Annotated in this window: 63 protein-coding genes, 1 tRNA gene and 4 pseudogenes (1 of these 68 running past the window's edge); 4 read left to right on the top strand and 64 right to left on the bottom strand. The window is 38.6% G+C overall.

Features of this window, described 5'->3' with window-relative positions; translation table 11 throughout:
* Positions 1-466: 466 nt before the first annotated feature.
* The 19 genes and pseudogenes from DWW68_RS06880 to DWW68_RS06965 form a co-directional block, all read right to left on the bottom strand.
* A tRNA-Tyr gene (locus DWW68_RS06880) sits at positions 467-550 on the bottom strand.
* Positions 551-593: 43 nt separating this feature from the next.
* On the bottom strand, positions 594-848 hold the full coding sequence (locus tag DWW68_RS06885; protein WP_021951985.1) for a helix-turn-helix transcriptional regulator: 255 nt from the start codon (positions 846-848) through the stop codon (positions 594-596).
* 129 nt (positions 849-977) lie between these two features.
* Positions 978-1,106: a hypothetical protein gene (locus DWW68_RS13810; protein WP_279220111.1), complete on the bottom strand. Its 129-nt coding sequence runs from the start codon at positions 1,104-1,106 to the stop codon at positions 978-980.
* A gap of 432 nt (positions 1,107-1,538) precedes the next feature.
* Positions 1,539-2,153, bottom strand: a complete 615-nt coding sequence (locus DWW68_RS06890) for a YesL family protein (protein ID WP_158576828.1) — start codon at positions 2,151-2,153, stop codon at positions 1,539-1,541.
* A 14-nt stretch (positions 2,154-2,167) separates the two neighbouring features.
* Positions 2,168-3,196, bottom strand: coding sequence for a LacI family DNA-binding transcriptional regulator (locus DWW68_RS06895; protein WP_118589301.1), 1,029 nt, complete (start codon positions 3,194-3,196; stop codon positions 2,168-2,170).
* 122 nt (positions 3,197-3,318) lie between these two features.
* Positions 3,319-4,809 carry a 4-alpha-glucanotransferase gene (malQ, locus tag DWW68_RS06900; protein ID WP_118589300.1) on the bottom strand — a complete coding sequence of 497 codons (1,491 nt, stop codon included), beginning with the start codon at positions 4,807-4,809 and terminating at the stop codon, positions 3,319-3,321.
* A gap of 24 nt (positions 4,810-4,833) precedes the next feature.
* Complete coding sequence (locus DWW68_RS06905; RefSeq protein WP_347497897.1) at positions 4,834-5,760, bottom strand: carbohydrate ABC transporter permease; 927 nt, start codon at positions 5,758-5,760, stop codon at positions 4,834-4,836.
* A complete protein-coding gene (locus DWW68_RS06910) occupies positions 5,760-6,686 on the bottom strand; it encodes a sugar ABC transporter permease (RefSeq protein WP_118589299.1) in 927 nt (308 codons plus the stop codon). The genes DWW68_RS06905 and DWW68_RS06910 overlap by 1 nt, the downstream gene beginning before the upstream one ends.
* Before the next feature lie 134 nt (positions 6,687-6,820).
* Positions 6,821-8,116, bottom strand: coding sequence for an ABC transporter substrate-binding protein (locus DWW68_RS06915; RefSeq protein ID WP_199641184.1), 1,296 nt, complete (start codon positions 8,114-8,116; stop codon positions 6,821-6,823).
* 461 nt (positions 8,117-8,577) lie between these two features.
* The gene (locus DWW68_RS06920) at positions 8,578-9,072 is read right to left on the bottom strand and encodes an O-acetyl-ADP-ribose deacetylase (protein WP_118589310.1); all 495 of its coding nucleotides are present in this window, start codon (positions 9,070-9,072) and stop codon (positions 8,578-8,580) included.
* A 90-nt stretch (positions 9,073-9,162) separates the two neighbouring features.
* Positions 9,163-9,438: an HNH endonuclease gene (locus DWW68_RS06925; RefSeq protein ID WP_118589297.1), complete on the bottom strand. Its 276-nt coding sequence runs from the start codon at positions 9,436-9,438 to the stop codon at positions 9,163-9,165.
* Positions 9,439-9,675: 237 nt separating this feature from the next.
* Positions 9,676-9,924 (bottom strand): annotated as a pseudogene (locus DWW68_RS06930) (DUF4368 domain-containing protein); the annotation flags it as partial.
* 432 nt (positions 9,925-10,356) lie between these two features.
* Positions 10,357-10,929, bottom strand: a complete 573-nt coding sequence (locus DWW68_RS06935) for a CDP-alcohol phosphatidyltransferase family protein (protein WP_118589295.1) — start codon at positions 10,927-10,929, stop codon at positions 10,357-10,359.
* On the bottom strand, positions 10,919-11,983 hold the full coding sequence (locus DWW68_RS06940) for an FUSC family protein (protein ID WP_118589294.1): 1,065 nt from the start codon (positions 11,981-11,983) through the stop codon (positions 10,919-10,921). The genes DWW68_RS06935 and DWW68_RS06940 overlap by 11 nt, the downstream gene beginning before the upstream one ends.
* A 31-nt stretch (positions 11,984-12,014) precedes the next feature.
* The gene (locus DWW68_RS06945) at positions 12,015-13,058 is read right to left on the bottom strand and encodes a HAMP domain-containing sensor histidine kinase (RefSeq protein ID WP_118589293.1); all 1,044 of its coding nucleotides are present in this window, start codon (positions 13,056-13,058) and stop codon (positions 12,015-12,017) included.
* A complete protein-coding gene (locus DWW68_RS06950; RefSeq protein ID WP_004851516.1) occupies positions 13,058-13,729 on the bottom strand; it encodes a response regulator transcription factor in 672 nt (223 codons plus the stop codon). The genes DWW68_RS06945 and DWW68_RS06950 overlap by 1 nt, the downstream gene beginning before the upstream one ends.
* Before the next feature lie 18 nt (positions 13,730-13,747).
* Complete coding sequence (locus DWW68_RS06955) at positions 13,748-15,181, bottom strand: phospholipase D family protein (RefSeq protein WP_118589292.1); 1,434 nt, start codon at positions 15,179-15,181, stop codon at positions 13,748-13,750.
* A gap of 175 nt (positions 15,182-15,356) precedes the next feature.
* Positions 15,357-15,695: a MarR family transcriptional regulator gene (locus tag DWW68_RS06960; protein WP_243053056.1), complete on the bottom strand. Its 339-nt coding sequence runs from the start codon at positions 15,693-15,695 to the stop codon at positions 15,357-15,359.
* 88 nt (positions 15,696-15,783) lie between these two features.
* A pseudogene (locus DWW68_RS06965) lies at positions 15,784-16,047 on the bottom strand (citrate/2-methylcitrate synthase); the annotation flags it as partial.
* A 320-nt stretch (positions 16,048-16,367) separates the two neighbouring features.
* Between DWW68_RS06965 and DWW68_RS06970 the strand changes: the two are divergent.
* Positions 16,368-17,009: a sugar O-acetyltransferase gene (locus tag DWW68_RS06970; RefSeq protein WP_118589291.1), complete on the top strand. Its 642-nt coding sequence runs from the start codon at positions 16,368-16,370 to the stop codon at positions 17,007-17,009.
* Between the two features lie 283 nt (positions 17,010-17,292).
* Here DWW68_RS06970 and DWW68_RS06980 read toward each other — a convergent pair whose 3' ends face one another.
* From DWW68_RS06980 to dinB, 22 genes and pseudogenes are all read right to left on the bottom strand, one after another.
* Positions 17,293-17,688 (bottom strand): arsenate reductase ArsC, encoded by a 396-nt coding sequence (locus tag DWW68_RS06980; RefSeq protein ID WP_117541308.1) that lies wholly within the window; start codon positions 17,686-17,688, stop codon positions 17,293-17,295.
* Positions 17,685-18,008, bottom strand: coding sequence for a thioredoxin family protein (locus tag DWW68_RS06985; RefSeq protein ID WP_243053054.1), 324 nt, complete (start codon positions 18,006-18,008; stop codon positions 17,685-17,687). The genes DWW68_RS06980 and DWW68_RS06985 overlap by 4 nt, the downstream gene beginning before the upstream one ends.
* 19 nt (positions 18,009-18,027) lie before the next feature.
* Positions 18,028-18,297: pseudogene (locus DWW68_RS06990) on the bottom strand (permease); the annotation flags it as partial.
* Complete coding sequence (locus tag DWW68_RS06995; RefSeq protein WP_117541312.1) at positions 18,297-18,593, bottom strand: metalloregulator ArsR/SmtB family transcription factor; 297 nt, start codon at positions 18,591-18,593, stop codon at positions 18,297-18,299. The gene DWW68_RS06995 and the pseudogene DWW68_RS06990, both read right to left, overlap by 1 nt.
* 262 nt (positions 18,594-18,855) lie before the next feature.
* Positions 18,856-19,380, bottom strand: coding sequence for a flavodoxin family protein (locus DWW68_RS07000; RefSeq protein WP_055176454.1), 525 nt, complete (start codon positions 19,378-19,380; stop codon positions 18,856-18,858).
* A 420-nt stretch (positions 19,381-19,800) separates the two neighbouring features.
* On the bottom strand, positions 19,801-20,259 hold the full coding sequence (locus DWW68_RS07005) for a methionine--tRNA ligase subunit beta (RefSeq protein ID WP_118589289.1): 459 nt from the start codon (positions 20,257-20,259) through the stop codon (positions 19,801-19,803).
* A gap of 206 nt (positions 20,260-20,465) precedes the next feature.
* Complete coding sequence (locus tag DWW68_RS07010; protein ID WP_118589288.1) at positions 20,466-21,701, bottom strand: site-specific integrase; 1,236 nt, start codon at positions 21,699-21,701, stop codon at positions 20,466-20,468.
* 34 nt (positions 21,702-21,735) lie between these two features.
* The gene (locus tag DWW68_RS07015; RefSeq protein ID WP_227081569.1) at positions 21,736-21,900 is read right to left on the bottom strand and encodes a DUF6290 family protein; all 165 of its coding nucleotides are present in this window, start codon (positions 21,898-21,900) and stop codon (positions 21,736-21,738) included.
* 96 nt (positions 21,901-21,996) lie between these two features.
* Positions 21,997-22,209 (bottom strand): DUF6462 family protein, encoded by a 213-nt coding sequence (locus DWW68_RS07020; RefSeq protein ID WP_015567913.1) that lies wholly within the window; start codon positions 22,207-22,209, stop codon positions 21,997-21,999.
* Entirely contained in the window at positions 22,202-22,633 is a 432-nt protein-coding gene (locus tag DWW68_RS07025) for a type II toxin-antitoxin system PemK/MazF family toxin (protein WP_118589287.1), read from the bottom strand. The genes DWW68_RS07020 and DWW68_RS07025 overlap by 8 nt, the downstream gene beginning before the upstream one ends.
* Positions 22,634-22,636: 3 nt before the next feature.
* On the bottom strand, positions 22,637-23,005 hold the full coding sequence (locus tag DWW68_RS07030; RefSeq protein ID WP_015567911.1) for a recombinase family protein: 369 nt from the start codon (positions 23,003-23,005) through the stop codon (positions 22,637-22,639).
* Positions 23,006-23,016: 11 nt separating this feature from the next.
* Positions 23,017-23,361, bottom strand: a complete 345-nt coding sequence (locus DWW68_RS07035; protein WP_118589286.1) for a helix-turn-helix transcriptional regulator — start codon at positions 23,359-23,361, stop codon at positions 23,017-23,019.
* Positions 23,336-23,557, bottom strand: a complete 222-nt coding sequence (locus DWW68_RS07040) for a terpene synthase (RefSeq protein WP_118589285.1) — start codon at positions 23,555-23,557, stop codon at positions 23,336-23,338. Before DWW68_RS07040 ends, DWW68_RS07035 begins: the two co-directional genes overlap by 26 nt.
* Entirely contained in the window at positions 23,551-23,958 is a 408-nt protein-coding gene (locus tag DWW68_RS07045) for a recombinase family protein (RefSeq protein ID WP_118589284.1), read from the bottom strand. The genes DWW68_RS07040 and DWW68_RS07045 overlap by 7 nt, the downstream gene beginning before the upstream one ends.
* A gap of 122 nt (positions 23,959-24,080) precedes the next feature.
* Positions 24,081-24,434: a helix-turn-helix transcriptional regulator gene (locus DWW68_RS07050; protein WP_118589283.1), complete on the bottom strand. Its 354-nt coding sequence runs from the start codon at positions 24,432-24,434 to the stop codon at positions 24,081-24,083.
* 106 nt (positions 24,435-24,540) lie between these two features.
* Entirely contained in the window at positions 24,541-24,681 is a 141-nt protein-coding gene (locus DWW68_RS13450; RefSeq protein WP_158576830.1) for a hypothetical protein, read from the bottom strand.
* A gap of 4 nt (positions 24,682-24,685) precedes the next feature.
* The gene (locus DWW68_RS07055) at positions 24,686-25,507 is read right to left on the bottom strand and encodes a helix-turn-helix transcriptional regulator (protein ID WP_118589282.1); all 822 of its coding nucleotides are present in this window, start codon (positions 25,505-25,507) and stop codon (positions 24,686-24,688) included.
* 82 nt (positions 25,508-25,589) lie between these two features.
* A complete protein-coding gene (locus DWW68_RS07060; RefSeq protein ID WP_118589281.1) occupies positions 25,590-25,886 on the bottom strand; it encodes a helix-turn-helix transcriptional regulator in 297 nt (98 codons plus the stop codon).
* A gap of 281 nt (positions 25,887-26,167) precedes the next feature.
* The gene (locus tag DWW68_RS07065) at positions 26,168-26,377 is read right to left on the bottom strand and encodes a hypothetical protein (RefSeq protein ID WP_118589280.1); all 210 of its coding nucleotides are present in this window, start codon (positions 26,375-26,377) and stop codon (positions 26,168-26,170) included.
* Positions 26,378-26,553: 176 nt separating this feature from the next.
* Positions 26,554-26,808, bottom strand: coding sequence for a hypothetical protein (locus tag DWW68_RS07070; RefSeq protein ID WP_077326113.1), 255 nt, complete (start codon positions 26,806-26,808; stop codon positions 26,554-26,556).
* Positions 26,809-26,813: 5 nt separating this feature from the next.
* The gene (locus DWW68_RS07075; RefSeq protein WP_004611567.1) at positions 26,814-27,056 is read right to left on the bottom strand and encodes a DNA-binding protein; all 243 of its coding nucleotides are present in this window, start codon (positions 27,054-27,056) and stop codon (positions 26,814-26,816) included.
* A gap of 15 nt (positions 27,057-27,071) precedes the next feature.
* Positions 27,072-28,319: a DNA polymerase IV gene (gene dinB, locus DWW68_RS07080; protein WP_118589279.1), complete on the bottom strand. Its 1,248-nt coding sequence runs from the start codon at positions 28,317-28,319 to the stop codon at positions 27,072-27,074.
* A 238-nt stretch (positions 28,320-28,557) separates the two neighbouring features.
* Here dinB and DWW68_RS07085 point away from each other — a divergent pair, with 238 nt between their 5' ends.
* The 3 genes from DWW68_RS07085 (at position 28,558) to DWW68_RS07095 (ending at position 30,573) form a co-directional block, all read left to right on the top strand.
* Positions 28,558-29,292 (top strand): XRE family transcriptional regulator, encoded by a 735-nt coding sequence (locus DWW68_RS07085; RefSeq protein ID WP_117482444.1) that lies wholly within the window; start codon positions 28,558-28,560, stop codon positions 29,290-29,292.
* A gap of 84 nt (positions 29,293-29,376) precedes the next feature.
* A complete protein-coding gene (locus DWW68_RS07090) occupies positions 29,377-29,577 on the top strand; it encodes a helix-turn-helix transcriptional regulator (protein WP_004611564.1) in 201 nt (66 codons plus the stop codon).
* A gap of 150 nt (positions 29,578-29,727) precedes the next feature.
* A complete protein-coding gene (locus DWW68_RS07095) occupies positions 29,728-30,573 on the top strand; it encodes a MerR family transcriptional regulator (RefSeq protein WP_117715639.1) in 846 nt (281 codons plus the stop codon).
* A gap of 212 nt (positions 30,574-30,785) precedes the next feature.
* On the opposite strand, the gene DWW68_RS07100 is transcribed toward DWW68_RS07095, so the two are convergent.
* The 23 genes and pseudogenes from DWW68_RS07100 to DWW68_RS07205 form a co-directional block, all read right to left on the bottom strand.
* Positions 30,786-31,664, bottom strand: coding sequence for an ABC transporter ATP-binding protein (locus DWW68_RS07100; protein ID WP_117715640.1), 879 nt, complete (start codon positions 31,662-31,664; stop codon positions 30,786-30,788).
* A gap of 4 nt (positions 31,665-31,668) precedes the next feature.
* Complete coding sequence (locus DWW68_RS07105; RefSeq protein WP_117715641.1) at positions 31,669-32,328, bottom strand: hypothetical protein; 660 nt, start codon at positions 32,326-32,328, stop codon at positions 31,669-31,671.
* Positions 32,329-33,390, bottom strand: coding sequence for an ABC transporter permease subunit (locus tag DWW68_RS07110; RefSeq protein WP_117715642.1), 1,062 nt, complete (start codon positions 33,388-33,390; stop codon positions 32,329-32,331).
* A gap of 84 nt (positions 33,391-33,474) precedes the next feature.
* Complete coding sequence (locus tag DWW68_RS07115) at positions 33,475-34,656, bottom strand: HAMP domain-containing sensor histidine kinase (protein ID WP_117998363.1); 1,182 nt, start codon at positions 34,654-34,656, stop codon at positions 33,475-33,477.
* Positions 34,644-35,318, bottom strand: a complete 675-nt coding sequence (locus DWW68_RS07120) for a response regulator transcription factor (RefSeq protein ID WP_118589278.1) — start codon at positions 35,316-35,318, stop codon at positions 34,644-34,646. Before DWW68_RS07120 ends, DWW68_RS07115 begins: the two co-directional genes overlap by 13 nt.
* Before the next feature lie 119 nt (positions 35,319-35,437).
* Complete coding sequence (locus DWW68_RS07125) at positions 35,438-35,806, bottom strand: hypothetical protein (RefSeq protein WP_117715645.1); 369 nt, start codon at positions 35,804-35,806, stop codon at positions 35,438-35,440.
* Positions 35,807-36,003: 197 nt separating this feature from the next.
* Positions 36,004-36,924 (bottom strand): DUF6674 family protein, encoded by a 921-nt coding sequence (locus DWW68_RS07130; protein ID WP_117998360.1) that lies wholly within the window; start codon positions 36,922-36,924, stop codon positions 36,004-36,006.
* 60 nt (positions 36,925-36,984) lie between these two features.
* Positions 36,985-37,674 carry a SpoVG family protein gene (locus tag DWW68_RS07135; RefSeq protein ID WP_015516986.1) on the bottom strand — a complete coding sequence of 230 codons (690 nt, stop codon included), beginning with the start codon at positions 37,672-37,674 and terminating at the stop codon, positions 36,985-36,987.
* Positions 37,675-37,677: 3 nt separating this feature from the next.
* Positions 37,678-38,076, bottom strand: coding sequence for a hypothetical protein (locus tag DWW68_RS07140; protein ID WP_117690985.1), 399 nt, complete (start codon positions 38,074-38,076; stop codon positions 37,678-37,680).
* A complete protein-coding gene (locus DWW68_RS07145; RefSeq protein WP_008395323.1) occupies positions 38,069-38,686 on the bottom strand; it encodes a class D sortase in 618 nt (205 codons plus the stop codon). The genes DWW68_RS07140 and DWW68_RS07145 overlap by 8 nt, the downstream gene beginning before the upstream one ends.
* A 13-nt stretch (positions 38,687-38,699) precedes the next feature.
* Complete coding sequence (locus tag DWW68_RS13885) at positions 38,700-46,352, bottom strand: helicase-related protein (protein WP_118589277.1); 7,653 nt, start codon at positions 46,350-46,352, stop codon at positions 38,700-38,702.
* Between the two features lie 14 nt (positions 46,353-46,366).
* Positions 46,367-46,735, bottom strand: a complete 369-nt coding sequence (locus DWW68_RS07155; RefSeq protein ID WP_106492169.1) for a hypothetical protein — start codon at positions 46,733-46,735, stop codon at positions 46,367-46,369.
* Positions 46,732-46,950, bottom strand: coding sequence for a DpnD/PcfM family protein (locus DWW68_RS07160; protein WP_015567852.1), 219 nt, complete (start codon positions 46,948-46,950; stop codon positions 46,732-46,734). Before DWW68_RS07160 ends, DWW68_RS07155 begins: the two co-directional genes overlap by 4 nt.
* Positions 46,951-46,977: 27 nt before the next feature.
* Entirely contained in the window at positions 46,978-47,874 is an 897-nt protein-coding gene (locus tag DWW68_RS07165) for a hypothetical protein (RefSeq protein ID WP_117568848.1), read from the bottom strand.
* Between the two features lie 50 nt (positions 47,875-47,924).
* Positions 47,925-49,886, bottom strand: a complete 1,962-nt coding sequence (locus DWW68_RS07170; protein WP_199641183.1) for an NlpC/P60 family protein — start codon at positions 49,884-49,886, stop codon at positions 47,925-47,927.
* A gap of 84 nt (positions 49,887-49,970) precedes the next feature.
* Positions 49,971-52,352, bottom strand: a complete 2,382-nt coding sequence (locus DWW68_RS07175; RefSeq protein ID WP_118589276.1) for a VirB4-like conjugal transfer ATPase, CD1110 family — start codon at positions 52,350-52,352, stop codon at positions 49,971-49,973.
* 92 nt (positions 52,353-52,444) lie between these two features.
* Positions 52,445-52,957, bottom strand: coding sequence for a PrgI family protein (locus DWW68_RS07180; protein WP_118589275.1), 513 nt, complete (start codon positions 52,955-52,957; stop codon positions 52,445-52,447).
* Between the two features lie 12 nt (positions 52,958-52,969).
* Positions 52,970-53,380, bottom strand: a complete 411-nt coding sequence (locus DWW68_RS07185; protein ID WP_077326138.1) for a DUF4313 domain-containing protein — start codon at positions 53,378-53,380, stop codon at positions 52,970-52,972.
* A 12-nt stretch (positions 53,381-53,392) separates the two neighbouring features.
* Positions 53,393-54,235 (bottom strand): hypothetical protein, encoded by an 843-nt coding sequence (locus tag DWW68_RS07190; RefSeq protein WP_008120647.1) that lies wholly within the window; start codon positions 54,233-54,235, stop codon positions 53,393-53,395.
* A 54-nt stretch (positions 54,236-54,289) separates the two neighbouring features.
* Positions 54,290-54,670 carry a hypothetical protein gene (locus DWW68_RS07195; RefSeq protein WP_040894197.1) on the bottom strand — a complete coding sequence of 127 codons (381 nt, stop codon included), beginning with the start codon at positions 54,668-54,670 and terminating at the stop codon, positions 54,290-54,292.
* 266 nt (positions 54,671-54,936) lie between these two features.
* Positions 54,937-55,257: a hypothetical protein gene (locus tag DWW68_RS13725; RefSeq protein WP_243053063.1), complete on the bottom strand. Its 321-nt coding sequence runs from the start codon at positions 55,255-55,257 to the stop codon at positions 54,937-54,939.
* Between the two features lie 27 nt (positions 55,258-55,284).
* A pseudogene (locus DWW68_RS13730) lies at positions 55,285-55,551 on the bottom strand (helix-turn-helix transcriptional regulator); the annotation flags it as partial.
* Between the two features lie 48 nt (positions 55,552-55,599).
* Positions 55,600-57,671, bottom strand: partial view of a VirD4-like conjugal transfer protein, CD1115 family gene (locus tag DWW68_RS07205; RefSeq protein ID WP_118589274.1) — the 3' portion only. It continues 124 nt past the right edge of the window; only the last 2,072 of its 2,196 coding nucleotides appear in the window; the start codon falls outside the window, past its right edge; its stop codon occupies positions 55,600-55,602.

Below are 57,671 nucleotides of genomic sequence, written 5' to 3' on the forward strand. Positions count from 1 at the left end.
TAACAGGGTGTGGAATTTAGTCTTTCACACGGAATTTACTTTTACAAGTCAGCTTCTTTTATTGCAGACTTTTTTCCTTCACCCCAAAAAAAAGAGATGTTGCCCTCTGCTAACACCTCTTCACCAATTTTTGCTTATTCTGTTTATTGTCCCTACAGCAATTTACACCTTTTCGTCCCCTTAACATCCCCTTCTACAATCTGATACTGTTTGGATTTCTGTGAATCCTTTCTCTTTGTGCAATCTGCTTACTGTCTTTTCCCGGCACATTTTTTTTCCTGGCATGCTGATATTACTCCCACAAAAAAACACATTGTACCTTTAGGAATCAAAAATGCCTGAGAGTCCAACATTCACATACAGCAACTCGTCATCCTTTTATTTCCTATCCTTTTGGTATGAATAATTGTACATATATTAAATATGTTTGTCAATCATTTGCCTGACCTGATTGTTTTTTTCCTAGTGGGCAGGGTTGGACTCGAACCAACGATGTTTCTAATGTAACGGATTTACAGTCCGCCGTCTTCGCCGCTAGACTTACCTGCCCATAATAAGTCCCTTAGGACTCACTCTTTTTAGTACATAATATTTCATGCACCTATTGATATATTTAATTTATTATCTGTGACAATAATGTCATCAATGGGAACGTTAAAAACTGCTGCTAATACAATTAAATTATCCAATGTTGGCATTGCCGCACCATTTTGCCATTTGTATATTGCATTAGGAGTTGCAAATCCCAATATATTCTGTAACTCCTTAACAGATAATCCTGACTGTTTTCGTAAATTCATAATTCTTATTCCTGTTCCCACTGTATCTATAATAGGTAATATACACATCTTTTTTTCCTCCACTTATACTTATTGATTCATTTGCCAGTAGTAATAAAAAAACCGCCTATCTTCTCAAAAAGATAAGCGGTGAATTAAATTCTAATTATGATTTTGTCTTAATGACATCTATAATTATCATGTTGATTTTTGCTTTTTGCTTACCATTTTCGAGAGCACATTAATAAGACTCTGTCCGTATACCTGAACGAGCTTGTAATCTTCATAATAATAGTTATAGCTGTTAGCAAATTTTAACTCAAACATGATCTCTTTTCCTTTCCCGATGGATTATCCACCGCATTTAACATTCTCTGTAGTTCATACTTTAACATATATTGTTTAATTTGTCATTCTTCCGGTAGTAGAAAGTATAAATTTCATTAATAGAATTTAATTAATATTTATTTAGCCTTAATGCTTACTTTTTTACCTGAAAATGCTATTCCCATTTTCAGAATATTATAAATTCCTTCTTCTTTTAGTTCTGAATTATAAAAGCTGACAGATTTATCCATATATTCTGCTATTGCAGTTTGCTCCTGTCTGAAATCTCCTTTGTATACTATGCAGACTGCCACTATAAACAGAAAGCATATTACCCATGTTACAGGCTCGCAAATACATATACATAAGGATGGGCTAGATTATGATAAAAACTTTAAGGAGTGCCTTGGCAGCACTCCCAATGATTATCTGTCACATATACTTCTTAAAGATATGATTGAATATATAGGAATTTAAATATGCTAATACGGCAAATCCAATAAACAACATTACATATACGACACTTCCCGCTGTCTTTCCCAGCAGAACAATCAATATAATTGGCAATAACGTTATAAGCAATATTATCAAAGTCCATGGAAAATGACCTATTCCCATAAGTAATGCATTTTTAAGTGTGTTCTTTACAGTATTTTCAAATGTACTTTGAAGTGCCATGGCGTATAAAAAAATGAACAGAACGGTAAGTGCTGCTGCAAGCATTAATCCTTTAAGTGCTGTTGTCATTACTGTTTTTTTAAGACTATTTATTATATATAAATCTATCGTAGGAATCACTGCTGCTACTAATAATATAATCCACATAACCGTTGACTGTCTAAAATTCTCCTTGAACAATTGAAAAAAATTTTTTAAAATATAACCTTCTCTGTTCCCTGCCATCTTTTTAGTCACTCCGTAAAGTGCCGTTGTTGAAGCACCTATAGTAATTATAGGCAACGAGCACAAAACAAATATCAAATTTAAAATTACCAAATCTGCTATTTTTGATACCACTTCATAAAATTTACTATCTATTCCAAACACTTTTTTCTTCCTCTCTATACTTCTTTTACGGAATCTCTTTCTAAAAGTTCAGCTTGGAAAATCAACTGTTTCTTTTCATCTTTTCCATTTATAAGATTCATTAACAGTTCTATTGATGATTTTACCATCTGTTCACATGGCTGCTTCATTGTGGAAAGTGATGGATGAAAATATTTTGACATTTCAATCCCATCGAACCCTAAAACAGAATAGTCATCAGGTATTTTCCACCCTGCTTCTGAAATAGCTTTGTACGCACCAAATGCTGTTAAGTCAGAAATAGCATAAAGTGCAGAAAATTCCTCTTTAGACTGTAACAATTCCTTTGTAACCTGATAACCATTAGCTACTGAGTATTCAGGAATGTCATCTTTCATATATCTTATAAGATTTTTGTTAACTTCAATTCCATTATCTGCTAAAGCTTCTCTGTAACCTTTCAATCGAAGGCCACCAACTGCCTGATCACCCCTTTTGCCTGAAATTATAGCAATCTTCTTGTGACCTTTCTTGCAAAGATAATCTACCGCCTTGTAACTTTCTTTTTCGTCATCAATAGAGACTGAAGAACAGTTTCTTTTAGGAGCCATCATATTAACCGCAACAGTACATAACACATATGGCACACCTATTTCTTCTAATCTTGTATCAAGATAGTCCATCTGACCTCCAAGGAAAATCAAACCTTTAAGTCTTTTTTCTTTGGCAAGCTGTACTGCTACACTTACCTCATCCTGATCTTCCCCTACAGCTTGAAGTAAAAACGTGTACTCTAATTTTTTTAATTCTTCTTCAAAACTTTTCAACATCCCCTGAAAGAATTGATTATCTATACCTTTAATTAAAAGTGCTATCGTATTAGATTCTGTCATTTTTAAATTTCTTGCACTATTATTAGGCACGTAATTATATTCTTTTATAACTTTTAAAATTCTTTTTCTGGTATTCTGATTAATACCCGGATCATCATTAATTGCTCGAGAGACAGTGCTAATTCCAACACCACATATTTTCGCTATGTCTTTTATTGTTAAATCTGCCATGTCTTCCCCCTTTCATCTAAATGTACTAAAATTTTTTAATTCCACAATTTGGTATTTTATCATATATATATCATTATGTAAAAAACTGCGAAATTTTTTCGCAGCTTTTTATCATTTTATTTCTATCCTCTGCCATAAAGAACTGTTAGTTCTTTAATAGTAGCTGATAATTTTTTAGTCATCTGTCTGGATTTTACTCTCCAACACCAATTTCCGCCTAAAGTTGAAGGATGATTCATTCTAGCTTTATTGTCCAAATGAAGATAATCCTGTAACGGAATAATACATGTATTGGCTGTTGATGCCTGAGCCATACGAATAACTTCGTCAACCAGCTCATCTTTATCATCAGTTTTTCTGCCAATATATTTTTGGACCATCTCAACCTCTTCCGGTCCAATGCTACCTAACCATCCCTTTAGTGTTTCATTGTCATGAGTTCCTGTATATACTACACAATTCTTATTATAATTGTATGGTAAATACTCTCTTGGACCTGAAGAATCTCTGCTATCAAATGCAAACTCAAGAACTTTCATATTAGGGAATCCTGAATCATTAACTAGCTGTCTTACTGAATCAGTTATATAACCTAAGTCTTCAGCTATAATGTTAACATTACCTAAACAATATTTTATAGCATTAAATAAATCTATTCCCGGTCCTTTTTCCCAGTGTCCATTAGTTGCATCCTCATCCCTAGCAGGTATTGAATAATATTCATCAAAACCTCTAAAATGATCAATTCTTACAACATCATATAGCTGAACACTTCGCTCTATTCTTTTTATCCACCAATCATAGTTGGTCTGTTTATGATAATCCCATTTGTATAATGGATTTCCCCACAACTGGCCTGTTGCTGAAAAGCCATCAGGAGGACATCCTGCAACTGCTATAGTTTTTCCTTTGTCATCCATTTGGAATAACTCAGGGTGTGACCACACATCTGCACTATCATAAGCTACATATATTGGAATATCTCCAATAATTTTCACACCATTATCATTGGCATATTTTTTTAATTTGTACCATTGCCTATAGAATTCATACTGAACAAATTCATAAAATTCTATTTCTTCCTTTAGCTCATTCTGATAATACTCCATTGAGTATCCCCATCTGAGTTTTATGTCTTCTGCCCAGTTGTCAAAGCTTTGGCCTTTAAATCTTTCCTTTATAGCCATAAACATTGCATAATCATTTAACCAATATTGGTTTTCATCTTTAAACTTTTTAAATTCTTCCCTTTCACGGATATTACTTCTTTTGTACGCTTTTTTCAAAAGTTTAAATCTGCCATTATACAACTTTTCATAATCTACTTTGTCAATTTTGTCACCAAAATCCACCTTGTCACATTCTTTTTCTGTTAACAGTCCCTGCTCAATCAGCTCTTCTAAACTTATAAAGTATGGATTCCCTGCATAAGTTGAAAATGACTGATAAGGAGAATCTCCGTAACTTGTTGGTCCTATAGGTAGAATTTGCCAGTATTGCTGTTTGGAATCTTTCAAAAAATCTACAAATTTATATGCTTCTTCAGAAAAACTTCCTATGCCATATTTTCCCGGCAAACTGGAAACAGGTAATAAAATTCCACTAGCCCTCATAGTCCCTCCTAATATTATATCTTATTAACCTTTTACTGCTCCTGCAGCTACACCCTTAATAATATGCTTCTGACATGTTAAGTAGAAGAATATTACAGGTATAATACTTAAAATGATAAGTGCCATTATTGCACCTAAATCTACTGAGCCGTAGCTTCCCTGTAAGTACTGAATATGAATTGGAATAGTTCTGTACTGATCAAGATCAAGAACCAAATATGGAAGTAAGTAATCGTTCCATATCCACATAATTTCAAGAATACCTACAGATATTAATGTTGGTTTTAACATTGGAACAATAACAATAAAGAATGTTCTGATTGGTCCACATCCATCAATTGCTGCTGCTTCTTCAATCTCAAGTGGTAAACCTTTAATAAATCCTGTGAACATAAATACTGCCATACCTGCACCAAATCCTAAATATATAACCGGAATAGTCCAAGGTGTATTAAGTCCCAATGAATCTGCTGTATTTGACAATGTGAACATTACCATCTGGAATGGTACTACCATTGAAAATACAAATAAGTAATATACTATCTTACAAACTATGCTGTCAACTCTTGCTATGTACCATGCTGCCATTGATGTACAAAGTAGAATTAACGCTGTTGATAAAACTGTAATTACAAAACTATATAATACCGATTTAAAAAACGGATAATTTCCAAATGTAAAACCTTTGATATAGTTTGCCCAACCTACTAACGCCTCACCAGTAGGCCATGCAAATGTGTCTGTTTTTACAAAGGTGTTAGCTTTGAAAGAGTTCATTAACACAATAAATATAGGACTAACATAAACTAAAGTTACAATTGTCATTATTGTAGTCAACAGTTTTCCATGCTTTGATGGAATTTCACTTGTCTCTTTCATTTTTTTCTTTTTCGGTGTAGCTTTCACTGTAGAATCTTTAATTGTTGAATTCACTGTTTTCTCATTGTTCATTACTGCTGCACCTCCTTAGATCTTGTTGCCTTAAGCTGGATAATTGATATACCTGCAACTAAGATAAAGAATATAACGGCTTTCGCCTGGGCAACTCCCTTACCTGTAAGAGACTGTCCGTAAAATGTGTTGTAAATGTTAAGTGCCAACATTTCTGTTGTCTTTATAACTGAACCATCCTTTAACTGTTCAAACGGCTGTCCGTTTGTTAAAGCTAAGTTCTGATCAAAAAGTTTAAATCCATTTGTTATTGTTAAGAATAAACAAATTGTAATTGATGGCATAATATTTGGAATTGTAACTCTTGTCAATGTCTGCCATTTTGTTGCACCATCAATTTTTGCTGCTTCAATTAGTTCTCCCGGAACTGCCTGCAAACCTGCAATATAGATAATCATCATATATCCTACCTGTTGCCAGCACATAAGAATAATTAATCCCCAGAAGCCATATCTTGTTTCCATAAGAATTGAAGTATTAATTTTTCCTAAAACGCCATTGAAAATCATACTCCAAATATAACCAAGAACAATACCACCTATAAGGTTAGGCATAAAAAATGCTGTTCTGAATAAGTTTGCTCCCTTAATCCCCAATGTTAATAAATATGCTATTAAGAAAGCTAACACATTTATTATAAATAGGGATACTATTGCATACAAAGCTGTATACCAAAATGCATGTACAAACGATGCATCCTGAAATGCATCCATATAATTTCTAAAACCTACAAAAGAAGCATCACCTATTGTAACAAATTTGCAAAATGATAAATAAATACCTCTAAGGAAAGGATATATAAATCCAATGCAAAATGCTAAAAATGTAGGTGCCAAAAATAAAAGAAAGCATCTTTGAATAGGTTTACGAAGAAGTTTAGAATTAACAGATGTTCCACCATTATGTTTTTTCTTTTTTTCTTTCACTTCAATCTCCTCCTAATCATTATTCAAAATAGAAACTCTAAAAATTTTCTATTTTTTAATAAAGGGGCAGGCACTGCCTGCCCCATAATGTGTTAATAGTTTAATTATGAATTTTATTCTTATTTAAAATCTTATTATTTGTTAGCAGCTTTGTACTGAGCAGCCCAGCCCTGAACGAATGCTGTCTTAACATCATCCCATGATCCGCCTGCGTCATATTTATTCATTGCTGCCACAAGACTTGCTCTCCATTCATCTACGTTAGGTGTGTAGTTGAATGTCCAGTCTACATTGTAGTTTCCTGCTTCAAGTAAATCGTTAGCATTCTTTAAGAATACGTTACCACTGTCTGCTGCCTTCTTATAAGGGATTGCACCAAACTGTTCTGCCATAACTTTTGTTCCTTCTTCTGATGTTACTAACCATTTCATAAAGTCAAGTGTTGCCTTCTGATCTGCTTCTGAAGCCTTAGCATTAACTGCCCAACAGTTTTCTGTTCCTGAACAAAGACCTGCTTTTTCTTCGCCTTCAACTCCACAGTAAATTGGAATCATCTGCATATCATCATCTGAAATTGACTTTTTCAAAGCATCATATTCCCATGTACCATTCTGGTAGAATACTGCTTCGCCCTTCTTGAATTCGGCTTCAGCATCGTAACCACCTGTTGCTAAAGTATTCTTTTTATATTTGCTGTTGTTGATGTATAAATCCCAAACATTCTTAAAGTTCTCTAAATATGTTCCCTTAATTTCTGCAGGGGCTTCCTTCCATCCGTCATCTCTTCCTTCATAGAATAAAGGCATGTTAGCTAAGTGACCCGTAAATCTCCAAGATGAAGCATCATCCATACCTGATGATGTAAATGCATCAAATCCAAGCTTGTCTGCTCTCTTGTGAATATCTTCTGCAACTGACTTTAATGAAGCGAAATCCTTAATGTCTGTAATTTCATGTCCTGCTTTCTTAAGTAATTTCTTATTTACAATAATTCCGTAACTTTCATAACAATAACCAATTGATGCAACCTTACCGTTTTCATCTGTTAAGTTAAATGCATCTGTATTTAATTCATTGTAAACATCTGTACCTTTAAGATCTAAGCAATAATCATTCCAAGTCTTAACTGCTGCCTGGTTACCAACAACAAATAATGTTGGAGCTGCTGACTTACCCATCTCAGATGTCAATGTTGAATTGTAGTTTCCTGAAGCTGCTGTAACTACTTTTACCTTTACTCCTTTTTCTTTCTCATATGTCTTTGCAATTCCCTGTAAAGCTTCATCTGCTTCAGGTTTAAAGTTTAACCAGTAAACTGATCCCTTTGAATCTGAGCCTGTTTTTTCGCTCTTTGAACTGCTACCACAACCTGCTAATAATCCTGCTACCATTGTTGCACACAATACTACACCTAATAATTTCTTACGCATATTCATTTCTCCTTTTCTTAAAAGTTTCTATTTAGGTTCTCCGTCATTTCCAAATAATTGTTTGTACTTACAATCTGTTTGGAAACGTTTCCTATGTACTGATGGTAGCACTTTTTGGAAACGTTTACAATACTATTTTCACCATTTCTTCACAATTCAGCCTTTTAGCTAATTTTTCGTCCTTTTTTTATGCACATTGTACAATCGTGAGACTGTTTTTATGTTTTTTTTATGCAGTTAGAATATATTTATCACTTTTCCTTCTAGTAAATATACTATTATACAAGACTTTTTTCTATTTGATTGTTAGAATTTCAAGAATGATTTTTAATATTTTTTCAATATTTTTAGATGTGATTTTACTTTGATTTTTTTATCTTAGATTAAAAAAATAAACCCGTACTTTGATAACTGAAAATAGCTAAAAAAGTCTAGTTTACAACCATGTGACATTTATACTCTTAATACAATTTTGCACCTGCTGGGATTGCATCATCTAACATTACCAGATCAAAACAATCCGGATTATCCTGCAAGAACCTATTTACTGTATGTACTGCAATCTTTGCTGCTAACTCAACCGGAAAACTATATACTCCCGTTGATATAGAAGGAAATGCAATAGACCTGATTCCATTATTCATCGCCAACTTCATAGAATTAAAATAGCAGTTAGCAAGAAGTTCCTCTTCTTTATTTCTGCCACCATTCCATATCGGTCCTACAGTATGTATCACATAATCACATGGCAGATTATAGCCTTTTGTTATCCTTGCTTCTCCAGTCTCACATCCGTGAAGTGTCCTGCACTCCGCCAGAAGCTCCGGTCCTGCTGCTCTATGAATTGCACCATCTACACCACCTCCACCAAGAAGTGAATTGTTAACCGCATTTACGATTGCCTGCACATCTGTTACTTTTGTTATGTCACCTTTTATCGTCTTAATCGAATACATCTTTCTTACCTGCCTGTTTATTATATTACCTCTGCCCCAAATGGCATTAGAGACAATTTTATATTTCCATACAATACTCATACTTTCCTCCTATCTACAATCAGAACCGCCACCCCAAATACTGCGTCCACCTGTATGGCTACATTTTTCATGATCTACTGAACTTACTAACTGCATTTTACCAGGCACTTCATTATGATGCCATGTTAATCCTGAAATTCTAGGTTCTCCAGCTTTTATTTGCTCAAGCTGTCTTGGGATAAATTTCTTTGCAAATTCTGGATCCCTCTCTATCCGCTGTTTCAGTTTTTCCGTACAGTACTTAAATTGTTCAGTATCAAAAGCACTCCTTAATTCCCTTGCCATCCAAAATTTACCGTTTGAATCTTGAAGACGGAAAATCGGTCATTGACCCAAAAGGACAGTAGTTTACTTTGTCATTTTTAGTAAGAAGAAGGTTGATAGATACGAGATGCATACATACTGGCTTTTCCATGGAATACGGCAATCTGCGATGTTTAATAATCGAACAATGCCGTTGAACTATATTTGAAAAAATAACTCCCCATCCCTCACAATATCTGAGAGATGGGGAGTTACTTTTTACGCTGCAATCTCCGGGATTTTTCCAACAAAGTTATAAACGATCCTGACTTTCTGCACCTTCTGACCATCCACCTTCTTGGCCTCGCCAATCAGGATCTTGCTGATCAGTCGGTTCAATACTGCCTCGTCCAGTTTTTCAATAGCAGCATAGCGCCGGATTTTCTTGATAAAGGTGCGGACTTCGCTTTCCTGTGCGTCCGCCCGGCTCTGCATCACTGACAGGTCGTGCAGGCGCTTCTGGTTGGCCCATGCTTCTCATACAAAAGGATCTGACACCTGTCAGGTACAATCGAAAATATCCTATCCACCTCAGTCCAAAGAGAAATAGGGATTTCATGTATCGGGTTGCATAAATCTCGTTACCATTATGAGGCAGATATGCAATCTGTCTTTTTGTCATACACAAAAAAATGATTTGAACTCATCATACACTTGCTTTCTACGCATTAGTTCACCAAAAAATACAGCATTTCTTAACTGAACAGTATTTTCAATGCATGAACGCATATGATATACTGTTTTCATCATAAAAAACCTTATCTAAATGACATTGAATGATTTATTTTCTATCTAAAATTTTATTAAACCGACTAAAGACTCCATAGTTTGTGTGTTTGACTTACTGTTTATATCTATCTTCTCCTAAATATTTTTCTAGTCATTGCAATATAAAATTGCTTATACAGTCTCTCCTTTAAGAGTCCTGGTATTCTGTATAATATACAGAGCGACCGATATGACCATCATTATAGCGCACAAACCAATCAACAGATTTGATACCATCGGTGTAATGTGGAACCATATAATATGCACCGCTGCAGTTCCATATAATAAAAAGGTTACTATCTTTCCATGCCAGTCTGCACCATGTACTTTTCCTGTCTTTTGTATCACAAGACATCCACTGACTACCATATACAGCTCCTTACCTGCCATTATTACGATTAAAAGAAGCACATGCGGAAAACGAGTAAACAGACAGATTAACATCGCTGCCTGTGTCAGCTTATCAGCCACCGGATCAAGTATTTTTCCTAAATTACTAATCCTATGGAATCTTCTTGCGATATATCCATCAGCAAGATCCGTAAGACCAGACAGCAATAAGATTTCACCAGCTAACAGAGGATTTTTCTTTACACAATAACTCCATATAATTACCGGAATCAGACAAAGCCGAAAAAAAGAAAGAAGATTAGGAACCGTAATAATTCTATTCAAATTTTCTTCCTGATTCACTTCACTCTGCATGTACGGTCACCTCACTTTCCTTTTTTTTAGACATAAACCAATAAAATATAACACAAAATGCTAAAGCAAACACAACACCAAAAACATTTTGAATCACTCTAAGACTAACCGCTCCTTGTAGTCCATAAGTCTCTGCAGCAATGGCTAAAGCACCAAATGTGTTAAATACTGCCTGCCAACCATATTGTGCTGAAAATCCTACACCGATTCCACCAAGAATTCCTATATATGCATAGATTGACGAAGGAAGCAGAAAATATAATACTGTAAAACATATAACACCTGCAATATTTCCGACAATCCTTTTACGGACTCTGTAGTGCATATCTTCCATAAACGGCAAAATTGCGGACATGGCCGCAATACCAGCCCACATTGCACGTGGCATATTACAAAGTTCTGCAATGCAAAGGACAATCGGTACGCATAAAATCTGACATATCTGCCATTTTGTTCTGGAAGAAATGATATCAAATTCTTGTATCAGATCTTTCAGATTTCTTTTATAGGTTCTGTTTTTATGATTTCGATAAAATACGAAGCAGGTAAGTGCTGCACCTAAAGCCATTCCGACTAATCGCATCTGATAGCTTTTTCCCGTAACATCATAACCATATAGCAGTAGATACCCAAGAACCAATGTAGATTGATTAAACATGAATGGATTATGGCATCCGAACAGAATCAACACAGCCAGTGCCGCAATATTTAACAGCATTCCCAATACCGGTGAAAACTGATTTGCTAAATGCGGACATACAGTCATAATTACAAAGAACAAAGCCAAAAGCATCGTAGATTGTCCGGTGTGGATCCCCAGATCCGCATTCCGAAATACCATAAGGCATAATAAAACTACTACACCCACAATACTATTCTCATTTCCAAATAAGATACTGAAAATAGTAACAAATAAAAAACAAAATGCCATTGTAACAGCTATCTTTACCAAATATACCAGTATATGATATGATTTTTCTTTCACTGTTTCACTCTTTTTCAACAGATTTTTAGAACCTGCCTGATTTAACTGCAATTCCTGATAAAATGTCATGTAATTCCTCCTCTATCTGTTTTTCTTAAACTTATATGGCCTCATCTTTCTGTATTGGAAGCTCTACAACAAATCTGCATCCACCATATTCCCGGTTTTCTGCCTTGATTGTCCCGCCAGCACTATCTACAATCCGTTTTGCAAGTGCAAGACCTAGACCATTTCCTTCTGCTTTATGAGATCCATCTACCTGATAGAACTTGTCAAATATTCTGGATTTTACATCATCCTCTATTCCTGGTCCTTCATCTTCCAGAATGAACTTAACAGAATCCTGTTCTTGTTTCAAAAACATCATAATTGTCCCCTTTGAAGGGCTGAACTTAATCGCATTATCCAAAAGATTTATCCAGATATGCATAAAAAGTCCTTCATTCCCAGTATATTTAACTTCCTCCAATTCTACCTGAAAACCAATTTCTTTTTCTGTCCATTTTGTTTCCAATGAAAGAAATGCCTGGCGGATCTGTTCATCCAGGCGATATTCTGTTTTTTTCATTGGTATATTCTGATTCTCTAACTTGGATAACAGCAAAATATTACCAACCAATCCGGAAAGTCTTTGGGTGTTAAATAAGATTTTTTCTACATATTCCTCTTGATCCGGAGACAGTTCTTCTCCCTGAAGCAGCATTGTATATCCTTCAATGGCATTAATCGGGGTCTTAAACTCATGAGAAACATCAGATACAAAATCCATCTGCAACACCTCCGTTGCACGAAGTTCTTTTGTCATAACGTTAAAACTTTGATAAGATTCTCCAACTTCTGCTATACGGCTGTTCGTTTCCAAATGCTGTTCAAAATCTCCCTGAGAAACTTCCTTCATTGCTTTACTAAGTCTGGTAATTGGTTCCAGTAACTTTGCATTAATAAAAGAAGTGATCAGCCCTGCAATCAATGTATTGAAAATCAAAAGCCAGCCAAGCACAGGTATGCTGCCCGGCAGATTAAAAAAATGATTCAAAAAAGCAAATAATAAAGCAGATATGACTGTTGAAAATACAAGTGCCAGCCAAATTGCACCAGTCAGACAGGATCGGATCCGCAATCCTTTTTCTTTCTTTTGTTCCATTATTTTTTCACCACCTTGTATCCAATTCCACGCATTGTTACGATTTCAAAATCAGGGTTATCTTTAAAACGCTCTCTGATTCTTCCTATATGTACCTCTATCGTATGTGGGTCTGCCTCCGTCTCGTATCCCCATACTTCATCCATCAACTGTTGTTTTGTAAATGTTCTGCCTGGCGAAGCTGCAAGCTTATATAAAAGCAGGAATTCTTTTTTAGGCAAAACAAGACTTTCCTTATCAGTTGTAACCGTCATTGCATCATAATCAAACTCTGTTGAACCGATCACAATTTTGTGTTCATTCAGTATCTGTGCACGGCGAAGCAGTGCTCCAACTCTTAAAACCATTTCATTCACATTTACCGGTTTTACCATATAATCGTCACTTCCCGAAAGAAATCCCTGGCGCATATCATCAAAGGAACCTTTCGCAGTGATCATAAGTACCGGTATCTGATATCCTGCTGAACGGAGTTCCGACACCAGTTCATAACCATCCATAACCGGCATCATAATATCGGAAATGATCAGATCAATATACTCTTTATCCAATATTTCTAATGCCAGTGCTCCATCCGATGCACTTTTGACCTGATATCCATTCTTCTCAAGCACTTTTTGGAATAGCTGGCTTAATTCTTTATCATCTTCTACAATTAATATTTGAAACACGATTTTCTTCCTCCTTTATCAAAACAGATATCTTGCCCATCCAAGCAGATGCTGTACCAAAAGTACGTTTCTCTGACGCTTCTTTGTCAATTCAATTGGCTCTACATGATACGGATCACGATAGGTTCCATCTTCCAATACCTGTCGGGACACTTTTTCATATTCCATCATGCCCTCTTCCAACTGTTTATTAATATCTTTACTGCGTATTACAAGCATCAGTTCCGTATCCAGATATGTACTTCTCATGTCCATATTAAAGGAACCGATTACAGACAGATCATCGTCAATCAGAATACTTTTTCCGTGGTATGAATAACCGCCTTCATACTCCCAGATATCAATTCCTGTATTTAAAATTCTGTTTCTGTTTCTCGCATAATCAGCAGAACCAAACGGATTTCCATTGTTGGCAACCGAATTGGTCATGATAGAAAAATCCGGAACTCTCTCCGCAATCTCTTTCCATGTATTATACATCATATCATTGCAGATAATATATGGTGTATGAATTTTCACGCGCTCTTTTGCATTTTCCATTAGTTCTCCCAGTTGATACCAGACTACTGGTTCCTTGGAACCTGTGTGGATAGGATTTGACACTAATGCAATCTTTTCTGTCTCAAAAGTTTCGTCCGTGTAATCGGTATCGCAGATTCTTTCCTTGTTCTCTTCAAAATATTTCTGATAGCCGTTCTGCAGCTCTAAAACTGCGTTCTTTACAGATTTTCTATTTGCCAGTTTTTTATTGTCATGAAAATAACCACTGTCTTCTTGTTCCCATATCGTTTCAAAATACTCTAACAACTGGTTAACTGAATTTTCTTTCTCAGGTTCATCGCAAACCACTAACACGTCTCTGTCATAGTTCTTATGTCCCGGAAAATCACCCAGGAAATAATTATATGTATTTCTTCCCCCAAGAATATATCTCTTTCCATCTGCAATCAAATATTTATCATGCATTCTACCCATCATTTTCCACGGTTTCAACGGATTGGCCTTATTATATAGTTTAATTTCAACATTCTCATGGGAAGATAATCCATAGAAATACGGATTTCCTTCCATATCAATCCAGCTCTCCATTCCATCTACTAACAGACGAATATGTACACCCCTGTCTGCCGCATCATGCAGTGCTCCTAAAATCAATTTTCCACTTTCATCGGATTGAAATGCAAAAGTAGAAAGAATAATTTCCTTTTTTGCATTCTTAATCAAACGCACTCTTTGTAAAAGCGCTTCTGGATTCTTTTCTATAATTACTGCCCGTTCTGTATTTTCACTGCATTCGTTCCATGACCCATTTTTTGTTTCTTTTTTGGTTGTATTGGACACTTCCGGCTGCTTTTTATATGCAACGCAGATTCCGAGCAATTCATAAAAAGCCACACATAAAAAAATTGTCAGTATAACAAGAAGGATTTTACATATTTTATACTTTTTCATTGTACATCACCTGATTCCTTTTTATTTCATACTTATACAATACAAAGTCAATCTCAATTTAACCTCAACAAGGTTTGTTTTTCATAAAAAAATATGACAGGCTTCTTTTTAAAGAAACAGTCATATTTTTATTCTAATATATGAAGGAGCTTTTCTTACTCCGTTGTATTAATCACTATTTTATTTCTTCCATAAGCTGTCGGATTTTTTTCAATGTACACCGTGTAACTGCCAGGTCATCTTCTTGTATATTCGATATGATTTTTTCATAAGCTTCTATCATTTTTTCTTTCTGACAATTACTTAATTCAATTGCCTTGTTCGTCAAAACAAGGTATGTTCTTTCTTTTTTTTCATCTAATTTCCAGATAATATATCCTTTATTTTCAAGACTTTTTACCATCTTAGATGTTTCTGGAATCGATAATTTCATGTATTCTGCCACTTCTGAAAGATATACTCCTTCATGACAGTCTGATTTTTCAACACATTCCTTTATGCTATAAAGTAACAAATAATCTGTTCTTTCAACAAATTCAAATATGCTTTCAACATTGATGCTCTTTTAAAAAAACTCCTCTGCACTGGTTCCTGCTATCATATTATCGTTCCTCTCTTTCTATATATTCTTTTTTGCTGACTAGACTCTTATATGCCGGGCGAATGATCTTATCTGTAGTTATCAATTCTTCCAGGCGATGTGCACTCCAACCAGCAATTCTTGCTATCGCAAATAATGGCGTGTACAATTCTCTTAGAATATTCAACATATCATACACAAAACCACTATAGAAATCTATATTAGGACTTACTCCTTTGAATATCTGACGCTGCTTTGCAATCAACTTAGGTGCAATCTTCTCAATTCCAGGCCGGTTCAGAAATGACAAGCCGCTTTTGGGATGGATCGTGGGCGGTGGTATTGTCTATACGCTCAGCATGATTCCATTTGTGAAGGACACCAAGGGGATGCACTTTATCTGGCATATCTTTGTGATGCTGGGGGCTGCGCTGCATTGGTTTGGAATGTACCTTTATGTGTATTAATAAAGGATAGATAAAAATGTGCCTATTTTCACAGTCCATTTTTCTGTTGCTAGTAGTTGATTATAGACATAAACAATGGTATCCTTTAGTCAGTTATAAACATGATGAGTAAATATTATAAATGCGAGGAGAAAATGCTATGGATAGAGTAGAGAAAATGCTTGGAAGAATGAAAGCAAGTAAATTATACAGATGTGTGGATTGGGATCCGGAGGGTAAGGCGAAGGATCTGGTAGATAAGTTCAACAGTGCTTCGAGGTCTGAGACTATGACAAGAACCGGAGAATATCTTGGACAATTATTTGCACACATGGGAAAGGAGTGTTATATAGAGCCACCTTTTTATTGTGACTATGGAACCAATATACACGTGGGAGATTATTTCTATGCAAATACAGGGCTGATAGTTCTGGATCAGTGTGATGTCATCATTGGAAATCATGCATTTCTGGGACCAAGGGTCAATATATACTGTGCATGTCATCCGATAGATGCGATGATCAGAAATACCGGTGTGGAGCTTGGCAAGCCGGTTACAATAGGCGATAATGTATGGATCGGTGGCAATACGGTCATCAATCCGGGTGTGACCATAGGTTCAAATGTTGTCATAGGCTCAGGGTCGGTTGTCACAAAGGATATTCCGGATAATGTGATAGCGGCAGGAAATCCATGTAAAGTCATAAGACTGATAACAAATAAAGATAAGGAATATTGGCTTAAGCAGCTAGAGGATTTTGAGGCAGACACAGGTGAGCAGGTAAAGCTGGAGCAGGACTGATTCAACATTGCTGCTGTGAGTTGAGATTCCAAAGCGTTTTTGAAGGATATACATTTGACAAATTACAGATTTACTTTCAGCTACGATGGCACACGCTATCACGGCTGGGAGAGCAAGAAAAGTGCAGACACGGTTGAAGGCCGTATAGAGCCTATATGCTTTTTCAAGTTTTATGCGGCTTTGAGCCGATTTTCTATACCACACATCCTAATGAAGAGCCAATAAAAGTTATAAAAAAGATGAAACAGACTGATAACTTCCAGTTTGCAGAACTGTAATCTGTCTATTTCATCCTATCTATCATATTCTTTATTTTCAGTTCTATCTGATTAATTACTTTGATGAAATCTTCGTCTGATTTTCCTGTCGGATCATCCAATCCCCAGTTATCATCAAATGGTCTTCCAATGAACGGGCATCCAACATTACATCCCATAGAAATAGCAATATCTGGCTCTGGTATATCCGAAATCAGCTTTGAATACTGTTCTTTCTCCATATCAATGCCATACATTTCTTTCATAATACGAACTGCATCCTGATTTATTTGTGGCTTCGTTTCCGTTCCAGCAGAATAACTTTCAAATACGTCGGATGCAAAATGCTTTCCCAATGCTTCTGCAACCTGACTTCTGCATGAATTATGGACACAAATGAACGCTACTTTCTTCATACCTATCCCCTAACTTTCTTTAATGCTTTTATCACATCATCCTTACTTAATACTTTCCACATTGAGACTACTTTATTATCAATAACCAGAGCAGGTGTACTCATAACTCCCATTGCCGCAATCTGACCAAAATCTGTAACATGGTCAATCTCATCCGTCATGCCAAGCTCACTAAGCGCTTCCTTCACATTCTTCTCCAATGCATTGCATTTATCACAACCGCCACCAAGAACTTTCACATTTGCTCCTGATGAAAGAGTTTCCTTTGCTGCCTCAACGCTTTCTTCATTGCAATTTCCACCACAGCAACAACCTGATTGTTCCAAGCTGTGTCCCTTTTGCAAGTAATGCTGCAATACAGTTTGCCCAGATTCCATGAAAACGCCCCATAATCTTCTTACTTCGTTCTGGTGGAAAGTAGCTTTGAATATAGGAAATCATAAAAATCAGGATACAAAGCAATATCGTTATCTTCAAAACATCATATAGGAAAAACTGTACACTTCCACCCATTCTACTTGAAGTATCCAAGCCAATTTTCTCAAGAAGATTTCCAATTAATGTACTCATCCATTTCATTCCCAAAATCTGATTTTGAATAAACTCCCAAATCATTATTGACAGCACCCACTTTCCTCTTTACAGCAGGATAATCCTTCAATAAAAGTTTTAAAGGCATTCAAGGTCTCACAATTCAATGAATAATGATGCCATCTACCTTCTTTCCAATCATTCACCAGCCCACATTCATTTAAGATTTTCATATGATGAGAAAGTGTAGGCTGCGTAATCTCAAAAGCCTCCAATAGTTTACAACCACATTTTTCTCCGTCGGAGAGCATTTGGATAATCTGCAATCTATTACTATCTCCCAATGCTTTACAAATAAGTGCTACATCTATTGTATTCATGTTGTCCTCCTTTACATAGATAATTGTCTATGTTTCTATTATGCATTATGCATAGATGATTGTCAATGTTTATTTTTATGGTTTACAAAATTCCCATCACCCTTTATTAGAAGTGTATGCTCATGATTTCAGGAACAACAAGAGCCAAAAGAAAACACCTGCCGCTTCTGACAGATGTTCCACTATAAACTATCTATTTTTCATCAAGACAAACACCGAGTTTCTCAATTCTAATTCTCCAAACTGGAATTTGGTGTGTGCTTTATAAATTTTTTCCGATCCACTCAAGTTCGTTCATGGAATCCTTATTTTTTTCAAGTTCATCTCTGGCTGTTGCGTAATATGATTTTTTGAAAAGCATATCCCATGAAAGATATTTTGCCATACAGTCAAACTGCTTATCAATAAGCTCATACTGGATACTGCCTACGGGAGAACCACCTACAACAATTGTGCCAACTTTTTTGTTTTTTAACTGCAATCCACGGCAGTAGCACTTATCAATGATAAGTTTCAATTGTGCTGACATTCCCCACCAATAAACTGGTGTAGCAAAAAGAATCATATCTGCGGCAGCAATTTTATCAATTGTAGAATTTGTATCATCCTTATCGACGCATCCCTTAGAGCATTGACAGACACCACATCCCTTGCATGGTGCAATGTTGAGTTTGTCGGGTTCAATGATTTCAATTTTATTCTTTTCTGACGCTCCTTTTATAAATGCATTGATTGCTGCCAGCGTATTTCCTTTTCTGGCACTTCCATTAATGATTACAATTTTCATGCGTGTATCCTCCAACTTCCGATTTGTATTTCTGTTTGTTTTAAAAATGGGCAACTCCGATTGGAATTGCCCACTCATTTATCACTCCAAAATCCAACGGCTTTGCCGTTGCCGTGCTTAGCACTCCTTGATTTTGTCGTTGTCACATCAGGTGAAAACAAATACTCGCTTTGCTCGTGCTTGTTTTCCTGCTGATGTTCCAAATTATGCGATTTTTTCTTGCTTGCACCGATTTCTGCATCAATTGATGTAAGTTTGATGTAAATCGCTATTTTTTTAGTTTTTTATCAAATGAAGTACGTCCCGTCTATTCGGTAAAACGGTACATCTTTACATCACGTCGACTAACGTCTCCGTGTGTTTTTCGCCTTATGTCGGTGTTCGCAAGCGCACACCGCCGCAAGGCTCAGTTTTCTCATCTTAATAGAGCTTTGCACCTGCCGGAATGTGGTCATCTACCATCAGAAGATGAAGCTTTTCTTCGCCTTCTTCTTCGTGGATAGCACTGAGAAGCATACCACAAGAGTCAATGCCCATCATAGCTCTCGGTGGAAGATTTGTGATAGCAATAAGAGTCTTTCCAACCAGTTCTTCCGGCTCATAAAAGCTATGAATACCGCTTAAAATGGTTCTGTCTGTGCCTGTTCCGTCATCAAGAGTAAACTGTAACAGTTTCTTTGACTTCGGTACTGCAACACACTCTTTAACCTTTACTGCACGGAAATCTGACTTGCTGAATGTATCAAAATCAACAAATTCCTCAAATAAAGGCTCTACCTTTACCTTAGAAAAATCAATCTTTTCAGGCTCTGCCTTCACTTCCACATCAGCCTTAGGTTTTACATCATTTTTCTTATTTACATCATCCAACTTCTTCATTGTCGGGAGCTTTTTCGCTCCTGCTGTAAAGAGCTGTAAGATGATTTACATTTCTTTAAATCATTACAATATTTTCTTTAGCAAGCTGTACTAAAATAACCAAATTTGCAGTCTTTTTTGGTCATATATTAGTCATATTAAATTTTTTTTGGTCAATTGCCTAGTCCTCAAATCAGAGGACTCTTTTCTATATTATATCGTTGTTTCTAAAATACATCCATGTTCTTGGCAAGTTTCTCCAAAGCCTCTCTAGTAACCTCTGGATTTGCCTCCGCATAAATGTTCATGGTTGTGCTGACATCAGCATGTCCCATTACTTCTTGAATAACCTTTACATTGGTTTCGTTCTCACAAAACCTCGAAGCAAATGTGTGTCTAAAAATGTGACATGAAAACCTGGGCAACATTATAGGTTCTCTCTTCTTTTTCTTTGCCTCTACCTCTTCTTCAGCATTGTGAGTATCAACGATTCTCTTGATCGCACGATTTACTGCCTGCGGATTATGTGGATTTCCAAACCGATTAGTAAATATAAAGTTTGTCATTCCATCAACCTCTGCAACACAAAAACCTTCTTCCTGCTGACGCTGATATTCAGACTTGAGCACTTCATACACCGGTCCCATCATTGGAATTGTCCTTATTCCTGCTTCTGTTTTAGGTTCTGAAACCCGAAACTCACACTTAAATGAATTGTCAGATCTTGTGTAATAAGTAAGACTATGGTTAATATTGATTGTTCGTTTCTTCATATCAACATCGTCCCATCTGATGCCTATTGCCTCACCGATTCTGCATCCAGTTCCAAGCAGAAATACAAAAAACGGATACCAATGGAAGAAAAACGGATTCTTCGCAACATAATCAATAAATTCTCTCTGCTGCTCTACTGTCAGTGCTCTTCGACTCTTTCTAGCACCACCATTTCTTTTTTTCACCTCGGCATAAGCTCCATCTACAGGATTTCTTCTTATTATATCATCTCGTACTGCCAGCTCAAATGTAGGTCGCAATACAGTATTGATACTCTCCAAAGTATTTACCTGCAATCCTTTGTTCGTAATCAAATCCGTATAGAAAAATAAGACATCAGAATACTTCACATCCTTAATCTTTTTCTTTCCGAACGTATCCCTGATAAAATGATCCCATGTATATAAATAATTTGCCTTTGTAGTACTTCGCAACTCCGTCTTGGTAGAAATATATCTATCAAACAGAAAATTCACATCTGCACTTCCGGCAACATATACATTTAATCCGTCCATCTGGTCACGAACAAGTTCGTCTTCTTTCTGCCTAAGTGTTACAAGAGATTTCGCATATATCGTCCTTTTTTTCCCTAATGGATCAGTATAAATATATGAATACCTGCCATCAGTTTTACGATAATGCTCTCCTTTTCGTAATACTCTTCCTTTACCATCTTTTCTACAAGCCATCTTTTCTCCTTTCTCAAAAAGAAAAGAGCCTGCATTACTTCTGGTCAGCCATTAGTTTCTCTAATACTGCCATTTTAACTACTTGCGTCATAGTCATGTTATGATTTTTGGTGTATTCAAGCAGCAATTCATGTTCTTCACCATTCAGTCTGATTGTAATCCTCTTATCAGCAGGATTTTCAGCTTTTGGTCGTCCCATCTTTGCCAATATATCACCTCCATCTGAACATAGTATACTTTATGTCAGACATAAAGTCAAGTATATTAATGCAAACTCTTTCATATTCTTTTCAATTTATTTGTAGAATTCCTCGTCTTCTATATGAAATGTCTCCAGATATTCATCAAGAATATCAAGGTTCACAAGCACCAGTCTATTCATCTTATAACATGCTTTCGCATCCTTAGCTAACTGCTGGAACTTTGATAAACTCATCGAGTACATCTCTGCACCCTCTGGATATCTGACAAATCTCTTGTTATTTGTTTTCTTCGTTCTGTTATCCATTTTGTTTCATCTCCAATTCCTCTAATACCATCTTGCGTGCTACAGGTAACAGATTAAGCTGCATTATCATCGCTCTATCCATAGCTTCCCTAATCTCCGATTCTCCTGGAATATACCCCGACTTAAAACGGACACAGCCCTTATTCAAGGTCTGAATATCCTCCGGCATAAAATCAGATCTGTTGCTCAATGCGTACCCCCTTATTTCTGAAGGATCAACTATCACATGCACAGGATTATCTTTCAGTTTTGATGATAACGGAACAACTGAAATCTGAGGTGCCCCACCATGATTACTTGCATCACACGAGACTACAATTCCCGGTCTTATTCCTCCTTGCACACCATGCGGATTTCGTCCAAAATCTGCATATACAACATCAAACTTCTTATATTTGTCATAATGTTTCTTATTCTTTTTCATAATCTAAAACCCCCTTAACTGCATAGCCAGCCTGCCATCATCTACTGTAACGATAATTCCTCCGGCAGCCTGAACTTGCGCTACTTTTATAAATGCGTCAATAAGATTGTCTGTAATAACACTCATGTTTGCGACTATTACACCATCTACCTGCTTTTTTCTAATCTTATCCACAATCTGATGCCACTGTCTGTCCACATCATTCTGTGAAAATCCATGTCGGCGTTCAGTGCCAACAATCATGTATTCTTTATTTTTTACATACTCATGAATATATTTACTCTGCTTATCCTCTAAGCGATCCACTTTATCCAATGGTGCACTTACTGACAAATACTCTATACATTCAATCGTCTTTTTCTTTCTTCTCATAGCCAAACCTCCTATGAAACAAGCATCTCTGCGTTATCTAGCATTTCGTTAAATATCTTTTGAAAATATGCCTTCTTGCTGCAATCCATTAATTCCAGCCTGGAGTCTATTGAAGTTTCTTTCTTACTCTCTGCCACATTCAGGATTGTATTGGCATCTACCTTGAAATAATCAATTATCTTAAATAGATTTGTGATACTTAATGCACGTTCTCCATTCTCATACTTTTTGATAGTTGACTCACTAATACCAAGCTCAGCAGCAAGGGCTTCTTTTGTAAGATTTCTTTGGATTCGTAACGACTTAATCACGATTCCAACTTGATAACCATCATATTTCATCGCTATATCCTCCATCGTCCTTTGCCATTTCTCTTAACATCTCTACAGCTGCATCTTCTGTTTCATACTGACCAAGCCACTTCCCTCTCGAATCATGTACTACTGTTCCGAATGCAGTCTGAGTAAATCTGCAATCCTTCACAGCCGGGACTTGTTTGTCCCGACCGGAATGATTTTCTGTTGTCGATCTACCAAAGGACTCCGTTAGCATCCAAAGTCCTCTGCATGAGATACAGTTATTGGCACCGGACCGACTTCAAGAGAATAGAGCCATATGCCCATATCTGTGATGGTCTTAACAAATTCTTCCAGATCATAAATGTCATCTGTGATTTCATTCAGGCTTCTGACTACTACAACCTCAAAATCTTCCTCTTTAAGTGTTGCAAAGAAAGCATTCAGAGCTTCTCTGTCATAGTCCCTTGTCATTGAGCGATCACAATACGCATCATTTATTATTACTCCATTAGGCATTGCCTGATCACGCATATTCTCGACCATCTGGACTACATTAGGTTCTGCTCTGCGGGACTTTACAAATGCAATTCCCTTAGCAAGCTCCTGAGTATCAGTACCTTCGTTTCCTACTACGTTAAAATCTCTTTTATTCATTTTGTTATCTCCTTTACGATTTCGTATTGGAGAGTTTTGGCGCCTCCACTCTCGTGGTGTGCTGTTCTTTAGCACATGTTTATGGTACTCTATTAAAAAAAACTATGCGCCCACTCTAAAGACTATCTTTTCTGATTTGTAGTCTTTAAAAGACTATTTTTAATTTCTCCCTCTATTCTTCCAGTCACCATTTTTAAATTGTTTACTAATTCCACCATCTCCGGCGAATAATTCATGTGTTCTTCTCCAAACAACAAAAAATCAGCAGAGCAATCCAAGATTTGTGCAATACAATACAATTGTGGTATTGTACAATTTGCTTTTCCACTTTCAATTCGAGACATTTGGTTCTTACCAATACCAAGATAGCTTGCCAACTCTATAGCTTTCATATGTCTTGATTCTCGTATATCTTGAATTCGTATACCAATTTTCGAACAAGTATCAGAATCATATTCTTTTATCTCTTGAATCACTCTGCTCACCTCCCTTACAAAAAATAAGAAGCCGATATCATTCAAATATTGAACGATATCGGCTCCCTTTTGCCCTTACCAACTGCCATTTCAGCTGACGTACTATTCACTTATTTATTTTATCCGCTCGTTGCTTCTTTACAGAATATACTATAAAATTTCCATTCTTATCTTTCCTAACTTCTGCATCATTCCCATTTCTCGTTGCATGTAATATTTGCTGATATAAAATAAGTTTCTCATCCATATTATCACCCCTCCAACATCGTAGTTTCCATTCCATCATCCATAGGAATTATGTATTCTTGTTCAATGTTCAAAGTAGGTTCATCTACCAGAATAATTGAAATCATATCATGGATTGTTATCGTACTTAATTTTCTTTTGGCAGATTCAAACTCCTCTTTATTTGTCATCAATAGACTCATTTTAATCCCTGCATCTCTTAAGGAATTTATATAACAACATCCAAAAATCCACGACATCTTATGCATAATTGGTCTGTGATTTCCAATATAAACATCAAATGCCCATTTTTTTATTCCATATGATTTTAATCTATCCGTTACCAGAACAAAATCAGCCTTATATTTCAATTCATCTGTTTTATAAACAAGATCATTATATTTAAATTCTTGTACAACATTTCCTTGTTCATATAACTTATTCATTATAAGCATTCTCATCGTAGCAACAGAATATGGTATATTTTTATCAAGTTCTAATCTATTAGATAAACCATTACTATTACGTTGCATATGATCTCTGTCAACTAAACTATCATATGCCATAATAAATTTATCCAATCCGTGAGCATCTAATAACATATCTAATGTTACTTCACTATCAATATCTGCATTTTCTGCAATGGCTTTTATTAACTTATCAGAGTTAGGGGTTGTATTTTTTTTATTAATTATCCTTGATATTGTCGAAGGGCTCACTCCACATTCTTTTGCAAATTCATTTATTGAACGTTTGCTTCCTTTTGCTTTAAATGTCAAGTAAGATAAGTACTCTATATTCGGCTCCCTTATTCTACAATAACCTGGAAATACATTAGAAAATTTCATATTCAACCTCCTTTTATTTATATATATCACTTTTATTGCGCAATGTCAACATCACGCAACACTTTATTTTTCACGCAATACATTATTTAAATACTTTTATCAATTCATTTATTGCATTAATCTGCTCCACTGAATATTGAGTATCTCTTTTAAAAAATAAATAATCTACAGAACAATTTAATATCTGTGCAATAATATATAATTGTGGAATTGTGCAATTAGCTCTACCATTTTCAATTCGTGACATTTGATTTTTCGTTATTCCCAATTCAGTTGCTAAATCTATACTTTTCAATCCTTCTTTAATTCTCATTTTCTGTATTCTCTGACCGATTTCAAACTGCACATTCTTATCATATTCTCTAATTTCCGTATTCATATCTTCCGTCCTTTCAAACTTGCTCCGAACTAACTCGTTTGAGGAACAGATAAAACTCCCTAAATATGTAATTTTCAGCAAATAAAAAAGGACACATGAAAAACATTCCCAGTCCTCAAACTGGTTTCTAATTTTTCATGCGTCCTTAGGATGGCACCTTTGCGTATCATCAGCTTACGCTTATTGCAGGTGTCTCCCATATCATGATGACCACTAATTTAATTGTCTTGTCCTGTTGCGGTCAAATATCTGCCGCAACATCTGATGTCTGACTGTATGTATCAGATATAATACTTATCCTGTTCTACCTTATCCAGCAGCTCACCTTCCTTGAAATTCTTCAAGGTCATTACTCTACCACAATGGTGACATTTCATCATAACTCTCGGCAGTACCGGATAATTTCTGTTACCTGTAACCATGTATGAAACTTTCATACTCTTCTTGCACTTCTTACAATAAAAATCTATAACTTTTAACTCTTTTTTCAATTCAGTTCGCTCCTTATTCATACAAAATCATCAATCTACAATTCTGTACTCGTAAAGGAAAGGGAAATCACCTTTGCAAGCCTTTTGCCGGGAGTTCCGATGAATGTCTGCACATTCCCCGGCTTTGCTGATCTAAAGCCAACTGATATGAATTGTGCTGTCAGCACATAATCACATCAGGCTCCGGCTCTTTCCATAAACCACATATTGTTATCTTCATAGAAAAGGAATATTTCCTTTCCATCTACCACACAGGTATAACGCTCTCCAACTCCACCAGCCCTTGTACTGGCTGCTCTGCGCTTGTCTTTTACTCGTGTAATCTCATACTTTCTGCCATCTTCCCATGTTATCTCTTTTGGAATGAGCAGTCCGTCCCTTGAAAATTCTGCAAGTACATCAACATATACCTTATTGCTCAATGTAATCACCTTCCTTACAAGATTGCTATTGCTCTGGAAGCATCCATCTTCCTTGCTATATAGCCTTTTTCTTCTAATATTTTCAGATGTGCATAAACACTTGAAGTCGATGCCACCCCTACCATCTTGCATATCTCCCTGATAGTAGGAGCATAACCATTCACACGCTGATATTGCATAATGCTTTCATACACATTCTGCTGCTTCTCCGTCAATGGTGCTCTGTCTACCAGATCAATTCTTGCTGCTTCGCTCATGTTCCGCCTCCCTCTTTATCCAAAATACCCATGTGGATGTACTGTGTGTTCTTCTTTTGCATTGACTGCCGATAGAATCCTGTCCCGGTACATGAGCCCCCTCTGGATACTGTAAAATCCAAATCTTCTGCGTATCTCATCCACCGCTGAATCCATCTTCATCTGCTTTTCACGCTTCTCCACACTTGAGAACAAATCAATCTGTTCCCAATAATTATCTGTTACTAAGTCTGCACCTCGGACACCAACACTGCGGATTGGTTTGCTCCAGTTATAGTTTTCCTTAAATATCTGATAAGCATATGCAGCTATCTCTCCGGTGATATTAGTTGCATGGTCAATCTTTTTCTGACGGGTAAAAGAGAATAACTCATTATCCCTGACACTTATCTCAACCACTCTGCACCGGAATCCATTCTCACGAAGTCTTGCCGCAACACTCTCAGCCAGAATATAAAGAACAATCTTTACATCCTCATCGCATACTAAATCCTTTGGTGTCGTTGTGCTGTTTCCCACCGATTTGATTGGAGCGTGGGTATTCTCTAGCTTGACAGGTGAATCATCATAGCCATTCGCAAATGACCATAAGATACTGCCCATCTTTCCAAGGTGACTGTTAAGCACATCTTCATCTGCTCTTGCAAGATCACCTATGGTTTTAATACCAAATAATGCAAGCTTTCTGTTCGTACTTTTGCCAACGTATAGAAGATCTGCCACCGGAAGTGACCATGCCTTCTGCTTAAACTCACTCTTATACATAGTTGTGATTGCATCAGGTTTCTTATAGTCTGAACCAAGCTTTGCAAATATCTTATTGAAAGAAACACCAACACTTACTGTGATGCCAAGCTCTGACTTCATTCTCCTGCTGATTTCCTGTGCAATGAGCAATCCATCCCCTTTAAGGGAGCTGCTCCCTGTCACATCAAGCCAGCACTCATCAATTCCATATGGCTCCTGCCTGTCCGTATATTCTGCATATATCTCATGTGCCATTCTTGAGAATCGAAGATATAAGTCCATTCTTGGTGAAACAAACGTTATGTCAGGACAGACCTGCTTTGCCTGCCAGAGTGCCATTCCTGTTTTCACACCGTACTTCTTGGCAATATAGTCGGCTGTTAAGACAATCCCATGTCTTGCCTCCGGGTCACCGCCTACTGCCAGTGGCTTTCCTGCAAGCTCCGGATGATGCAGATGCTCAATCGAAGCATAGCAACAGTTGATATCTGAATGAAGTATTACCCTGTCTCCCATCTGCATAACCTCCTGCTGCATTTAATCTGTCACTACCATAACCTTTAGTCCAAGTATATGAGTAATGTTCCTTACAGGGCATAGTATAACCCCAAGAATAATCGACTGTCAACGGACACATGTGTCCTTTTTCTCATTATATTGGATTTTTAACTTGAATAATTGGCACTATTGCTATATACTATGGAGTGAAAAGAGACATTTGAAATCAACAAAATGAAAGAAAAGAGGCGTATGTATGTACTCAATCGGAGAAATCATTTCAACATATAGAAAAAAGAAAGGCTTGCTCCAACAGGATCTCGCTGATGAACTGGCAAAGGAAGGCATTACCATTTCCTATAAAGCCATATCCAACTGGGAGAGAAATCTTGCTGAACCAAGCGTTACCATATTTTACAAAGTGTGTAGAATCCTTGGTATTACTAACATGTATGAGGCATATTTTGGAGTAAATCCTGCCGATCCTTTCTCATCACTAACTGATGAAGGCAGGGAAAAAGCTATGGATTATATCAATCTGCTCCACGCATCCGGAATGTATGAAAAGCAGACTGCTAAGATAATTCCATTCCGTAGCATTGATATTTTTGAAAATGCTGTATCAGCCGGAACCGGTAACTTCCTTGTAGATGGACCGAAAGAGACTGTACGCATAGATGAATCTATCCTGCCAGAAGATACTACTTTCGGTGTCCGTATTAGTGGTGACAGTATGGAACCAGAATTCCACGATGGTCAGATTGCATGGATATTACAGCAGGAATCTGTTGCTAATGGAGAAATCGGCATCTTCGCTCTAAACGGAGAAGCCTATATTAAGAAATTACAAAACGATAAAGAAGGAATTTTCCTTATCTCACTCAATGAAAAGTATGCACCTATCAAGGTTAGTGAAAATGACCGCTTAGACATATTTGGAAAAGTTCTTGGAAAATCTGATGCTTGTGCTATTACAGGACATTGCCGATAAAATTGCAAGTCATTTTTATCGGACACATTATTTTGCATAATTGACAATAAGAAAATATCTATAGAACTGAAAGAAGGGATTTTTATGGCGGTTACCAATAATATAAGAGAAATACGTGAACAGCGAGGCATTTACCAGGATGACCTTGCCGCTGCTATTGGATACAGCACCAAAACTGTCGGCAGGATAGAGCGTGGGGACAGCACCCCATCTGCCGAATTTATGCTGCGGATATCAAAGTACTTTAATATGCTGGTGGAAGATGTATTCCATGTGGAAGATTGAGTCGGAGCAGCAATCCGGTTCACCTTCTATTTTGGACAGCTTTTCATGTCCTTATCAACAACTATAGTTTTTTTGATAAATGCTTGACTGTAAACCTTGTTTATAGCTTATTATTAAGTAAAATAGAGTTGCTCGAAAGGAGGGCATAATATGACTATAAAAGACGTAGAAGAGCGAACAGGTTTATCCCGTTCTAATATCCGTTTTTATGAAAAGGAAAAACTTATTGAGCCTTCGAGAAATGAAAGTAATGGTTATAGAGATTATTCTAAAAATGATGTGGAAAATATAAAGAAGATTGCATATCTACGTACATTGGGAATTTCTATTGAAGATATACGAAATATTATATCCGAAAAAGTAACATTGCAGGAAATGCTTGAGAAGCAAAAGGAAGTATTAAAAAATCAGATTACTGATTTGAATAAGGCGAAACTCATGTGCGAAAAAATGCTGGATGAAGGAAGTATTAGTTATGAAAAATTACAGGTAGAACAGTATGTAACAGATTTTCATGACTATTGGAAAGATAATCGAACTGTTTTCAAACTGGATTCAGTCAGCTTTTTGTATATATGGGGAAGTATGCTTACCTGGACTATGATTACCGCACTATGCTTGATTATTGGGGCTTTGTCTTATTCTAAGTTGCCGACAGAAATTCCAGTACAATGGAGTAAAGGAGTGGCAACATCCCTAGTTAATAAAAACTGGATTTTTATTTGTCCTGTTATATGTATCATAATCCGTTATTTATTAAAACCTTTTATCTATGCGAAATTGCAGATGAACAATTATTATGGAGAAATTATAACAGAGTATTTGACAAATTATATATGTTTTATTGTGTTGTCAGTGGAAATCTTCTCCATACTTTTTACTTTCGGAGTGGTAAAAAGTGTTGTTGTACTGTTATTTGTGGACACGGCAATTTTTATTGGATTGTTAGTAGTTGGTTTGGTAAAAATGGATTTGAGAGGGAAAGAAGTTTTATGATTCAAATTTTATATTTCAGAAATAACAATAAGATACTATTTTTCCCACGCCTACTATGAGAACGGCGGCTATGAGATAGAAATTGCATATACCGGCGAATAAAAGAACCGCTGTTGCATGGTTTATTGGCTCTTCCATGTAGCAGCGGTTTATACTATGGGTTATTCAGTTAAATTTTCAGAAGGGACAATTAGAATTTTCTTTTCTATGCATTACTTATTGTATCTGTTTGTAAAATAAATATATGCATCCTCCAATGTTGCCGGAACTGACATACACTCCAATTCTGGCTGTATTTCAGAAATCACTCTTAATTGTAATCCTCCCTCAACGTATTGTTTTGATGTAATGCGATATTTACGTTCCACTTCTCTCGCTTTTTCCTCATCTGGTACTTTGCAAACCCATATTTTTCCCTGTGCTTCTTCAGTCAAATTCTTCATAGACCCAGCATATAAAAAACTGCCTTTGTGCATAATTGCAAGTTGGTTACAGGTCGCAGCTAAATCTTCTACCACATGAGTTGAAAACAAAACTGTTCTGTTCTCAGAAAAATCTACTAATAAATTTCGGATACGAATACGTTCTTCTGGATCTAATCCGGTAGTCGGTTCATCTACAATTAGAAATTCTGGTTCATTCAAAAGTGCCTGCACCAATCCAACCCGCCTTTTCATACCGCCTGATAATTGTTTCATTTTTTTCTTTCGATGTTCTATGAGACTGGTCTTTTTCAAATAATATTCTATCCGCTTTCTACATTCTGCTTTCGGGACACCTGCCAGATCTCCCATATATTCCAAACACTCCTGAACCGTCAAATTAGGATATAGTTCAATTTCCTGTGGCAGATACCCTATCTTTCTTTGGATTTTTTCATAGTTTCCTTCGCTATACAAAATTCCGTCTAATGTAACCATTCCGCTTGTGGGTTTCAGCACAGTAGTTAAAACCCTCATCAATGTTGTCTTTCCCGCTCCATTTTCTCCCAATAGTCCAAATATCCCATTTGATATATCTAAATCTGCATGGTCGATCGCTGTGACACCATTCTTAAATCTTACTGTTAAATCCTCAATATGAATACTCATAAATTTACCCTCTCTTTCTTACGATCTTCGGCAATGCCAGTAACAAAATCAGTCCGATACAAATACACAAGCCTTTTCCATACAGCCATGTAATATCAGTAGCATTTTCTATATCTCTAAAAGAATAAGAAAATACATTCCATGCACCTAAAAACTTGTCCGCTCCTGATGAATTTGTTGCTACCCATATCAAAAGACAACTTCCAATTCCCATCCACATATTGCGAAAAAGCATAGACAATGTATTAGCCAATATTCCCCAAAAGAAAATGGTTACTACAATCGCCCCAAAATATGCAATAAACTGAAGTATTTCACTTTCTGTTACTGGATGTGTAACTGGTTTCTGAAACGCAAAAAACAATCCATATCCAAGAACAGCGAGCAGCAGCAAAAAAGTTCCCTGTATCATCAGTCTCTGTATAATAGAATAAATTCTCTTTTTTATCTGATACAACCTCTGAACTTCGGAACGGTTGCTTGTAATTTCCTGAACATAAGTATCTGCACAAAAAACAGCGATCAATATTGCAAATGGTCCCTCTATGGAAAGCCCTATCTCATTTGTAAATACTACTCCACGTATCAAACTCAAAATTACAACAAAAGCGAACGCATAAACCATCTTATAAACTGGCAAAATAATCTTCATTTCCTTCTTCATTCACATCCGCCTCCTCTTCCAAATCTGCATCGTAATCAAAATAATTGCTACAGATGCTAAAATAAGAAAACTCTGATTTAAAAGTGCCATTGGCGGCGGTGCCGTATCAAAAAACTGTCCGGGAAATCGAACCATAATTGCGAAAGGTCTTCCCACATATCCGTAAACTCCTTCCGCATTTCTTCCCCCCATATTGGAATACACCATATAAAGAATCAGAAGTGGCACTCCCGGAAGTGGATTTTTAAATATAAGTGCAATCAAAGCATACATACTCACAATCATTAGCATATTTGGCAGTATATAAAGTATGGTAGATATTATAAAATTTGACAGATGTATTTCAAATCCACTATCTCTTGTATAAAGAATACATAATATCCAAAACAGTAGGTTTAAAACTGCTAAAACAAATGTACAAGTAAGAAATCCAGCGCTTACTTTTCCAAGCACATATTTTCCTGCACTAATTGGTTTTGTATGGAGTAATTCATAAGTATGCCTTTTTGTATCTTGTAAAAACAAAACGGAAAACATTATCGTTGCAAAAAATCCCATATACAGACCTGTAAAATCAGCAAATTTCCTTGCGTAATAATATGAAAATGGTTTCTTTTCCATTTTCTGATCTAAATACGAATTGATTTCTTCTGCCGTCCCCTTAAAGTAAGAGGTATCTTCATATAAATACCTCGCTCCGTACCATTCATATTTTTCGTTAAGATAATCATATGCTTCTTCTAATTCCATATTCTCTATTTTTCCGATAACTTTTTGCACCTCTGCATCGGTTTCTCCATCTTCAAGCAGGGCTTGTTTTAACTGTTCATGCCATAATTCCCGGTGTTTCTTCGGATCTGCCGGTATATACCCTTCATACACTTCACCCTCATCAGAAATAGCTGGCTTATCATTGGCGATTTTCTCCCCTTCTGCAAGATAACGTGTATGCAGATAAGGACTTGTATCGCTAAAAACTCCATAAATGACCAACAAAACACCAATCCAAAATAATGGTCGCTTAAAATAGTTTTTTATCTCCCTCCTAATAATTGCAATCATACGTTTGCCTCCTTTCCTTCGTTATAGACATCATAAAATATAAATCACAACAAAAAGACAACAGCGTAAAAAAAATCGGACTGCTCATGCAATCCGATGAAATACTGCTGTTATTACAGCTCCACTCAGTTTTTCGTTTTCTATAAGCAACTGTCCGCCATGCTTTTCACAATACAATCTGCTGATATACATACCCATTCCTGAGTGTTTTAAACTATCTTTCACATTTTGCTGATAAAAAAGTTCTGTTGCCTTTTGCTTGTCTACTGTAAATCCCACTCCATCATCTTTTATTCTGATTTGTAATTCAGAACTGGTAAGAAACACTTCCATTTCCACTTTTGTCTTGGCATAACGAAAGGCATTTGACAAAAGGTTTTCTATAACCTCTAAAATCACTTCCTTATCTCCTGAAAATTTTTCTGCTGTTTCCGAACATTTTAATTCATACAGTTTTCCAAATTTTTTCTCAAACACATTCATCTCTGCCCGTATGTCTATTTCCAACTGCTTGCTTGTAATTTCTTCTGCCACCAACTCCCTTGCATCTAAACTGCTCATCTTCCGCATTGTTTCCACAAATATATCCATACGTTCAATCTGTTTTTTGCTTTCATTTACCATTTCTAAGGCTTGTTCCATATTTATCTCTTTTTTAGGGAGATATTCTGAAAGCATTTCCTGATACCCCTCAAGCACAGATAGCGGAGAACGTATATCATGCGCAATGGCAGCCCGCAAAGCCTTTTCTTCCTCAAGCATTTTCCATAACTGTTGATTATTTTCTGCAAGTTGTCCTCTCATTCGTTCAAACTCTCTGCACAATCTGCCCATTTCATCTTCATTTTCATAAGTGATATGGAAGTCTAAATTATTTCGACCAACTTGCTGGGAAGCCAGTTCTAATTCTTCAATAGGACACTTCAATTTATGCTTATAAAAAAGAAATACCGCTATAATACTCCCTGCAACAGATACGATAAGCACTGTAAATGTCTGAAGAAAATCACATATTTCCGATACATGATAATCAAATTCTTTCATTTCATAAGAATGTGGTCTCGGAACATCTGGCAAATACCTTCTACCATCCCCTTCAGCCATTTCAAAATATTCTTCCTGGTCTACATACTTCCACCAAATGTTGTTTTGTACTGTGGTTGCTATTCGCATAATTAGTGCTGAAAGATAAAAACTAATTATTAAACTAATTATCATATACAAAACAATGGTTTTCCTTAACGAAAGATTTTTTATTTTGCCCATTTATATCCCATCCCCCATACAGTTTCAATATATTCGTGTTCCGAATACATTTTCATTTTCTTGCGGATTCTGCGAATCAACTCTGTAACCACCCGGCTGTCCCCTTCTGCATCATATCCTCCAATCTTTTCATAGATTCGTTCTTTATCAAACACAATTTCAGGGTTCATAGACAAAAATTCTATAATGTCATACTCTAATTTCGTAAGATCTAAAGTTTTCTCTTTCATATGTACACATTTGCTGGCATAGTCAATTACTAAATCCCCATAAAACCGTTGTTCTGTTTTCCTATGTAAGCGTTCCTCACGTTTCAAATGGGCAATAATTCTGGCATCGAGTTCTTTCAAACTAAATGGTTTCAAAACATAATCATCTCCGCCAGACAGTAATCCCATTACCCGATCCTGTTCTTCTACCTTTGCAGTCAAAAAGATAATCGGACAGGAAACCCTGTCTCGGATTCTTCTGCATACTTCAATCCCATCCATTCCCGGCATATTCACATCCAATAGAATAATATCAGGGTTTGCACTTATCTTTTCCATTGCTTCTATGCCATTTTCTGCAATCATTACTGTATAATTCTTCAATGTAAAGTATTGATTCAGCATTTTTAGCAATTCTCTATCATCATCAACCATTAAAATTTTATATTGCATTATATTTATGTCACTCCTTAAAGTATAAATGCTTTTGAAGATTATCTTTGATTCATTATGCACTATCTAGTATCCCATAATCGGGACTTTTAACTCAACTTTTCAATTATTTTACTTTACTAACGCCGATAAACATTATTATGAATTTCCAATAACTGCTTCAACACATCCTCTATTATCTCATTATTTTCGGTATATAAAATGTTCTCTTTCTCGTTCAAAGTATTTTCCATGATCTCGATATTGCTATCTTTATCAAAGCAACCTTTTATGCTTCTAAAATGATTAAATTCAATAGCAAAATCCTTGCCATCATAAATAGAAATACTAATCTCTATATCTTCAATCATAAAATCGGCATAACTGTTTTTTACATGAAAGTCTTTCTTTAAGAACGGGAGTTTTTGGTTTGGCAGTCGATACCGAACATTGTCTTTTTCTAATTCATAAAGTTCTCCTTTTATGAATCCCAATTTCTCCGCATTCATTTCATCTGTAAAAGCTGACCATCTATCTTTTTATGTATTTTTGTCTTTTTACTTTTTGCCAAATTTCTCCCACCTTTATATAATTAATAACTTTTGCTAGTATAGCGCATGTTTCGCATTTATCTTTTCACATTATAACATCTATCAAATTGATCCGCACTAAAAAAGGACGCAGAATCTCTCCCACGTCCTCTAAACTATCTGGCTTTATCTTCTCTTACCTTTGATACATCATTGTGTGCCGCTTCCTGCTTCACATCATCCACACCTCTTGCCTCAAATGCATCTGCATTATACTGATACTCCTGTGGCTCAGCGACCATTGGTGAATATACAATCTCTGCTTCCACTCGCTTAGCTTCTGCCATCTCCGGTTCTGTCTGTTCCTGCTTTTTCTCATTCTCCGTATGCTTTTCCTTATCTATCTGCACATTCATAGCCAGATTATCCAGCTTGTCAATAGATGCATCCAGATGAAGCTCCATTGATACAAGCATCTTTTTCACCGCTTTCATAGGTGCAAGCACCGCCTTTGTAATGGGATGTTTCTGCTCTTTCTGTGAGTAATCCACCTCCGGCTTGTCAGCAAAAGTACGGAATGCATTGGCTGCTGTCTGCCCTGCTTCACGAAATCCTTTTGCAAGAAGTGCTGTCTTTGCTATATCCTTATCCGTGGTCTTGATTGCACCTCTTACATTTTCCCGGATATCAAGAAGTTTTTTCTTAATTCCTAAGAACTCCGATACCCGATAAAGTGCAGCTCTGCCTTTTGCTTTTGCTTCTGCAACTATGCTTTTGGCTGTAGATTCGACCTGTGCTTTCACTGCATACACCTGTGACTTTATCTGCTCACATCTGGTATTTAGTCGCTCCTGTGCTTCTGACAATGCTTTTTTAGCATTATTGACAAGTGTATCTTCCTGCATTTCTTTGATCTGGTTCTGCATATTGGTAAGTTCTTCCGTCATGGAATCAATCTTTTTCTCCAGTCCATCCACATAGCTGCATATCTCAAATACATCGTTTGCCTGCTCTTTCATGGCATTTTTCTTTAATAATTCGAGAAGTTCCCTTATAACCTCCTCATTGGTAAGTGTTTTTCCTGCTTCCATATCCATTCTGTTTCCTCCATTCTGTAAATGGGGCAGCCTTGGCCGCCCCTGTACCTTGATTACTAATTATCGAAAGGGTGTTGCCTCTTTGTCCTTTTCTTTATCGGGATTGCCATGATGTTTCTCTGCACTCTCCCTCGCCTTTTCGTTGCTCTTATCCTTTGCTTTCTCATATTCCGAGATAATCTCATTATAGAGTTTTTCCCTGAAATCCTTTGTGACCGGATAGCAGACATCCTGATAGATTGGCTTGCCCTGCTCGTCCACCTGCTTTGTCTTATAAGAAGGCATTGATACAAAGATTTTCTCTTTTCCCTGCACGATATTGATATTATTTACAATGAAACTGTTTTCAAAGTAAATGCGGGCAAGTCCTTTGATGTTACTGCCTTCCCTCTCATAAGGTGTCACAGTTACGGAAAACTCAGGCATTTCCTGTGTTCTGTCCTGCTTCTGTGTCTCCTCTTTCTCCGGTTCTTTGATTCTTGCATAGGCATCAAGGATATTAGTATAGAGTTCCTCTCGAAACTCTGCTGTGATAGGATTGCACACATCCTTATAGATCACGCCATTGCTTTCATCACGCTCATTGGAGCGGTATCTAGGCATTGATACGAAAAGTTCTCCCTTGTCCTTATTCTCAAGGATTGCAATATTGGTAATCTTAAATGAATCACCGAATACCACTGTTGCAAATCCTTTGATATTGCTGCCCTCTTTTGCTCTTACTTCGTTTACTTTAATTGAATACTTCATATGCTATTCCTCGCTTTCTTTTTGTTCTTTGTTTTGCTCCGGTATGATAAGCTCACACCAAAGCTGTTCTATCTGTTCACAAGACAATCTGCCATTAAGCCAGTTGCCAAGTGTAACGACCATTCCGTCCTGCTCGTAATAGAGCCACTCCTGTGTTTCAATGTTCCCCTCATACACGATAGTCACATCAAAATCAGGCATAAATAATCCTTCCTCTGCATCCCATACACAGGCTATCCCCTGTCTGAGTGTCAGATTCAGACTTTCGACATACACAGACCAGCCGCTTACAACTATCTGAAAGTCATCATTAATCTCTGCAATATCATCCTCGATGTCAATTAACTCTTCCATTTCCGATACTGCCTCTTCTATCTCAGCTAACCGGTATCTCTTATTCATCCATAACCGCCTCCTTATAAATGCACCTGACCACAAAACGCATGGTTCCTTTCTGGGAACAGGTAAAAAGAGTTAATTCTTTTTCATCTCCCTGTGTCTTGATGCTGTTATCATACGGATTTACTACCTCTGTCTCTGTTACCTCATAGATATGCTCCTGTCCCTTTTTGTCGGTTATCATCACTTCATCACCTATGGATATCTGACTTAGTGGTGTAAAAAATGTGCCATATCTGCTGCCATTGTGACCGCACAATACACAGTTGCCACTCTCACCGATTCCTGCAGTCTCTTCTATATGACCAATCCCTGCATTAAGCACTTTACTTGTGGTTCCTTCCATTACCGGATACCTGATATCTAACCCCGGTATCTCAATGATGCCGATAACACCGCCTTCTTTAAGAATGGCTTCATCCTCTTCACTAATGGAGGTTTGCTCTTCCTCCACATCTGTTTCTTCATCGTAATCATCCTCCAATGTCTGCTCAAATTCACTTATGAGCTGTTCTGTCTGTTTTTCTCCTGTTGCCCGCCAGAAAAAAGGGACTGCCATAATGGCAATCCCTGCTGTAATCAGTAGTCCTGCGACCACTTTTCTTATGCTCATATTATTCACTCTCCTATCGTGTTCTGCCCTCTCTGTCGGCTGGATAAGCACCTTTATCCTCTGCTACAATTGCTGCAGATTTCATCCTGTCATCTGCTTCTCTTTCTTCCTCCGGTCCGCTCAGGTCTGCATCCACAGCCTTTGCGTTCTCAAGGTCAAGCTGGGCATTCAGTTCACACTGCCTTGACAGCTTTTCTTCCAGTTCCTTGCTGTATGCAAATGGCTTGTCATACTCTGCCTTTGATGCTTCAAGGTCATTCTGGTACTGCTCAATCTTCTTTTCTAAGAAATCAATGTTCTCATGGAGTCCATTGAACAGGTTTTCCAGCTTTACCATACTGCCGACCGGACTTGTGGAAAGCTCTGCCTTGTACTCAGTCTTTCCACGAAGCACCATATAATTGATGCCAAGGAAGTTCTTTTCCACAAGCAGCTCAAATCCGTGGAATTTACCGATTGCAGTTGTCTCTCCGGTCTTGCATTTGCTGATTGCTTCAAGCATCATCGTTCCACCATCCACACGTTCAGTATAGGTTGCTTTGCCTATGGTAATGGCAAATTCCGGATTATCAATCAGCTCTTTATCCCTTGCCTTTACATCCTCACGGACATTGGCAAGCTTTTCAGTTGCTGTCTTAATCAGCTTTGGGTACTTAATCATAAAGTTATCCTGCAAGCCATATCTCTGGTTGTCATAGGAAGCCTTCAAAAGCTTTAATCTCTGGACATCATTGTCAATCTCCATCTTCTCACGAATAAGAGGATTGCCTGTGGCGACTGCCTTAATCTCTGCATAGGAAAGTGTTGCCTCGTCGATGTCCTCACAGCTTCGGCTTACTGCCTTGCTTGTCATGACCTGACTGATGAAACGCTGCTTATTTTCAACGAGCGACCAGTTGTATGCATCAAAGGTTCCTTTAGTGACATATCTGTAGATTGCTACTTCTTCATTTTCGTTGCCCTGCCTGATGCCTCGTCCTTCCCTCTGTTCAATGGAGCTTGGCTTCCACGGACAATCCACATGATGCATTGCTACAAGGTGTGTCTGCACATTGACACCTGTTCCACACTTGTCCGTTGAACCGATAAGAACTTTCTTTTTACCTGTCCTCATTTCCTTAAAAAGTGCATCCCTCTGTGCATCCGTTTTGGCATCATGGATAAATGCTATCTCATCTGCCGGAATACCATACTGGATAAGTGTTTCCTTCAGATAATCGTAGATGGTAAAGTCCTTATCCGGTCCCGGTGTGCCGATATCTGAAAAAATAAGCTGACAACCTATATGACCGTTGGCATTTCCTTTCTCATATTCTTTCCAGACATTCTCCGCTACCTTATTGAGCTTTCCATCTGGATTATTTGGTGCGTCCTTATCAATCAGCCTTGCATCTGTTCCAAGAAGTCTTGCCTCATGGGTAATCTTTAGGAAGTTGTCCACACTTGGATCAACTCCACCACCTCTGATACGCTCTGCCCTCACAACAAAGTCTTCCATGACCTGTTTTACATACCAGTCAGGCTCTGACTCCACTATAATAGGCTTGCCGCCACGGAGAGCCGGCACATCAAGGTCCAGCATATCGGCAGTCTGCACATCTGCTACCTCACGGAAGATATTCATAAGCTCCGGCAGATTCGTAAACTTATTGAATCTGCTCTTAAAACGGAATCCACTTCCCTCTACAGTAAGCTCCAGTGCTGTTGTCACTTCACCAAAGTTCGCTGCCCATGAATCAAAGTGATAAATCCCCATCTCTTCAAGTGCCGCTTTCTGCAAGTAAAGCTGCATGACATACATCTCACACATGGTATTGGATATCGGTGTACCAGTTGCAAACACAATGCCTCTGCCATCATTTATCTCAGACAAATACTGGCATTTAAGCTGCATATCCGTTGACTTTTTCGCTCCACTGCTGCTGATACCGGACACATTATTCATCTTGGAAAAAATCGCAAGGTTCTTAAAATTATGTGCTTCGTCTACCATAATTGAATCCACACCAAGTTCCTCAAAGGTAATAAGGTCATCCTTCCTGCTCTCATCAGATAGAGATTTCAGCTGTTCCTCCAGCTTTTTCTTCTGACTCTCCATCTGCTTTACGGTCCATCGTTCTCCGTTACGCTCCTTCATCTCATCAATCGCATAGCTGATTTCTTCAATCTGCTCATTAAGCATCCTCTCCTTTCTCTCTGCCGAGATAGGAATTTTCTCAAACTGCGAATGCGACATGATAATACAGTCATAATCTCCAGTCGCAATCCTTGATACAAACTGCTTTCTGCGACTCTTTTCAAAGTCACGTTCCGTAGCAACCAGGATATTGGCTGACGGATAAAGCCTTAAAAATTCACTTGCAGTCTGCCCGATAAGCGGCTTTGGAACAACCATGATTGTCTTATTGGCAAGTCCAAGTCTCTTCTGCTCCATGCAGGCAGCCATCATCTCAAAGGACTTTCCGGCACCGACACAGTGTGCAAGCAGTGTGTTTCCTCCGAGAAGGATTCTTGCCACCGCATTCTTCTGATGAGGCTTTAGCTCAATCGCCGGATTCATTCCCGGAAACTGTAAGTGGCTTCCGTCATACTCACGCAGGCGGATATTATTGAATGTCTCGTTATAATACTCCACATATTTCTGTCTGCGTTCCGGCTCTGAAAACAGCCATTCCTTGAACTTTTCCTTGATCATGTTCTGTTTTTCCCTTGCAAGCATTGTCTCATTCTTATTGACTTCATAATGATATTTGCCATCTCCGTCATCAATCCTGTCCCTGACTGTTACAGTTTTAAGATTCAGCGTATCCTCAAAAATAGAATAAGCATCCATGCGGCTTGTACCATAGGTCTTAGTAGCTGCCACTGAATGCTTATCCATGCTCTTATTCTCGATGAACCATTCCATGCTCATCTTATTTAAGTGTACCTGAATGCCTGTATTGTAAAACTGGCTTCTGACTGCCCTTGCTCTTCTTGGTGTATTGAGAAGCTCATAGATAAACTGCTCATAATCAAGCGGCTCAATCCATGTCGTGCCAATCTTTACATCAATATCCGAGGCTTCAATCCACTCCGGCTGCACCTTTTCAAGTGCTGCCACATTGCCTGCAAATCTTTCTGCCTGTGGATTGTCTGTATCCGCTGCCATAGCCTTTGCTACACGAAGCTTGTCTCTCACATTTCCGGAAAGATACTCGTCTGCTGTCTCCCAGCCGATATCGGGATTGTTCTCGTTGTAGCGGTCGGGATTTAAGAAAATCAGTCCATCCAGTTCTTCCACAAGAACTGCCCTTCTAAGCTCTGCCAAAGCATCGTCACTTAGAGTTATCTCATCCACTGTCTGTCCAGACTTTTCTGCAAGTTCTTCCTTTGCATTTGTAATATCCGGCTCATAGATAGAAAGCATATAGGCAAGATTTACATATCCAAATTCATTGACGGATACATTTAATGCTTCCACAGCAGTCTCCACTCTGTCTATGACAGTCTTTGCCTTAATCGTCTGCTTATAAAACATATCCGCTTTTTTCACCTCCCCATCTTCGTTTACTTCCTCAAGGCTGCAAAGAAGTGGGTAATCGCTGTCATCCCTGAATGCTATTCTGTTTGCTTTTGAAGTAATGGCTCCATACTGCTTTACGAAGGCATCATATTTTACATTAAGAAGTCTCTGCTTATCAGAAAGCTCCTCCTCGCTGCAGCCATCCATCTGGATATCAATCAGCTCTCTTGTTATCTGTCTGATTTCATCAAGGCTTCGGATTCGCTCCTCGGCAGTCTGTGATACTTCTTTTTTTACCATCTCGGAATTTTCCCTGTAATAGAGTTTTCCTTCAAAAAATGTGTAAGTGTAGTTTCTCACATCCGGATCAGCTGGGATAACTTCCTCTGTCTGCTCCGCCTCATCTGCCACTCTCTCAAAATCTGTCATCTGGGCTTTGATATTTCCGATTGCCTTATTGAGAGCCTCGTACATATTGAAGTTCTCATCATTATTCACACAGACTGTATATCTGCTGTCCTGTCCGTAAATCCTTGTGTCATATTCCATAGATCCAAGCATCATCTCCGGATGCTCTGCAAAATAAGAGTTGACTGCAATGCCATTCTCAGTTACACCAAGGTGTACCCAGTCAGGTTCAATATCAATCTTTCTCTCCCTCTTCTGCAAAAACAGGATATCTGCTGTCACTTCGGTTCCTGCATTATCTTTAAATGCAGTATTCGGAAGTCTTACTGCTCCCACAAGCTCTGCTCTTTCAGCCAGATACTTTCGGATAGTAGGATTTGCCTTATCAAGTGTTCCCTTTGTGGTGATTACTGAAACCATGCCTCCCGGTCTTACCTGATCAAGTGCTTTTGCCAGAAAATAATCGTGGATACGGAAGTTATACTTGTTGTACTTTGGATCAAATACCTTATAATCACCAAATGGCACATTTCCGACAACCACATCAAAGAAGTTATCCGGATATGTGGTATTCTCAAATCCTGTGATACTGATATTGGCATTCTGATAAAGCTGCTTTGCAATTCTTCCTGAAATGCTGTCAAGCTCCACCCCATACAGCTTGCTTCTCTGCATTGGTGCCGGCATACTTCCAAAGAAGTTACCGATACCCATAGATGGCTCTAATACATTGCCGCCTCTGAAACCAAACTGGACAAGTGCCGAATTTATGCACATGGCAATCTCCGGTGAAGTATAAAAGGCGTTATTTACTGTTGCCCTTGCAGCACTGTATTCCTCATCAGATAAAAGGTCTTTCAGCTCTGCATATTCTTTGCTCCAGCCTGCGTTATTCTCATCAAATGCCTGTGACAGTCCGCCCCATCCGACAAACTTCGACAGAGTTTTCTGTTCCTCCGGTGTGGCAAGCCTGTTCTCTGATTCAATCTGCTTTAAAGTGCGGATTGCATCCATATTCCACTGGTATCTGGTCTTGGGACCGCCTTTTTCCATTTTCCAGAGGTTATAGTGGAAATTGTGTTTCGTCTGCCCGGCAACATTCTTCTCATTTTCAAGACTTTCTACTTGCTGTACTGGTTCCTGCTTTGGTGTAAAATCTACAGTTTCCTGTGATTCTGTATCAGCCTGAATATCATCCACAGATACTGATACTGCATCATCTGAAACCACATGTCCATTCTCATCAATCTTGGTTTCCCAGCCATTCGCTATTGCTCTTTCCCTGGTTTCAAGACGATTGGCTTTTACACTATCCTCGATATCAAAGAATCTCTTATAGACCGGATTCATCTTATCCCTGTCAGCCTTCTGCTTTGTCTCCTGATAATACTTCTTCTGGTCTTCTCCGCAGTAAAATGGCTGTTTTACCATATAAGATAAGATTTCATATAACTCACGCCAGTCGAGAGCACCTTCTTTACGCACACCATTCCTGTTCTTATAGCTGATCTTCACATATCCGCTTCTGATTGAGTACTCCACAAGACCATACTTATTGTTGGAATATGCCTTTCTTTCTGCATTATCTGTCCCTAATGCAATATCCCTGATAAGGTCAAGTTTATTGGGCATAAATGCAAAATCAGACTGCACCACATCCATAAGGAATGCCCTAAACGGAGTGTAGCAGCTGCAATCTGTTACAAGAATCTCCGCCGCATCACGCAGGTCTTCATCAAGCTCTGCAATACGCTTGGCATAATCAATCGGTGTAATATACTGAAGCTCTGATGGATCTTTTTCAGTTGTTTCAGCTTCTATCTCTGCACCATATTCTGCCTGTGTTACCATGCGGTCTTCATTGGCAGTTTCCTGTGGTGTCATGCCTTTTGCACTTACATAATCTCTGTTAGAAGCATAGCTCTCCGGCTCATCCGGTATTGCATAATCATCAATCTCTGATTCTGCCTCTTCCGGTTCCACTTCCTGATATTCGGCATCAATGACCTCATCATCCTCACGGAGTCCGTCCATCGCAAGCTCATCAATACGAGGTGTCTCAGACTGGTATTCCCCTGTAAGAATAAGGACACCAAGCTCTTTTTCGATATCTTTCCACGAAACATATCCTTCAACCTCTCCATCCTCATCTCGCCACTGAAAACGCAGTCCATTCCCATGAAATGTGTCATATCCGTGCAGTCCCAGTCCATCAACCGGCCAGCCTGCACCTCCCTGACCATACTCTGCTTTGATACGCTTTGCTTTGGTTCCTGCATCAATCTCTGTTTCAAAAATCTTGCATACCCTGCCCTTACCACCGATAAAACCTGTACCTCTCATAAGCACCTGTTTGATATACTCACTTGGTACTGTTGCAGACTTTTTGGGATTCAGGTAATTGTATTTACCTGCTAATGCAGCTTTTCTGTCCTGCTCGAACTGACGCATAAACTGATTATTGTTTTCGTCCTCAGTATGAATGGTGCCAATGCTTGCCTGCCCATTCTGGTCGAAAAAAAAGGAAGCCTGTGTATATTCGGCTTCCTTACTGACACCCAATGAATTGATTTCATCAAGTTCCCTATTCAGTTCTGTATCATCTGATTCTAGTGGAATCGCATCACTATCTGATTCAGTACCACTTCCTCTGCCTGCATCTTCGCCTGCTCTCTTATCTTCCACATCTCCATTGTCGATGACGGATCCTGTGGCTTGTGCTTCGCCAGATACTGCATCTCTAACTGGTCGTACAGCTGATTCGCTTCCTCCTCTACCGCTGACATCTTCTCGTACATCTTCCCGAATCTCATCAGCGTCTTGTATCTTGCCGGCTCGTTCTCTTTGAGATAGTTCATCGCCATCCTTCCGTATTTGCCCAGCTTCGTGAGATCCTCCGTCTCGTCCGGCATCTCTATCTGCGGATAAAGCAGTCCGTCCACTTCCTTGTAAGTCATTTCTTCTAACATATCCAATTCTCCTTTCGCTCTCGATTGCCTTTAGGTTACGACTAAATTCTCTAAGAACACTACAGGAGACATCGCATACAATGGAACCAAGACGGTAAATGATCTCTTCGTCTTTGATATTTACGATCTGACTGAAATCCTGTTCTTGCACAGATAAGTCAAATCCGCATCTCGTCCCTACAGCATACATGACACTTGCATATACAAGCTGCTCCATGTCCATTTCCTGCTGTAAGCCATTGCGTTTCTTACTTTCTTCCTTTATCACACTACCTGATAGCTGCATGAGCTCGGTCATTCGGTCTCCGAACTCTTCTTTTATTATAAGCCAAACATCTGTTCCTGTAAACTGTTTTAATATATTTTTTAGAGACTCCCTGTTGCTGTTATCGTACTGCTCAATCTGACCTTCTGATACGAGAAAATCCACATAATCTTTAAGATTTTCTCCCTCAAGGTCCCATGTCAGCTTAACATTCTTCCCTCCGGTATCACTGATATCAAATATATACCTCATGCGTGGATTCAGTGCCCTTGACGGGAAGATAGCGCAGCCTTTCGCACCACGCTTTACATATCTTCCCACCTTTTTCCAGGTATCATAATCTGCCATAAGTGTGCTTCTCTCCGGAGATCTCTGAGCTGTTACCATAACGATATTGTCAAATTCATAGCGGTACAACTGACCTGCAACCTTTAAAACATCTTTCCAGTTCTTATCTGTTCTGGTGATGTTACCAATTTCAGAATCGTATATCGCTTTGACCTTCATATCAACGCCCATACCTTTGTCCTCCTCTACTTAAACATCTCTGCAAACAATCCCTTAAAGAGCTTTAACTCATCCTTATCCAGCTCGATTGCAAATTCATTGTCGATTGCCTGTTTTTCGCATTTATCCTTTTCCTTTGCAATCTTACGCACCACACGAAGAAGCACATAGCACTCCTTGGACTTTGCAATGCTCTGTTTAAAGGTCAGCTCATCCTCATCGACTGACTTCTGTGTCTGATAGATAATCTCTTTTAACTTATCATTGATACCATCTACTTCCTCAAGGGAAATAATAACGGATGCCTTAGAAGCACCCGATCTGTCCCACTCCTTATGAAGTTCCTTTACTAAAAACTCCATGTTCTTAATTACTGTTGTTGAATCACTTTTCATCTTGCTCTTCCTCCGTTTTCTTTTAATGAAGAAGGGAGCTGACTTTCGCTGATAGGTGCAAAATCAACTCCCTTCATGTCCTCTGCTCCAAGGACTATCTGCTCTGCATAATACATATCCATTGCCTTATTGATGGCATCGTCAAGCGACTCTGCCTTTACTTTCTGTACTCGTGAAAGCACTTCTTTTATCTCAACATCAAATTCCTGTTCCATATGATATCGCCTCCTGTAAAAATCTCATCACCGGCTCTTTTCTTCCTTTACCTGTCTTTCCTTAAAGCCTTCATCGTACTTTCCATCTTCCAGCCTGTCGTAAAAACAGTCCTCTTCAATCGTTCCAAAATCCTCATACATCTGGTGAAGGAAGTCATTCTGCAGCTTCTTTGGTACATCATCATCCTTTGACATATCCTGATAAAAATAGAACTTCTGCTTTAGCTTTGCCCTGTAATCATAGATATCCTCTATCTTTTCCGGTGTGCCATACTCCCTCTTGTATGCCTTGAAATTTGTAGTTGAAAGTGTGGAACCTAGATAAATGCCATGCTCCCACGATACCCCGATTGTGGTATTGTCCTTTGTAGGCTTCTCATCCTTCGGATAACGCTTATACTCTGTCGCACCAAGGGCGATTGTAAGGGAACCTGACTTCATATCCATCACCACAAGATTCCTTGGTGATAATGCTTCAAGCACCATGTAATCATGGTCATTGAAGTTATGAAATGTCTGTCCCCTTTCAAATGAGCGGTTCTCCATTTCATAATGCAGGTTAAAATCATCCACCCAGCCCTTATCGGTCATTCCAATCTCCTTAAGCTTTGCAACACATTCAGAAGAACTGGCTTCTTTATCAAACCGGAATTCTTTGGAATCGTTATAAAATCCCTGAAGAAAATGTCCGAGCTGAATATCATCCAGACAGAATCTCGCAGATACAGTTACATTTGCTGCCCTGTAATACTCTGTGAAGTTATCTGCTTCACCAAGTGTCCTTCCAAGCTGCAACAAATTTTCTGCAAGCTCTGACATATCATCAATTGCTATAAAACTCTTATAATCATCCAGAGTCATCAGCATATTTGTCTCTGTTCCCCTGTCGTTTTCTGTTACCAGTATCATATCTTTTAAATCCATTCTTACCTCCAGTCTCAGAGAGGGACTATGCCCTCTCTGCAAATTTCCTGTTATGGTCTTCCTATCACAACAATCTTTCCTGTGCTTGCCACATCCCTGTAGACCACACCAAGACTTTCATTAAGTGCCTCTACCACCTTGCCATTTCCGACATATACTGCCACATGGCTGATGTTCTTATATCTTCCATTGCTTGTAAAACTGTAAAAGATAAGGTCTCCCGGCTGTAACTCATCAAAGGAGACAGTCTTTCCGGCTTCATCAAGTCCCTGTGCCTCCGCTGCCGCTGTGGTTGCACCGCCATAACTAATATCCACGCCTGCATCTTTCCATGAATAATAGGCTAAGGAACTGCAGTCATAATAGTTACCGCTGTCTCTTAAATCCTGACTATAAGGAAAACCAACTCTGTGTAGTGCATAGGAGCAGACTGTTTTCTGCCTGCTGTCTGTAATTTCGTTTAGGATGGCATTGATTTCATCCTCAGTCATGGAGCTTACTCCCGGACTGCCGCCTCCACCTCCACTTCCGCTTCCGGCATATCCAAGCTGTCCCATAAACTCAGGACTCATGATCTGCTCAAGCATTTCCACCTGATCAGAATTAAATCCATAGACCGAAATCATATCCCTGTACGATTTTAGTGTGACATTCACATACAGAACCGACTTCGTGACAGTAGTTACATTACCGTCTGCATCTGTTTCTTCCACATCTTTTGTTCCTGTGCTTGTGGTGTATGAACACATATCATTTACAACTGCCTGCAGCCAGCCTTTTGAAGTATCATTCATGACTGTTGCAGTATCTCCGACACCATGCTTGACCATATAGACAGCCATGATGTCATAGTAATTGCTTGGGTTTTCTTCCATACCTTCATAGTCCACATATACAAGCTCTCCAAGGTCATATCCGGTATGCTCATTCACTTTCGTATTCACATCCCGGTTAAATTCCTGCACATAAGCACTCGTTACTGTCTGCACGGTATCTCCTGATTCAAGTGGTGGCAGAAATAAAGCAAATGGAGAATTGTAAAGGATTGCTATCGCCGCAATAACCGGAACCGCAATCATGGCAACTACAAGAACAAGTAATAAAAGCACCAGTCCGACAATCGGTGCCGCTGCCTTTACCCAGGTAATCGCTTTTCGCACAATCAGATCCTTTACCAGCTTTGCCACGCTGTCTGTCTGATTCTCCTGTGCTTTCATCTTATCCAGAAAGAATTTTATCTTCCTGCTCCGGTTGGTCATTTTTTCATCCTTGACCTCTATGGACACACCTGCAGCATATCCGGCTGCCATGCCGATTGCAGTACCAACTCCCGGTGCAACCGCTGTTCCTGCCGCTGTAGCAGCTGCCTTTGTCGCAGTTTTCGTTGCAACCTTGGCAGTTGTCTTGGCGGTTTCTTTTGCTGTCTCTTTAGCTACCGCCTTAGCAGTATCTTTGGCAGCTTTCTTTGCTGTCTTTTTTGCCAGCTTCTTTCCTGCCTCTACCTTCTTGATACGCTTCTTTGCCTCGGCTGCCGCCTTTTTCCTGAAAAGTGCAGCACCCTTAGAAGCAGTTCCGGTAACAGGTTGGCTTGCTTCATATGCAAGATATGCTGCCTGCGATACCTCATGCCCGCCTTCCACCTGCTCCGTTACTGCCCCGGCTGCAAGTGCTCCAGTTCTTCCTGCAATGTGAAGATTCGTGTTCTTGGTCTTGATGGAAGCTCCTGACTCTCTAATGTTACGCTTAAACTTAGAAAGACCTTTATCCTTAGCCTCCGACTGATGAATGGTACTCTTTCCACCAGCACTTTTCTGAAGCATTAATTTTGCAGATGCTTTTTTATCCATTTCATTGGCTTTAGCATCATGCACTTTCGGACCTCTCTCTACTGTATATATGTTGCTGCCTTTAATCTTGGCTTTCTTTGGCTCGTGGGCATGAATCTTGGCTTTCTCCTTGGTGTGAATGACTATTGGCTTGTCATCCACTTTCTTTATCTTCAATGTTCTCACCTTCTTTCACTCAAAATGCAAAACAGCCATCCAGCTTCCCGGATGGCTATGCTTTGAGGTCGCAAATTGCGACCTCTATCAACTTTATTCGACATTATTCTGCATTTCACGTTTCTTCTGTTCTGCAATCTTCTCGTGAATATTGGTGTTATACAGCCTGTAAAGGTCTGTATCCTTACTTATCTGATTATCAAAAGGAATCACCACTGAACCACACTTGATAAGTCCCATTCCCGATGCAGTATTGGTTACGAATCTAAGCTGTGCTTCTGATACTCCGATAACCTCTGCCATCTTGGAACTATCCGTATTAGCCTGCTTTAAAAGTGCCACAAACTCTGAGTTTGCAAGCATTGTGGTTGCTGTGTAATTCTGCAACAGATCGATGACATTCTGCGTGATACCGGTACAAAGACCTCCCTGCTTTCTTACTTTCTTCCAGAGCTGCTGCAGGTATTTTGCAGAATACTCGGAATTAAGCAGGACATGGAACTCATCAATATAGAGCCATGTTGCCTTGCCTCTCTTACCATTCTCAACAATCCTGTTCTGAATAGACTCCATCATAACAAGCATTGTGATAGGACTAAGTTCTGTACCTAAGTCCCTGATGCCATAGACTGTGAATCTGTTATCCACATCCACATTTGTCTGGTGATTGAAGATATTTAGTGAACCATTTACAAAAAGCTCCAATGATAATGCAATGTCCTTTGCCTCATCCTCCGGCTGTGCCATAAGAATATCGTAAAAGTCACTCATTACTGGGATATACTTCTCTTTGCTCCTTGCAATGTCGATATACAGTTTTCTCACACAGCGGTCGATGATTGACTTCTGTCTCGAATTTAAGCTGTCACCGATGCACTGCTCACAAAGACCAAGCATGAACTCGCCTTTTTCTCTAACCATTCCCTTTGAATCATTCGGATCAAGGCTCCATACATCCATCTCCAGCGGATTCACATAGTTATCCGTGTAAGTGGACATATTTACCACTGTTCCACCATAGGTCTCAGCAATATCAAAGTATTCGTTCATTGGATCTATGACGATTATCTCATCATCTCCCGACAAGAATACGCTGCCCATCTCCATCTTGCAGAAGAAGGATTTACCGGAACCCGGCACTCCAAAAACGAAGCCATTTCCGTTAATGAGCTTCTTTCTGTTGCCGATATTCACATTCTTGCTGATCTGGTTGATACCATAGTAATTGCCTGTGCTATCATTAAGCTCCTGCACATTAAATGGCATAAGTACAGCAAGTGACTGGGTAAGGAGGGTACGCATTGTCTCCACCTGTCTTACACCAATCGGAAGTGCTGTGTTGAGAGCTTCCCTCTGCTTTAAGTAGTGTGTATCAATCGTGCAGCTGTTACGCTTTCCGATAGTCTCCACAGTCTCACATACACTCTCAAGCTCCTTCTTGCTTTCTGCCATAAGAATAATAGTTACTCCCACGAAGAAAAGGCACTGGTCATTCTCACGAACATCATCCATGATTTCCTCAATCTCCTTTTTCTCCGTTCTCTTGGCATATGAGATTTCCGTAGAGAAGTCATTATTCTTATTACGGACTCTCTGCTGCTTAATGATATCCGACTCAATACCAAGGTATTTCTTCTGAAGCACCTTTGTGGTCAGATCCTTTGGCACAGGCACCACATCAATGCTCGTGATGGAATGAACCGGAAGGGAAGTAATCTCATTGATGAATCTGTCTGACAAACTGCTCGGATACTTTTTGATAAAAAGTGCCTTGCAGAATTTACTCTCATCCTCAAAATGGTCAGGGAAATATTTCACCATCCCATTGCACAGATCATTTCTAAAATCTGCCCCGACCTTCTTTGCCTTTTTGATATCAAAATCAAAACTGCCCTCATCTCCAAGATGATAATAGTCATAGAGCACTTTCAGTCTCTCATTGCCATTAAGTGGTACAATCTCCGCACCAAGCTCAATGAAAGCCTTGTGAATCGTAGCTTCCAGTGTGGCAAACTGTGCCTTTGCCTCCTCAAAATTCTTTCTCTCGATTGTGATTGTCAGGTATCTCTCCTGTTCAATCCCCTGTCTGCCCTCAATAATCTTCTCTTCAATGATGTCATTGTAAATTCTTCTGTAATTATTGAAACCATCATTTTTCTCAGCAATCAGAACCTTGTCACGGAGTTCATCCATGTTTTTGTTCTTATTGTTGATCGTAATCTTATAATTACAGTCCAGCGAATTTAAGAACTTGCAGTATCTCTCGAAAATACCGATCTGCTCATCCTCGGTTGCTGTCGTGTAATTGATGTCCTGAAAGCGGTAGCATTTGGAATACTTATTTTTGCTTACTTCAAAAATGCCGTTTTCAGCCACCGCCATAATCTCTATGGTTTCCTGAATGGATTTAGGTGTCTTATACAAAGGCTCACTCGCCTTTTTCAGTAACTTAAATCCGTCTGTAAATAAACCCATGTCTCTAACCTCGCTTTCTTATAATGAAAGCCCGCCGGGAACTTCACCCTGCGGGCTGTGTTCTCGACCTTGCGGTCAGATACTATTCGTTTCTAATGCATTGCCTTATATGCTGCAATGCCTGCTGCTGCCGCCACAATGACTGCGACAAGTCCAAGCAGCATGTTTCTCGTCTTTTTCTTCATTGCTTCAAACTCCTCCTGCTTCTTTACAGCCGAATCAGCTGTTACAGTCTCCGGTTCAGCCTTTCTGCCTTTCTTCTTTACCTGTTCATTCTGCTCTACTTCTAACTGCTTTATTGCAGGCTCTCCTTCTGTTGATACATAGGTAAGTGCCTTGTTTCCAAACATAAAATGCAGTTTCTTTCCCATATACTCGTAGAAATTCATCCCGTTAAAGGAATAGAATCCGCCAAGTGCAATCGGTGCCACACAGGGAATTGCCACATAAGCAGAACCCGTAAGACCGATATACTTGTAAAGAAGAAGGACGATACCGCCACCGACTACTACGCTTGCAATAGAAAATATAAGCTGCCTTGCAGTAAGTCCCATCGCAACCGATTCCTGATAGCGGTCAATATCCTTGTTTACTTCGATTACCATTGTCCCTGCCTCCTATCTTGATAAATCCTTTGTCTCCGGCTTTCTTGTCATTCCAATATTCGCCTCATACTTATCCATTCCATCCGGACACAGTTCTCTAAGCTTATCTACATTGAACAGATAAAGCGGATATTCGCAGAAACCACTCCTTTGCGTGAATCCTGTAAACTCTCCAAGGTCGTTATCTGTAATAAACTTTTCAATATCCGGCATGTCATTCACATTCAGATATCCGCAGTAATTTGGTGCTGCAACCGGCAAATTCACAGTCACATCCCCAAAAGGCTCCTCATATCCATCTTCATTACACATAAGACCGATAAACATTGCCCTGTTATTCATATACTGCTGGATATCAAATGTCACCTGCGTTTCTCCGGTTATGCTTGAATTATAAGTAACCTGTTTCTTTTCATTATCCATTTCTGCCTCCTTCTATAATCCAAATGCCTTGCTTGTAAGTGTCTGTGCACCCTTCACACTTCCAACAGTCATTGCTATCGTAAATGTCATTTCACACAAATAAATAAGCGTCTGTGCCCAGTCAGCGTAACTTCCTGTAAATGCTGGAAGTCCTGCATTGATAAATGCATTACATACCACAATTGCAAGTGCCATCGTTACTGCCTCGAATACACACGAAAGAAAATATTTGCAGTAGGTAGCCATTGTATGACTGACCATTCTGTTTCCTGCCATTGTGGAGCATGCAATCGCACCAAGCGGCACAATAATCAGTATCTTTAAGAACCTGAAATACACTGTGTAGATGATAAAGAATCCACAGATAATAATGATGATTGCAAGCAAAGCTGTAAGTATCAGCATTACCAGACTTTCACCAAATCCGAGTCCTTTAATGATATCTGCCTGTGTACTGTCAATGGCAAGCTGCGTCGTTGTCCCGGCAGATATAAGTCCTACCAGATTTCCTATGGAAGTAAAAAATGCTTTCATAATCGTGACATTATTTGCAACAAACCATTCTGCAAGTCCCAGTCGGATAAGCATACGCAGGATTGATTCAAACCTCATCTCATCTTTTACATCTATGCTTTCCGAGCAGAAACCGATAACAAAGAACAGCACAACGAGGGAAGAGCCGACCGCTACAAAGACCGGCTCTATCCCCTCAATGACTGCCCAGGGACCTCCGCCCTTGAAACTGACCGGTGACTGTCCAAGCATTGCAAAGACCAGGGATATCTGATTGTTCCAAAACCCAAACACTGCCTCAAGAAGTGCAAGGATCTTGTCTCCAAGCTTAAAAATATCCATACTTGTTATTCACCTCTTTCCTTTTACTAAAAGGGGAAATGCATTTCCCCAATCTTAGAAGCCTAAGAATGTCAGTACTGTTGAAATACCAGCCATCATGACACCTGCTACAATTCCTTTCAGTGCAGAGTTCATGGTAGATGAATCCTGCTGCTGGTAGGCTTGTGCGAACTCCATAACATTCTTTGCAAGAATGATGACACCAACCGCACCAATGACTGCAATGATAAGTGTCTTTAAATTCTCAAGCGGCTGTGTTACTGCGGAAGTACCTGTACCTGCTGCAAAACAGGTAGTGCTCATAAGCATCACTCCCATAAGTGCTCCGGATAATGCCGGAACGAATCTCTTTTTTAAGTGAATGAATCTACTCTTCATGCCTTTCTCCTCCATCTGATTGTTGTTTGTTGTTGAAATAACCTGTTCTTTTCTCATGTTGTTTAATCTCCTTTTTTGAAGTGACAGAAGCGGAAAAAGCCAGAAAGGAATACACATATTCCAATCCGGCTAGCTTTCCGAACGGAATATATGCATTCCTTTCTGTCCTGTTGATAGTTACTCTATGATAATCAGGCAATGCCTGTTGTACTGGTTAATCGGGCTTTCCCCGATGCGTTTTTGCTGTGACCATCTCCTTTCAAGGTATGAAAAAAAGCACCTTAACCATATGGCTAAAGTGCTAATTTACTCTCAAATTTGCTTTATTCTAAAAGCATTCCATCAATTATTGCAAACTTTGTCTTAAATATAGATCTATTCTGGCAATATCGTAATATGACATCCTGTACATAAGGTCTTGTACAATAACTGTCTACCACAATCTGTTTATCTTCCTCTTTCTCTATCCTCTTAAATATGCCTTTTGCATTCCAATCCGTCTTTACAGCATCTACTAAATCATTACTCATCTCAAGATGTGATAAAATCGTGGAATTCAACTCGGTTTCTTTAATTTCAGATATTTGTCCATAGTCATTAAGTTGCTTCAATTCTCTCTTAATTGCCTCCGTGTAACTTGTCATATTATTATCTCCTATCAATAAGTATTCAGGTGTTACATCTAGTGCCTTTGCTAGTTGTAAAAGATTATACGCACTTGGCTCTTCATTGAGTCTACCTTGTTCATAACGTCGTATACTCTGAACAGATATATTTGTTATCTTACCCAGCTCTTCCTGTGTATAGTTTCGTATATTACGCAACTCTTTTAATCTATCTGCAAAAGTCTTTTCCGTATTCATCCTGTACCTCCAATATAAAATAATTTCTGTCTTTTGTAACTGCTCACATGTTAGTAGTCCAATAAGCTGAAGCATACTATGTGAGCAAATTATATCATATACTCTGTAATATATCTAAAAACATTACTGCTTCTTTCGATATGAACTCATCTTCTCCACAGTAACCTCCGGATAAAAGTAAGTAAGAATCGTTGCCTTCGGAACTCCTGCCGCAAGTGCCTTCTTCACTTCCTCTTTCTGCTCCGGTGTATATGCCCAGTGCAGCATTCGGTTTGTGATTGTATCCTCCCACTTAGGCTTTTCCCTCTCAGGATTCCTTACAGGCTTAGTACCAGCACTTCCATTAGAAGAGTTAGCACATTCTGTAGTATCAGACTTCTGTGACTCATCGACATACTCAAGCTCATTTGCCTGCTCCCTGTCAATCTTTGCTTTCTGCTCTGCCTCATCCTGCATGGAGAATCTTCTGCTTAACTCCGCATCACCAAGCATCATAAACTGCTCATAGGTAAGAGAATCTATATACACATTCTCGCCCTTATCCCTCAGCTTTTCATAATACTTAACTGCCTTGTCTGAAAGAATCTCAAATGGCGGACCGATAAGATTATCTGCTCCTCTTATCTGATGAACATAAGGCTCTCCCTTGCCATCTGCTGTCTGGTTAAACATCGAATGATTGAACGGTATGAACTTATTGTCCATGATAGGATCAAAACCACGGATAAAGATAATACATTTCTTATTATCCAGCTTTCTGACTTCATCGGGTGTAAACAATTCTCTGCCTAATACATCATAGTTTCTTGAAGAGCTTCCCTGTCTGCCCTTTGTTTCTCCACTTGACTTCTTATCAATCGTACCTTTTCCAAGCAGCTCTGACACATACTTATGCGTACTCTGCTCGTTTCCACCGAGATAGATGAACGTATCGCAGTTGCCGGGAATTGTCTCCCAGGTATCTTTAAAAAGTGCTTTTAACTGGGCAAAGTTCTGAATAATGATAATACTTGAAATCTCACGGCTTCGCATTGTCGATAACAGTGAACAGAAGTCATCTGGCAATGCGACATTCGCAAATTCATCTAACATAAATGTCACATGGATTGGCAGCCTTCCACCACAATTAAAGTCTGCCTGATAGTACAATTCCTGAAATATCTGCGTGTATAACATACCGATAATAAAGTTATAGGATTTGTCACTATCCGGGATTACACAAAAGAGTGCTGTCTTTGTCTCCCCATCTCCGTTTACACCAATACCGATATCGGACAGATTAAGCTCATCTTTGGAGAGTAATCGTAAAACCTGCTTATTTTCAAGAAATGCAAGTCTTGAGTTGGCACTGATGATAATGGAACGGACGGTATCTCCTGCACCTCGCATACATTTGTTGTACTGCTTTACTGCCGGATGATTAGCTCCGAGTGGGGAACTCTCCTCTAAGAACTTCATTCGCACATCCAGTTTCGACGCCTTTCCCTGCTCTGTCACTTCTGCTTCTCCAAGAAGCTTCAGTACTGTCTCAAAGTTTCTCTTTGCCGGCTGTACTTCAAGCCACACATAATAAAAGATTGACTGTAAAAATAATCCTTCTGCTTTCTCCCAGAATGGATCACTTGGAGTGGAACCCTTTGGTGTGGTATTACTGATAAGATTGGTAATCAGCTTTACAACATCTGTTTCCTCTCTGATATAGGAAAACGGATTATAGCAGTCCGACTTATCCATCTCAAGCAGATTGATGACCTTCACATTGTATCCGTTATTCTTTAACATCTGCCCGCAACTTCTAAGAATCTCACCTTTTGGATCAGTACAGATAAAAGAACAGTTATGTGGCATCTGCATCAGATTCGGCTTTACTTCATAAAATGTTTTTCCTGCTCCGGAACCACCACAGATAAGTATATTTCCATTGAGCTTGAGTCTCCTAAAATCCAGCGACATCTTCACATTTTGGCTGAGTATCCGGTTGAAATTCTCATCCTTATCTGCAAGTATCTTGTTGACCTGCTTCGGATTTTCAAATCTTGCCGTACCAAATTCCTTACCGGGCATATAGTTTCTCTGACTGGTGTAATACATGACAATAGCCATCGCATAGATACCTAATGCAATGGCTACTGCTTTTACTGTATTGGAATTGTAATAGTTGGCAAAGGGAACAGCACATACTTCATTGAATCTGT

The sequence above is a fragment of the Eubacterium sp. AF16-48 genome, from assembly GCF_003479405.1.
Classification (GTDB): domain Bacteria; phylum Bacillota; class Clostridia; order Lachnospirales; family Lachnospiraceae; genus Eubacterium_G; species Eubacterium_G segne.

What these genes read in the sequence shown, in the direction of transcription:
- DWW68_RS07040 (WP_118589285.1), bottom strand. Translation starts at nt 23,557, where the DNA reads ATGCTAACGGAGTCCTTTGGTAGATCGACAACAGAAAATCATTCCGGT.
- DWW68_RS07035 (WP_118589286.1), bottom strand. Translation starts at nt 23,361, where the DNA reads ATGGAGGATATAGCGATGAAATATGATGGTTATCAAGTTGGAATCGTG.
- DWW68_RS07100 (WP_117715640.1), bottom strand. Translation starts at nt 31,664, where the DNA reads ATGAGTATTCATATTGAGGATTTAACAGTAAGATTTAAGAATGGTGTC.
- DWW68_RS07105 (WP_117715641.1), bottom strand. Translation starts at nt 32,328, where the DNA reads ATGAAGAAGGAAATGAAGATTATTTTGCCAGTTTATAAGATGGTTTAT.
- DWW68_RS06925 (WP_118589297.1), bottom strand. Translation starts at nt 9,438, where the DNA reads ATGGCAAGGGAATTAAGGAGTGCTTTTGATACTGAACAATTTAAGTAC.
- DWW68_RS07190 (WP_008120647.1), bottom strand. Translation starts at nt 54,235, where the DNA reads ATGGATATTTTTAAGCTTGGAGACAAGATCCTTGCACTTCTTGAGGCA.
- DWW68_RS07145 (WP_008395323.1), bottom strand. Translation starts at nt 38,686, where the DNA reads ATGAGCATAAGAAAAGTGGTCGCAGGACTACTGATTACAGCAGGGATT.
- DWW68_RS06920 (WP_118589310.1), bottom strand. Translation starts at nt 9,072, where the DNA reads ATGTATTCGATTAAGACGATAAAAGGTGACATAACAAAAGTAACAGAT.
- DWW68_RS07020 (WP_015567913.1), bottom strand. Translation starts at nt 22,209, where the DNA reads ATGGATAACAGAACGAAGAAAACAAATAACAAGAGATTTGTCAGATAT.
- DWW68_RS07095 (WP_117715639.1), top strand. Translation starts at nt 29,728, where the DNA reads ATGACTATAAAAGACGTAGAAGAGCGAACAGGTTTATCCCGTTCTAAT.
- DWW68_RS07075 (WP_004611567.1), bottom strand. Translation starts at nt 27,056, where the DNA reads ATGAGCGAAGCAGCAAGAATTGATCTGGTAGACAGAGCACCATTGACG.
- DWW68_RS07060 (WP_118589281.1), bottom strand. Translation starts at nt 25,886, where the DNA reads ATGAATACGGAAATTAGAGAATATGATAAGAATGTGCAGTTTGAAATC.
- DWW68_RS06935 (WP_118589295.1), bottom strand. Translation starts at nt 10,929, where the DNA reads ATGCAGAGTGAAGTGAATCAGGAAGAAAATTTGAATAGAATTATTACG.
- DWW68_RS06915 (WP_199641184.1), bottom strand. Translation starts at nt 8,116, where the DNA reads ATGCGTAAGAAATTATTAGGTGTAGTATTGTGTGCAACAATGGTAGCA.
- DWW68_RS06905 (WP_347497897.1), bottom strand. Translation starts at nt 5,760, where the DNA reads ATGAACAATGAGAAAACAGTGAATTCAACAATTAAAGATTCTACAGTG.
- malQ (WP_118589300.1), bottom strand. Translation starts at nt 4,809, where the DNA reads ATGAGGGCTAGTGGAATTTTATTACCTGTTTCCAGTTTGCCGGGAAAA.
- DWW68_RS07010 (WP_118589288.1), bottom strand. Translation starts at nt 21,701, where the DNA reads ATGGCTTGTAGAAAAGATGGTAAAGGAAGAGTATTACGAAAAGGAGAG.
- DWW68_RS07045 (WP_118589284.1), bottom strand. Translation starts at nt 23,958, where the DNA reads ATGAATAAAAGAGATTTTAACGTAGTAGGAAACGAAGGTACTGATACT.
- DWW68_RS07175 (WP_118589276.1), bottom strand. Translation starts at nt 52,352, where the DNA reads ATGGGTTTATTTACAGACGGATTTAAGTTACTGAAAAAGGCGAGTGAG.
- DWW68_RS07155 (WP_106492169.1), bottom strand. Translation starts at nt 46,735, where the DNA reads ATGAAAAGTGATTCAACAACAGTAATTAAGAACATGGAGTTTTTAGTA.
- DWW68_RS07185 (WP_077326138.1), bottom strand. Translation starts at nt 53,380, where the DNA reads ATGGATAATGAAAAGAAACAGGTTACTTATAATTCAAGCATAACCGGA.
- DWW68_RS06955 (WP_118589292.1), bottom strand. Translation starts at nt 15,181, where the DNA reads ATGAAAAAGTATAAAATATGTAAAATCCTTCTTGTTATACTGACAATT.
- DWW68_RS07140 (WP_117690985.1), bottom strand. Translation starts at nt 38,076, where the DNA reads ATGAATAAGAGATACCGGTTAGCTGAGATAGAAGAGGCAGTATCGGAA.
- DWW68_RS07125 (WP_117715645.1), bottom strand. Translation starts at nt 35,806, where the DNA reads ATGAATGCGGAGAAATTGGGATTCATAAAAGGAGAACTTTATGAATTA.
- DWW68_RS07025 (WP_118589287.1), bottom strand. Translation starts at nt 22,633, where the DNA reads ATGAAAAAGAATAAGAAACATTATGACAAATATAAGAAGTTTGATGTT.
- DWW68_RS07130 (WP_117998360.1), bottom strand. Translation starts at nt 36,924, where the DNA reads ATGGATATGGAAGCAGGAAAAACACTTACCAATGAGGAGGTTATAAGG.
- DWW68_RS07000 (WP_055176454.1), bottom strand. Translation starts at nt 19,380, where the DNA reads ATGAAAATTGTAATCATTAATGGAAGTGCCAGAAAAGGAAATACGCTG.
- DWW68_RS07005 (WP_118589289.1), bottom strand. Translation starts at nt 20,259, where the DNA reads ATGAAGAAGTTGGATGATGTAAATAAGAAAAATGATGTAAAACCTAAG.
- DWW68_RS07160 (WP_015567852.1), bottom strand. Translation starts at nt 46,950, where the DNA reads ATGGAACAGGAATTTGATGTTGAGATAAAAGAAGTGCTTTCACGAGTA.
- DWW68_RS07110 (WP_117715642.1), bottom strand. Translation starts at nt 33,390, where the DNA reads ATGATTGCAATTATTAGGAGGGAGATAAAAAACTATTTTAAGCGACCA.
- DWW68_RS13810 (WP_279220111.1), bottom strand. Translation starts at nt 1,106, where the DNA reads ATGTTTGAGTTAAAATTTGCTAACAGCTATAACTATTATTATGAAGAT.
- DWW68_RS06945 (WP_118589293.1), bottom strand. Translation starts at nt 13,058, where the DNA reads ATGGAACAAAAGAAAGAAAAAGGATTGCGGATCCGATCCTGTCTGACT.
- DWW68_RS07180 (WP_118589275.1), bottom strand. Translation starts at nt 52,957, where the DNA reads ATGGTAATCGAAGTAAACAAGGATATTGACCGCTATCAGGAATCGGTT.
- DWW68_RS06995 (WP_117541312.1), bottom strand. Translation starts at nt 18,593, where the DNA reads ATGAATACAATAGATGTAGCACTTATTTGTAAAGCATTGGGAGATAGT.
- DWW68_RS13885 (WP_118589277.1), bottom strand. Translation starts at nt 46,352, where the DNA reads ATGGGCGTTGATATGAAGGTCAAAGCGATATACGATTCTGAAATTGGT.
- DWW68_RS07085 (WP_117482444.1), top strand. Translation starts at nt 28,558, where the DNA reads ATGTACTCAATCGGAGAAATCATTTCAACATATAGAAAAAAGAAAGGC.
- DWW68_RS07015 (WP_227081569.1), bottom strand. Translation starts at nt 21,900, where the DNA reads ATGGGACGACCAAAAGCTGAAAATCCTGCTGATAAGAGGATTACAATC.
- DWW68_RS07055 (WP_118589282.1), bottom strand. Translation starts at nt 25,507, where the DNA reads ATGAAATTTTCTAATGTATTTCCAGGTTATTGTAGAATAAGGGAGCCG.
- DWW68_RS07165 (WP_117568848.1), bottom strand. Translation starts at nt 47,874, where the DNA reads ATGGATTTAAAAGATATGATACTGGTAACAGAAAACGACAGGGGAACA.
- DWW68_RS07090 (WP_004611564.1), top strand. Translation starts at nt 29,377, where the DNA reads ATGGCGGTTACCAATAATATAAGAGAAATACGTGAACAGCGAGGCATT.
- DWW68_RS07030 (WP_015567911.1), bottom strand. Translation starts at nt 23,005, where the DNA reads ATGAGAAGAAAGAAAAAGACGATTGAATGTATAGAGTATTTGTCAGTA.
- DWW68_RS06895 (WP_118589301.1), bottom strand. Translation starts at nt 3,196, where the DNA reads ATGGCAGATTTAACAATAAAAGACATAGCGAAAATATGTGGTGTTGGA.
- DWW68_RS06885 (WP_021951985.1), bottom strand. Translation starts at nt 848, where the DNA reads ATGTGTATATTACCTATTATAGATACAGTGGGAACAGGAATAAGAATT.
- DWW68_RS06970 (WP_118589291.1), top strand. Translation starts at nt 16,368, where the DNA reads ATGGATAGAGTAGAGAAAATGCTTGGAAGAATGAAAGCAAGTAAATTA.
- DWW68_RS07135 (WP_015516986.1), bottom strand. Translation starts at nt 37,674, where the DNA reads ATGAAGTATTCAATTAAAGTAAACGAAGTAAGAGCAAAAGAGGGCAGC.
- DWW68_RS07195 (WP_040894197.1), bottom strand. Translation starts at nt 54,670, where the DNA reads ATGAGAAAAGAACAGGTTATTTCAACAACAAACAACAATCAGATGGAG.
- DWW68_RS07115 (WP_117998363.1), bottom strand. Translation starts at nt 34,656, where the DNA reads ATGGGCAAAATAAAAAATCTTTCGTTAAGGAAAACCATTGTTTTGTAT.
- DWW68_RS06940 (WP_118589294.1), bottom strand. Translation starts at nt 11,983, where the DNA reads ATGACATTTTATCAGGAATTGCAGTTAAATCAGGCAGGTTCTAAAAAT.
- DWW68_RS13725 (WP_243053063.1), bottom strand. Translation starts at nt 55,257, where the DNA reads ATGACAAGTTACACGGAGGCAATTAAGAGAGAATTGAAGCAACTTAAT.
- DWW68_RS07120 (WP_118589278.1), bottom strand. Translation starts at nt 35,318, where the DNA reads ATGCAATATAAAATTTTAATGGTTGATGATGATAGAGAATTGCTAAAA.
- DWW68_RS13450 (WP_158576830.1), bottom strand. Translation starts at nt 24,681, where the DNA reads ATGGATGAGAAACTTATTTTATATCAGCAAATATTACATGCAACGAGA.
- dinB (WP_118589279.1), bottom strand. Translation starts at nt 28,319, where the DNA reads ATGGGAGACAGGGTAATACTTCATTCAGATATCAACTGTTGCTATGCT.